The sequence below is a fragment of the Providencia sp. M-27 genome (genome assembly GCF_011077905.1).
Taxonomy (GTDB): domain Bacteria; phylum Pseudomonadota; class Gammaproteobacteria; order Enterobacterales; family Enterobacteriaceae; genus Providencia; species Providencia huaxiensis.
The window spans coordinates 115,343-173,013 of sequence record NZ_JAALBT010000005.1; the positions used below are offsets into that span (position 1 = coordinate 115,343).

The window sequence follows — 57,671 nt, forward strand, 5'->3', positions numbered from 1 at the left end:
ACACAATCTGCCACCGTGGGTTACAACAACAGTTGGCAAGGCATTAGTTATAGCTTGAATTATACCTATAACAAAAATACCAATAGCTACTCCTATAGCTCCGGCAGTCGCACGAAAAGTGAAGATGACCATCAATTAGCGTTCTCGGTCAGTGTGCCGTTTACTGTGTTTGATAACACCTTCTATTACAACTTTAACAGTAACAGCAGCAGTAACGGCCCAAGCACAGGCAGTATTGGGCTTTCTGCTTCACAACTCAATAATCGCTTGAATTGGAGCATGCAGCAGGGTTTCACCACTCAAGAACAAGGTACGAGCGGCAATATGAACGCCTCTTATAAAGGCCAATATGGTGAAGTTTCAGGCGGAACTGGCTATAGCAAAGACAACTATAACCTTTATTACGGGGTTAATGGCAGCTTAGTGGCTCACTCTGGCGGCCTTGTACTCGGTCAACAATTAGGCGAAACCGCGGCTATTGTTGAAATACCAGATGCAGGTGATGTACCCGTCTTAAACCAAGCAGGGGTTGTCACTAATAACCAAGGTTATGCACTCGTGCCCTATGTTACTGCCTACCGTAAAAATGTGATTGATATCGATACTTCTGAACTACCTGAAAATACGGAAATGGAGTTAACTAGCCAAAGTGTTGCACCAAGCCGTGGTGCACTGGTGAAAGCCAGCTTTGCCGCAAATGTCGGATATCGAGCCATTATGATATTAACTTTTGCTGATGGCAAACCTGTACCTTTTGGTGCCCAAGCGATATTTAAAGATAATCCACAGTTAAATAACATGGTTGGTAATGATGGTGAAATTTATTTATCTGGTTTAGCTGAAAATGGCAGTTTTATTATTCAATATAACGATAAACAACAGTGCCAAGTAAATTATAACTTAGCAGGCATATCGAATTATATGGGGTTATATAAAACAACTGCTGTTTGCCGATAATAAGGAGGCCAGTTATGAATAATCTTATTTATAAATCAATATTAACTGTGAGTTTTATATATTTATACTCAGGATATGCTAATGCAGCTTGTGTTCAAAATCCCACATGGAGGAACATACAAAAAACAATACCTAATGAAACAATCAACATACAATATGATGACACTAGGTCTTATCAATTAAAATCTATATCTTTACCGATTTATACGGGGACTTATAACCCGACTAATGGTGTTGGTCAAGATTGTGGCGGAAATCAAGTTGGTATTTATCTAGCACCAGTCAGTAATGGTATGGCCGTAAGTGGAATTAATGGTATTGGTATCAAAGCGAGAATTAATAGCTTTGGGCCAGATACTTTCTTTCCTGTAAATGGTCCATATACGGCAACTACATGGACATTTACGAATCCGACATGGGATATTCGTATAGAAAAAACAGGTCATGTTACTTCTGGTGGGATTATTTCAACACGGCAACTCGCTAGATTTTATCAACAAAATAGAAAAACAGGTACTGATTTTATTATTTCAACTGTCTCTTTTTCCACTAACTATCGAATAAATGTACTCAGTTGCTCACTAAAAAATTCAGTTCCTACCATTAACTTAGGTGATTGGTATGATACCCAATTTCCCGCTGTTGGCAGTACCAGTACAAATATCAATATTCCCATTACATTAAACTGCATGGCGGGCACCAATATTAAAGCGACGGTAACAAGCTCTAAATATGAAGATACGGCTACAGGAAAATTAGCTCTAACGGGACCTGGTAGTGCCACTGGTGTCGCAATACAATTGCTGGATAAAAATAATAACCCGATCAAATTGAACACTATGAATAGCCTGCAAAATAATGTGCCTGCTGGTGACTATATGTTCAATTGGAAGGCTCGCTATATCAAAACGGCCGCGAGTATCACGCCAGGTACAGCAAACGCCTCTGCGACTGTAAATATCCGCTATGAGTAGGAATAAAAAATGAAAAAAATATCTAAAAATTTACTTTTACTTAGTAGCTTAATATTCAGTGGAAATTTATTTGCTGCTAGCACAGTGACATTGAATTTTACCGGAAATATTAGAGCCGCAACTTGCAATATTACCGGTGGGAATAACATTGATATTGACCTGAAAAATATTTCTGCTGATGTATTTCGTAATGCAAGTTCAGGTTCTAACTGGAACACATTTAATATCAGCCTAAATAATTGTTCATCTTTTATTAACCAAGTAAAACTGACATTTACAGGAACCGCGGATACTGCGGATGCAGCCAGCTTATACAAAAACCAAGGTACGGCTAAAAACCTAGCTGTTCAACTACAAAATGGTAATGGAACAACCGCTTTAGGTAACCAAAAAGTATTACAAGTTCCGACAAATGGGCAAGCGAATATTAATATTCCATTACGCACACGTGCCTTTAGCTCATTAGGTAATGCCACTCCGGGAACTATTTCCGCCAATATTACGGCAACCATTACCTATTTATAAAAGAGAGAATAATATGAGACATTTTATCCTATTACTATCACTAATGAGCTGTTCTTTAACTGCATTTGGGCTAACAGCAAATATTAAAGTGCATGGCGTCGTTATCGCAGCGCCTTGTGAGGTTGAAAAAAATAACTATTTAATCGATTTGAAAAAAATTAATATTTGGAATATCAAAGATACGCAAAAGTCTCCGTGGGTTGATTTTTCCGTGAAGCTAAAAAATTGCCCTGTCGGCACCACCAAAGCTGTAATGAAAATATCCGGCACACCAGACTCAACAGTAACTGAACATTTTATTAATAATGGTACGGCAAAAAATGTGGCATTAAATTTAGCCAATACCGCCAATAAAACAACAATAAAAAATGGCGATACCATTACCGCGAATGTGAATACACAAACGCGAAATGTTGAAATACCACTATCAGCACGAGTCTCGGGTTATGGAAGTGGTATGGTTGCAGGTTCATTTAAAAGCCATTTAGAATTTACATTTACATATCAGTAAGTAAGTTTGTTTTGATTATATCAGTTTTAATAGGGGAAAGGGGAAAGCGGTATGCCTAATTACTATCCTATCTCAAAAATAATTGGCAATAAAATCACCTATTACCGAAAAATGAAAGGAATGACATTAGAAAGTTTATCTAATATCGTGGGAGTGAGTGAGCAACAACAGTCACGCTATGAGCGTGGTATTAATCGAATTAATCTTGATAGGCTTTATCATTACTCTAAGATATTTGAAATTGATATTATAGCTTTCTTTGTTTTCAATTCTAAGGAGATAAATGAGATTTAGCATATAGAAGAAAAATATTTAAATAAAAAAGTAAATATTAAGGATATTTTATGACTAAAAAGAAAACTTTACTGGTAATAATAGGCTCGGCTTTTGCTTATTCTGCATATACACAAGCAGCCTGTATTCAAAATCCTAATTTACGGAACGTTGTGGTTGACGTCCCTTCAAGAGCCTATTCACTGCAATATGATGATACTGGAGCACGAGACCTCGATACTATTCGCGTCAATTTTAAAGGCTCACATATCAATACATACTCAGGCCCAATGAGTAATGGCCTGTGTGGTGATGCCTATATACATGCTGACTATGTGAACGGTTGGGTACCAAACGGCAATAAAATTGCAGCCAGTAATATATCGGGTATTAGCATCCAAGTAAAAGCAACCGAAATTGGTTTCTTAAATACACGTTATGGGCCACCAACAGGTGCCGACCCTGCCGCTTGGGGAATTCCTAATCCATATTGGACCATCACCATTAAAAAAACTGGGCAAGTCACACAAGGTGGAAATTTAAAGGCAGGGCATGTGGGAAGACTAACACAACGTAACCCCGCACCACATAACAGTACGTGGAATTTAACATCGTTGAATATTCCAGCAGGTGCTATCAAAATTAATGTATTAAAGTGCTCAACAAAAGCAAATAGTTACAATGTTAACTTAGGAACTTGGTATGACACTCAATTTAAATCTGTGGGCTCTACCAGTAATAGTGTCAATATACCCATTACATTAAGCTGCGCTGCGGGCACCAATCTAAAAGTGACAGTCACAAGTAGTGCTGGGTATGTTGATACCAATACAGGGAAGATTAAATTGTCTGGGCAAGGGCAAGCGACCGGAGTCGCTATCCAATTATTGGATAGAAACAGTAACCCGATAAAGCTCAACTCAAAGTTCACTTTGCAAAACAATGTTGCAGGTGGCGATTATATTTTTAATTGGAAAGCTAGATATATTAAGACTGCTAATAATATAACTGCAGGAACTGCAAACTCAACAGCGTCGGTTAACATAAGATATGAATAAATAGCATTCAACATTCATCATAAAAAGATATTAATTTATTTATAATTTGATTTTTATTGCTAACATCGAAAAATATCATCGAACAATTGATAAATAGCAAATTTACTATTTTATTAAAATGGTTAAGATAGAGAAGTAATCTTTCATAGTGTTTATTTAGAAATAAAAAGATAACTATAGGAGTATACATGCCTTATTCAGTATCTTACCTAATTGGCAAAAAAATACTTTTTTATCGGAAAACGAATGGACTTTCAGTTAATGAATTATCCGAGGTTATTGGCATCAGCCCACAACAGCAGTCACGATATGAAAGAGGCGTGAATAGAATTACTTTAGATAGATTGTTCCAATATGCAACGTATTTTGAGATTGATATTAAAAAATTCTTTCAGTCTCATGACATTTAATGAACAAATTAATTAGTAATATCAACACTAGAAAAATTACATTAAAAATATTTAATTATATTCACATTGAAATATTCAAAATAAATTAGAGAGAGAATCATGAAACGAAAAATATCTAAATCCGTCGATTTAAAAATAAGATCATTAAGAGAAAGTCACGGAATGAGTGGTAAAGAGTTAAGCATGTTGTTAGGTATTAGCCAACAGCACCAATCACGCTATGAAAATGGTGAAGTTAATATTCATGTCGATACCATTTACCAATTGGCACAAATATTTAATGTTTCGCCAATCTATTTCTTTACTGAAACCATTACGAATATTAATAGTACAGAACTCCCTATTAATAAAAAGAATTATTTCTCTGCTGAAGCTTTGGTATTCTAACAGCTAAATATGAGCATTATAATATGCCAATAGATTAAATATCGGTACTATTTCTATTTATAGCATAGCACCGAATTATTATTCTTTTTTAGACTCCTCCACCAACCAATTGCGAAATATCGCCATCGCTGGTGTCATGACTCTCGACTTTAAACGGCTTAACCAATATCCACCCAGTGTTACAGATACATCAAAAGGTTGAACTAACTCCCCTGCACTTAATTCATGGCTAAACATGCAACTTGGCACCAATGCCACGCTGTCAGTTAATAACGCAGCCTCAACCATTAAACGTGATGAATCAAATACTGGGCCTTTGACACGCCAAGGTTCAATCTCCGCAGCTAAAAACCATTTTTCCCATTCATCTTTACGATATGAACGCATTAACTGGTGGGATTTTAAATCTAATGGGTGATTAAGTAAGCTCGCGACTTTCTCTGAACAAAGCACCGTATGCGCCGTTGAAAATAAGGGGATATTTTCTACCAGGGGCCATAGCCCTTCACCAAAGCGAATTGCAAAATCAACGCCTTCAGCGGCTAAATTCACCACATTATTATGAGTCATAATACGTAAATCAATATAAGGATATAGCTCCGAAAATTGCGTTAGTCTTGGCAATAACCAGCCCACAGCAAATGTGCCAACAACTGAAATACTTAAGGTTTCTCGATAATGACCATCTTCAAACTGCAACAATAGTGACTCAATTTGGTCAAAAGAGCGGCTCAAAACAGGCAATAATGCAAAACCTTCTTCAGTTAATGCAAGCCCTCGAGGTAAACGAATAAATAGTTCTAGTCCCAATTGCTCCTCTAACAGCCTAACTTGTTGGCTGACAGCGGCCTGAGTAACATTCAATTCTATTCCTGCTCGCGTAAAGCTTAAATGCCGTGCTGAAGCTTCAAAAGCCCTAAGCGCATTGAGAGGAAGCCGATGACGATAATTTTCTGCCATAAGATTTTCTTTTACCTCATCGAATTTTATATCGTTTTAAATAATGATTGAAAGCATGCATACTACTTTGAAATCGCGGTTTAACCGCCTAATAGCCTATATTAAAGCACTTTATATTTACAATGAAGCGCTTTCAGTTCCTGTTAGCAATAACTTAAACTTGTACTTATTGGAATAACTCTATGAAAACCCTTTTTCGTCAGGGGCGAATTTTTGTCGCTCTGAGTTTGGCGTTAACCACGCTATCCGCTAATGCATTCACTCAAAAGGATGTGGATGACATTATTAAACCTCTGATGGAACAAAAACAGATCCCTGGAATGTCTGTCGCCATTTCCGTTGATGGAAAACACTATATTTATCATTATGGTGTGCAATCTAAGCAAAGCTTAGTGCCTGTCAGTGATAAGACTTTATTTGAGATTGGCTCTTTATCTAAAACATTCACAGCCACACTCGCAGCCTATGCACAAAACCAAGGAAAACTCGATTTCTCGCAAAAGGTAAGCCACTATATTCCTGAATTAAAAGGGTCTGCTTTTGACCAAATCACAGTAATGAACTTGGCAACTCACACTTCCGGTTTATCGTTATTTGTGCCTGATAGCATTACGAATTCAGCGGAATTATTCCGTTATTACCAGCAGTGGCAACCTGAAAAAGCTATTGGACAATATCGCTCTTACTCAAATCTTGGCGTGGGATTACTCGGCATCGTTACGGCTAAACAACTCAAAATGCCATTTGAACAAGCGATGGAAAAACTGATGCTGCCTGCGCTTGGGCTGAAACATACCTATATTCATGTCCCTAAAAATCAACAGAAAAATTATGCTCAAGGCTATAATAAGAACAATCAACCCGTTCGTGTAACACCACAAATTTTAGATGCTGAATCTTATGGTTTGAAATCTAGCGCTAAAGATCTAATTCGCTTCTTAGATATTAATATGCAAACAAAGAAAGTCGCTAAACCGTGGCAGGAAGCCATAGAGAACACGCATGCTGGGTTCTATATGACCGATTCATTTGTGCAAGATATGATGTGGGAAAGTTACTCATGGCCTGTATCCATTTCTCAATTACAGCAAGGTAACCGAGATGAAATGGCATTACAGCCACAAAAGGTCGAAGCGATTACACCAGCACTACCGCCAGAAACACAAGCTTTCTACAACAAAACCGGCTCAACCAATGGTTTTGCAACCTATGCGGCATTTATTCCTGAAGACCGAATTGCGGTTGTGATTTTGTCCAACAAATGGTATCCCATCCCTGATCGCATCAGTGCTGCTTATCAGCTAATCGAAAAAGCGAAATACTAGCCCCCGCAGAAGATGCTGAATGTGGAATAACGCTATAACGAATATTTAATACTCAAAATAGTTCGTTCTGCCGCTAGGCGGCAAGAGAAGCTAAGCCCTAGGAGCATACATAAAGTATGTGACTAGGGTTAGCGAACGCAGCCAACAACGCGACAGGGCGAAATATGAAGAGTATTTAGATGACACGGGAAAACTGCCGCTGCCTCATCTGCCCCCGTAAATAAACATCAAAACACATACAAATATTCCGAATAAGTAAACGCCCTTGCGGCGTAACTTTAATACCTTTGTCTGTCATTTCGACCAACCCATCTTCTGCCATTGGCTTCAATAACTCTAAATCCTCTTTAAAATAGGATTTAAAATCAATTGGATAGATTGCTTCAATTTGGGCAAAATCCAATTGGAAGTTACAGATTAAAATTTTAATGACATCACGGCGTAGGCAATCGTCATCGGTTAAAACGAGGCCACGCCACAACGCTTGGCCTTTCTCTTCAACTTGCGCATAATAGGTTTTCAAATCTTTCTGATTTTGCGCGTAGTTATCGCCTAACATACTGATTGCAGAAACGCCTAGCCCCAGCAAATCACAGTCGCCTTGAGTTGTATATCCTTGGAAATTACGGTGTAGAACCCCTTCCCGTTGTGCCACGGCAAGCTCATCTTCAGGGCGAGCAAAGTGGTCCATACCAATAAATTGATAGCCATCTCTGGTGAGGGTCGCGATTGTGTCTTGCAAAATATCGAGTTTTTGCTCTGCGCTCGGTAAGTCTTCATCTTTAATTTTACGCTGCGCTGCAAATAAATTAGGTAAGTGTGCATAATTGAACACACTTAAGCGATCTGGTGATAATTCAGCCACTTTTTTTAGGGTAAACGCAAAGCTTTCAGGGGTTTGCTTAGGTAAACCATAAATTAAATCAATACTCGTTGAGGAAAACCCCGTCTCTTTGGCCCGTTTAATTAGGGAAAAAATAAATTCTTCATCCTGTTCACGGTTAACCAGCACCTGAACCTCTTTATTAAAATCCTGAACGCCCATGCTTAAGCGGTTAAACCCTTCATGGCGCAGATGGTCTATCATATCCAGTTCAATTTCACGCGGGTCGATTTCAATCGACATTTCCACATCATCTGCAAAATTAAAGTGTTTTTTCAATAAACCAACTAAATGACTAACTTGGACTTTATCGAGATAAGTTGGAGTACCACCGCCCCAATGCATTTGAGTCACAATGCGGTTTTTTAATAAAGCGGCTCGTTGGATAATTTCTTTTTCAATTACTTTAAGGTATTCATCAGCTTTATGTTTTTGGCGTGTCACTAATTTATTACAGCCACAGAAATAACAAAGCTTATGGCAAAAAGGGATGTGGACATAGAGCGATAAAGGTCGATCGGGATAACGTTTTGTTGCTTGAACAAACGCATTCTCATCGTAGTCTTGGTTGAATTCCAAGGCTGTAGGATACGAGGTATAACGAGGCCCTGAATAATTGTATTTTTGAATGAGGGAAAGATCCCAAACAATATTTTGCTCTGACATAACATTCCTCAATTGACCAAAAGCTCAAACCATAATAACGGGTTGCACCTTATTTAATTGTTATTTGGTGAGTGTGAAAGTTTCACAACTTAAATAATATTATAAAGTATGTTAGCGAAAAGAGATTTGATACAACATCAAAGAAAAGTGAGTTAGCAGAAAAAATAGCTAAATCCCCCGCTAGCACGAGGGATCTTTTAAACGAAATTATTTACTTTTTAAGATGCGCATAATGTCATCAAGTTTTTCTTCGTCTTCTTCCTCTTCTTCTTCGCTATATTCAATACCGAGAATATTCATCAATTCATCAATGCGATCTAAACAGGTATCAACATACTGCTGCTCTTGTGCTGTGATGGTTTCGCCATCTTCCAGACGCGCTAAAATGCTATCTAAACGATCATCGCTTTCCAGCATTTCCAGCTCTTTTTCTGGCGTCAATTTTTCTTTGACAGTCGGCTGTTTTTTCTCAACCACAGGTTTCGTGGCCTGTTTTTCATCCACAATTAAAGGCACAGGCTTTTTGCTACCTAAACGAGGGTCGGTTGAACTATTTTGCCCGCCATTTTGCTTGTTAGATGCTTGTTCTACATAACGGCTACCGGATTTATGACCACGATGTTTTTTCTCGCGTTTACGCTCACGGCCTTCCGCATTAATTTCTTCTTTGGTTTTACGGTATTTTTTCTTTGGCTTAGCAGCCGGTTTTTTTGGTGCATTCATGGTCTGATACCTTGATAAAGTCAGTTTCTGCTGCGAAATCTAGCAGGATCCCATAAAGGGGGAAAGCACTAGTTTGCAATTTCAGTGGATTTTTTATCCCACCCTGCCTTCGCAACAGTACTTTATTGATTATACCTTAAATAATTTGTGTTGCATGCAAGTAACAAGACGGGAAAGCCATCTGAAGGGGGATTAATCTTCCAAGTGGTTTTACCTAAAAAAATAGAGAGCCATCTTGAGAAATATTCTAAATAATTCAAGTTGTGGCTAGGCGTCAATCGAGGTTATCTCGGGGAGCATACATAAGTATGTGACCCGAGTAGCCGAGTGAAGACAACAACGCCACAGCTTGAAGTATGACGAATATTAGGCGTCGACGAGCACCATTTTTAGTAGGAACATCGCCGCCACTAAAATCACACACAGACCCAGGTCACGCCAGCGTCCGGTACCAATTTTCATTGCACAGTACGCAATAAAGCCTAGCGCAATACCTTCTGTGATTGAGAAACTAAATGGCATCATCACAGCGGTAATGAATGCGGGTACAGACTCGGTTAAGTCATCCCACTTCACGCGAGTTAAGCTTGAAGTCATCAGCACGCCCACGTAAATCAAGGCACCCGCAGTAGCATAAGCTGGAACCATGCCTGCAAGAGGTGAGATAAACATGGTCAATAGGAATAAAACACCAACGACAATCGCAGTTAAACCTGTGCGCCCACCGACAGAAACACCAGAAGAACTTTCGATATATGCAGTGACAGAAGAGGTCCCCATCGCTGAACCTGCGACAGAACTCAAGCTGTCCACATATAACGCTTGTTTCATTCGTGGGAAAGTCCCGCGTTCATTCGTAATACCCGCTTTGTCAGTCACACCTATCATGGTGCCTGATGAGTCAAACAAGTTAACTAACATAAAGGCAAAAATCACACCGGATAGCGCTAAGTCTAAAGAGCCAGAGAAATCAACTTGCCCCACAACGCTCGTGATACTCGGCGGCATTGAAAATATCCCAGAATATTTCACATCCCCTAGAGCTAGGCCAATCAATGTTGTCACTGCAATAGAAACTAATACCGCGGCATGAATATTGCGTGCGGCAAGAATAGCGATAATAAAGAAACCGAGTGCTCCCAGCCAAACATTATGGTGGGTTAAGTTACCGATAGAAACTAACGTGTCCGGGTTCGCAACAATAATACCGGAATTTTTCAGCCCCATCATGGCAATAAATAAACCGATACCGCTGGTAATACCAACGCGTAGGCTAAGAGGAATATTGGCGATAATCCAATAACGAATGCGAAATAGCGTCAGAATAAATAACCCGACAGCTCCCCAGAATACCGCGCCCATCGCGATTTCCCATGAGTACCCCATCGCTCCAACAACAACAAAAGCAAAGAAGGCATTCAGCCCCATGGCTGGCGCAACAGCAATAGGTAAATTCGCCAGTAATCCCATCAAAATACTGCCAATAGCCGCAATCAAACAGGTAGTGACAAATACCGCTTTGATATCCATTCCTGCAACTGAGAGAATTTGAGGGTTAACGAAGACAATATAGACCATCGTTAAGAAGGTAGTGAAGCCAGCAACAACCTCAGTTCTTGCTGTGGTGCCATGTTCTTGTAATTTAAAAACACGCTGAAACAAGCCCTGCGGTTGTGCCGAGCTAGAAGATTGATTACTCATTAGATATCGCGCCCAAAAAAAGTTTTTTTCGCCCTATACTACAATTAAAAATCACAAAAGAAAACGATTGCGTAAACTGTAATGGGCAAAAATGTCCTAACTAACTGATACACTTGAGTGAAATAATAAAAGAATTGATGGTAACTAATAGAAGAAGTGGCGGTTATTTCACCACCACGTTTAATTTAAGACAGTGCTAATAGTTTTTGTCGACGCCAAAACAATAAACGATGTTTCGCTGCCAGTTTCTGAGGCTGATGTTGCGCACTAAGCCTTTTCGCCACCCTATTTGCAATAATTTCTACCGCAAAGCACATCACAAAATAAATAAATGCGACGAATAAGAAAACTTCAAGAGGATAAACCATTTCACGGTTATTCACTTGTGTCGCCAAAAATGACAGCTCAGCGACCCCAACAATATAAGCCAATGAGGTATCTTTAATTAATGCCACCCACTGGTTAATAAATGACGGAACCATCATACGTAAAGCCTGTGGTAATACGATATTCCACAATACCTGCCAGCGGCTGAACCCCAAGGACATCCCGGCTTGCCACTGTCCTTTACCTATCGCTAAAATACCCGCTTTCACGGCATGAGCCAAATATGCAGAGGTAATCAATGCCAATGCACATACAACTGTCGCTATCCCAGGAATTTCCGTGCCCAATAACATCGGCAACAAGAAATAGGTCCAAAAAATCAGCATAATTACTGGAATTGCACGGAAAAAACCTAATACTGCAGCGAATAGGTTAACCCAAAAACCTCGCAGCATGGCTAATGCAATCCCCCCCAATGTACCTAATACAATAGAAGCTGCACCTGCAAGCAAGCTAATGACTAACGTCAGTGCTGCGCCTTCTAATGGGCCATCCGGGAAAGTGCCAAATAACAAATATTGCCAGTTCTGCTCAATAATCGAAAAATCCATCTTATACCCCCTGAGCCAAATTACGCTGCTGGCGCCACTGGCCCCAACCTTCCATCACTGCAATAATGGCAATATACAAAACGGTTGCCACTCCAAAGGCTGCGAAGGTTTGTAATGTCTGGCTATCTACTTGGCGAGAAACATAAGACAGTTCCGCTACACCTATTGCCATTGTTAATGATGAATTTTTCACCACATTCATATATTGGCCCAGTAGCGGAGGCATGGCGATTTTTACTGCTTGCGGTAATACCACCAGTTTCATGGCCTGCCATGAAGTTAGCCCTAAAGCAAATGCCGCATATTTTTGCCCCTGACGAACACCGCGGATCCCAGCTCGTATTTCTTCAGCAATAAATGGTACGGTATACAGGGTCAAACCAATAAAGCCCGCTAAAAATTCAAATGACGGCCAACCCACTGTTATTCCAAGTAAATGGATTTCATGGGGGGTATTGAGCCACTCCATCGCAACAGTAGGTAAAATTTCACCGGAAGCGAAGTACCAAAAGAATAACTGCACCAACAAAGGTGTATTTCTGAAAATAGAGATATAGATACTCACGGTCCAACGCACAGGAGCAATTTGGCTATCCTTTGCTGATGCAACGATAAAACCCAATACAGTGGCTGCAACAATGGTACAAATCGAGATCCAAACAGTGATCAAAAAGCCGTAGCCAAACCACTCTAGATACTGCGGCGCTAGTAAATGAGCAGACCAAAAATCACCATTTAAAAATTTTTCAAACATTGTTCACGACCTATTGCCTTCACCGCTTGTGATTAAAAACTCATCCCTTATAACCAAGAACCCCACACAGAGTGCGGGGCTTCAACTCACTGAGTACTTACTGTTACCCATTAAGACTGTGGCTGTTGCTCACTCAGTGGCGCGAATTTAAAGTCTCCGCGTGGTTGTGCTGCTTTAGTATCTGGCCCAAACCAACGGTTATAGATCACCTCGGCTTTACCGTCTTTTTCCAGTTTCAACAGTGTTTCGTTGACGTTTTCAACCAAACGAGTTTCACCTTTGCTTGCTGCCAATGCTTGGTATTCTTTTGTTAGGCTAAATGGAGAGATTTCAAAGTCTGCCTTCACTTTTTCAGGTAAATTACCTAATAAGCCAACCAATTTGGCATCATCTTGAGTAATAGCTTGGACGTTACCATTACGCAGTGCCGCGAACGCTTGCGGGGTATCGTCATAAGAAATCACTTTTGTGTCAGGGAAACGTTCACGTAAAGTGACTTCCTGCACAGTGCCTTTATCTGCGCCAATACGCAGTGGTTTGATGTCATCTGGTGTTTTTAATACGCCTTTACGGGCAATAAATTTTTGGCCTGTCGCAAAATCAGGAATAGAAAAATCAACTTGTTTTGCGCGTTCATCTGTAATGGTGAAGTTAGCACCGATTAGGTCAACTTTACCTGAAGTCAGGAGTGGAATACGGTTTGCTGGGTTAGTGGGGCGAAGCTCTAGTTTCACACCTAGGCCATTTGCTATTTCTTGTGCAATATCAATATCATAACCCGCTAATTTTTTAGTTTGTGGGTCAATGAAACCAAATGGTGGGTTACTATCAAATACCGAAATACGGATCACACCCGCTTGTTTGATATCATCTAATTTATCTGCGCTAGCGACATTCGCTGTCAGCGCTAAACCTGTAAGTAAAACAGTCGTTAGAATACGAGCTTTCATTGAACACCCCTGACGGTAAATTTTTGTAAATCGACCATCACAAGCTATCAACTATTGCTTAGCACTTGAAATAATATTAAATAATATATTTATATCAAAATGGAATATGAAACCAAACAAAAAAGGGCCACCTTGATAACAAAGTGCCCCAAACATGGTTAAACCATCAATAGACTCTTATTGAGCAAGAAGAAAGTCGGTAGAAGAACGTGTTAGAGTATTCATCGTAATAAATAGGCTATCGAATACATTAACCTCATTCATCAATACTCTAAATTGTTCGTGTTGTGGCTAGCCGAGCGAAGCCAACACCGCCACAGCACGAAATATGACGAGCATTTAATCGTCTTTAGTCAACATTTTTTCGAGACTATCTCCCCCCACATGGCGGAAATCTTGCCCCTTCACATAGTAGAAAATAAACTCACAGATATTTTGGCAACGGTCGCCGATACGCTCAATTGAACGAGCGCAGAACAGTGCTGTTAATACACTCGGGATCGTCCGTGGGTCTTCCATCATATAAGTCATCAATTGGCGCACGATGCCCTCATACTCTTGGTCAACTTTCTCATCTTCACGATAGATACGAATGGCTTCTTCGAGATCCATTCGTGCGAATGCATCTAATACATCATGTAGCATTTGTACTGTGTGACGGCCTAATGATTCTAAACTCACTAACAGAGGCTGATGTTGATGAGAGAATTTTTCCAATGCGGTTTGGCAAATTTTGTCTGCAACATCGCCGATTCTTTCCAGCTCAGCAATGGTTTTTGAAATAGCCATAATCAGACGCAAATCACTCGCTGTTGGTTGGCGCTTCGCGATGATTTTAACGCATTCTTCATCAATGGCCACTTCCATCATATTGACTTTATGGTCATTTTCGATAACTTCACGTGCTAGGGCTTCATCCTGATTATGCATGGCAGTAATGGCTTTGGTAAGCTGCTCTTCGACCAGTCCTCCCATCGTCATCAATTCAGTATGGATATGTTCCAGTTCAGCATTGAACTGCCCCGATATATGTTTGTTGTGATTCAGCGTATCCATCGTCGGCTCCATATCAACCGTAGCGGCCAGTAATATAATCTTCAGTTTGCTTCATTTCTGGGGTAGTAAACATTTTGTCAGTATGGTTAAACTCGACTAACTCCCCTAGATACATGAAAGCCGTATAGTCAGAACAGCGTGCTGCTTGTTGCATATTATGGGTAACAATGACCACGGTGTATTCTGACTTTAATTCACTAATTAGTTCTTCAATTCGACCGGTTGAAATTGGGTCAAGGGCAGAACAAGGCTCATCTAACAATAAAACCTCTGGGCGAATAGCAATACCACGAGCAATACAGAGACGCTGTTGCTGCCCACCCGACAAGCTATAACCACTTTGGTGTAGCTTATCTTTGGTTTCATTCCATAATGCAGCCTTTGTTAACGCCCACTGCACGCGTTCGTCCATTTCCACACGGGATAACTTTTCAAATAAACGCACACCAAATGCAATATTATCGTAGATTGACATCGGAAATGGTGTTGGTTTTTGGAATACCATACCGACTTTTGCACGTAACAGCGCGATATCTTGTTTATCAGTGAGGATATTTTGGCCATCCAGTAAAATTTCACCTTCTGCGCGCTGCTCGCCATACAGTTCATACATTTTATTGAAGGTACGCAATAGTGTCGATTTACCACAGCCTGATGGGCCGATAAACGCAGTTACTTTATTTTTTTCAATGTCTAAAGAGATATTTTTCAGTGCGTGAAACTTGCCATAATAGAAGTTGAGGTCACGGACTTTAATTTTACTGTTTGCAATATCGTTTGCATTAATCATGGTTTGCTTTTCTCTCTAAATCTTTATTTATCTGGTGCTTAGTGTTTTTTCTGTGCGAACACAACACGTGCAATGATGTTAATGAGCAGGACACATAGGGTAATTAACAGAACCCCTGCCCATGCAAGCTCTTGCCATTCAGAGAACGGGCTCATTGCAAATTTGAAGATTGTCACTGGTAAGTTGGCGATGGGTTCGCTCATATCTGTACTCCAGAACTGATTTGACAGTGAAGTAAACAGAAGCGGTGCGGTTTCCCCTGCTATACGCGCAATTGCAAGTAAGATCCCAGTGATAATCCCTGACACCGACGCTTTTAACGTAATAGATAAAATCATTTTCCATTTTGGTGTGCCAAGTGCATAAGCGGCTTCACGCAAGCTATCTGGAACTAGTTTCAACATGTTTTCAGTAGTTCGGATAACAATTGGAATTTGCAGCAATGCAAGCGCCACAACCCCAGCCCAACCCGAGAAGTGCTGCATTTGAGCAACCACAATGGTGTACACAAACAACCCGACAACGATAGATGGAGCTGATAATAAAATGTCATTAATAAAGCGGGTAACTGAAGCTAACCATGACTTACGGCCATACTCTGCTAAATAAATTCCCGCTAAAATCCCTAAAGGCGTACCAATAACTGTCGCCCATAAGATTAATAAACCACTTCCTACGATGGCATTTGCCAGCCCGCCACCTTCCGTATTCGGTGGAGGAGTCATTTCAGTAAACAGATTGAGGGACATGCCATCAATCCCTTTAGTGACAGTAGAAAACAAAATCCACACTAACCAGAACAAGCCGAAAGCCATGGTTAACATTGAAACAAATAGAGCCATTCTGTTAACTTGGCGGCGCCACGCTTGACGGCGTGCTCGTTCTTTTTCATTCACTGCGATAGGTTGAGATATCGACATATTAACGGCCCTCATTCTTCGCAAGACGCATGACCATCAACTTGGAAATTGCTAACACAATGAAAGTGATAACAAACAGGATAAGTCCAAGCTCCATCAAGGCCGAGGTATGTAAACCGCTCTCTGCTTCCGCAAACTCATTTGCGAGTGCCGAGGTGATACTGTTACCAGGCATGAACAGTGATGCGCTATCAAGTTGGTAAGTATTACCAATCACGAAAGTCACCGCCATGGTTTCACCCAGCGCACGACCAAGGCCTAACATCACACCACCAATGACCCCATTACGGGTATACGGCAACACGATATTCCAAATCACTTCCCACGTTGTACAGCCAATCCCGTAGGCTGACTCTTTCATCATCACAGGTGTTTGTTCAAATACATCGCGCATCACTGACGCAATATAAGGAATAATCATAATCGCGAGGATAATCCCCGCTGCTAAAATACCGATCCCGAATGCAGGCCCTGAAAATAATTCACCGACAATCGGCACACTCGACATCACATTACCAACTGGTTCTTGGAAATATTCTGCAAACAGGGGTGCAAAGACAAATAACCCCCACATCCCATAAACAATACTTGGGATAGCAGCAAGAAGTTCAATCGCGATACCAAGAGGACGTTTTAACCAATTAGGCGCCAGCTCTGTTAGGAATAACGCTATACCAAAACTAACGGGAACGGCGATAATCAGAGCGATTAACGATGTAACGATAGTGCCGTAAATAGGCACAAGGGCACCGAATTCTTCCGCTGGAGCATCCCACTCTTTGGTCCATAAAAACGAAAACCCAAACTTTTGCATACTTGGCCAAGATGCAAAAATAAGGGAAATAATAATGCCTCCGAGCATTAACAAAGTGATGAGCGCGGCAATCTTTACCAGTGCACTAAAAATCACATCACCTGATTTGCTGGGAGCTCTAAATGCCGTTGTTTTCTCGGCCATGCGCTTTGTTCTCATTTCATTCCTGCTCTTTTTCACAGGATTGCGTTACAACGATGAGCGGGTAAGCCCTGTTCCTCAGCACTTACCCGCCATTTCCAACCCTAAGTGCACTTAGAAAACCTAAGCTCACCTAGAATAATGCTTTACCTTGGCTATCTTTAACTTCTGTTTTCCATGCTGCACGTACTGCGGTCACGACTTCTTGGGGTAGAATTGCGTAATCTAATGCTTCCGCTTGTTTACCACCTTTATCATAAGCCCAGTTGAAGAAGTCAAGAACTGCTTTGCCTTTTTCCGCATTCGCTTGCTGCTTGTGAACTAAGATGAATGTGGTTGAAGTAATCGGCCATGCATTCGCGCCATCACGGTTTGTTAAATCTTGAGCAAAAGATTTAGACCAGTCAACTTTCTTCGCTGCTGCACTGAAGCTTTCACCCGTTGGTGAAACCGCTTCGCCATCGGCAGAGATTAATTTAGTATACGCAAGGTTGTTCTGTTTTGCGTAAGCATATTCAACATAACCGATAGAACCTGGTAGACGCTGTACGAAAGCGGCAACGCCATCATTTCCTTTACCGCCTACGCTATTTTTCGGCCAATTAACGGTTGAACCTGCACCAACGTCTGATTTCCAGCTTGCGCTGACTTTAGCAAGGTAGCTCGTGAATACGAACGTGGTACCCGAACCGTCAGAACGTCTAACGACTGCAATAGCTTGGTCTGGCAAGCTAACATTTGGGTTCAATTTAGCAATTGCTGGGTCATTCCATTTAGTGATTTTGCCTAAATAGATGTCACCTAATGTGTTGCCATCTAACGTCAGTTGCCCTGACTCAATACCTTTTACATTGACAGCCAGTACCACACCACCGATAACAGTAGGGAATTGGAACAAGCCATCTTCTTTTAATTTTTCATCAGTCAATGGAGCATCGGATGCACCAAAATCAACTGTTCTTGCATTAATTTGTTTGACACCACCAGAAGAACCAATCCCCTGATAGTTTACTTTATTAGCTGTTTCTTTCTGATAAGAGTCTGCCCACTTCGCATAAACAGGAGCAGGAAAGGTCGCGCCAGCTCCGGTCAGGCTGGTAGCAGCAAAAGAAGACATTGCGGTCAGAGATAAAGTTGCTGCCATTACGCTTGCTAAGGTGGTACGCGTCATTTTCATAATCCCTCCGGGGATGTATAGAAACAATCAAGTATAAAATTGTTGGGTGTATGTCACGGTAGGAAAAATAGGACAATTTAGTTACGACAACATGTCGTTTTTATGACAGTTTTATGACAATTGCTGATTTTTTCACTGGAGAGAAAACAAAAACGAAGGGAAGTGAATCTTTATATTATAAAATTCAAATGGTTAAAAAATTTCAGTTTCAACATTGATACCAAAAAGAAAAATGACAGACTGTCATAAAAGCGAAAAATTTTTTTATCCTGCAACCATAAAATAATACTCAAAACAATTTGTGTTGCAGCCAACAACGCTGCGGCGCAAAGTGTGAAGAGTAGAAAGATAGCTCTAAATAGTTCAAGTTGTAGGTAGGCGCCAAACGAAGATATCCCTAGGAGCATACACAAGTATGTGACTAGGGTAGTTGAGTGTAGGCAACACCCCTACAGCTTGAAATATGACGAGATATCAGTCTTCTTTTTCTTTAAGAGGGAGAAGAGCCCTAATCGCAAACCCACCACGCTCACTCTTATGGATCTCAATACTCCCTTCGTGGGCATCAACAATTCGGCGAATAATTGCCAGTCCTAGCCCTGTTCCTTTGTTGCTACGGGCTTTTTCACCTTGCACAAATGGCTGGAACAGACGATGAATATCTTCTTCTTTGATACCTGCTCCGTCATCTTCGACTTGGAACCAAACTGAGTCTTCCGTTTTACCACTACTGACCTTGATCCAGCCATTACCATAGCGGTAGGCATTAACAATCATATTGGTAATCGCGCGTTTAATTGCTAATGGGTTACCATTAACAATCATTGAGCCAGGCTCAAGTGCGGTTTCAATTTCGCCTACGACGTTACTTTCTGAGTTCACTGCTTCCATCAAGATAGCGTTAAGGTCACAGAATTCCATATCCATTTCTTGACCCGTTTTCAGGTAAGACATGAATTGGCCGATGATCGCATCACACTCTTCAATATCTTTATTAATGGATTCTGCCAGGTAGCTATCTTCTGGGCTCATCATTTCTGTTGCTAAACGAATACGGGTTAAGGGGGTTCTTAGGTCATGGCTTACCCCTGCCATTAAGACAGTTCGGTCATTTTCTAAGGTTTTAATCCCTGCTGCCATGTGGTTAAAAGACCGAATAGCGGCCCTGACCTCGGTGGCACCTTTTTCCTGCATTGGGGGTAAGACAAACCCCTTACCAACTTCTCCGGCGTGGTATTCTAATTCAAGTAATGGCTTGTTTTGGTAGCGTATATACAACCATACCCCCGCAAAAATGGTGAGAAAAATCGTTAATGTATAGCGAAAAACAAGGGAGAACTGGTTTTGCCCAATTTCAGTCAGTGGAACTCGCACCCAAATATCAGGTGCAAGATAAGACGTTAACCATAGAATGGGGTACTCTCGGCCTAATTCGAGGTGAACACTTGCCTTGCCACCAATATATTCCGACATATGTTCGCTTAGGAAATCATACTCTTTTGCCCAATTCAGCCCTTCTTCCATCGCTGCTGAGTGTGCATAAAAGGTGATCCCTAATTCATTGTAGATTTTCTTACGCAACGCGGGAGATACCCGCACTGAGGTTCCATCTTGTAGGACCATTTTCTCTGTCATTAATGTTCTTACTTCGTATGCCAGCACCTTATTGAATTGTTGTAAGCTAGGCATCACAACAAAATTCAACACAACCATATAGCTGGTTACGAGGCTCGCAAACAGTAAGGCTACAAATAAAAATAACGAGCGAGAAAATGTACTACGCCTTGAGAACCTCAGTCGCTTCATGCTTTACTTCCATCAGGAACAAACACATAACCCAATCCCCAAACCGTCTGAATATAACGAGGATGTGCTGGGTCTTCTTCAACCATGCGACGCAAACGTGAGATCTGAACATCAATAGAACGTTCCATCGCACTGTATTCACGGCCTCGCGCTAAGCTCATTAGCTTGTCACGCGACAACGGTTCCCTTGGATAAGAAACCAATACTTTTAACACCGCGAATTCACCGCTAGTTAACGGCATATTTTCATCACCTTGAAACATTTCTCGCGTCCCAAGATTTAATTTGAATTTACCAAAGGTAATTATCGCATCATCTTGAGATGGCGCGCCCGGTAATTCATTAGCTTGACGACGTAATACCGCACGAATACGAGCTAGCAATTCCCGTGGATTAAAAGGTTTTGGAATATAGTCGTCCGCACCGATTTCTAAGCCAACGATACGATCCACTTCTTCGCCTTTCGCTGTCACCATAATAATTGGAATTGGGTTATTTTGACTACGTAAGCGACGACAAATTGATAAGCCATCTTCGCCCGGCAGCATTAAATCTAAGACGATCAAGTGAATAGATTCCCTCGTCAGGATTCTGTCCATCTGTTCAGCGTTTGCAGCACTTCTTACCTGAAAACCCTGCTCAGTGAGGTAGCGTTCCAGCAGCGCACGTAAACGCATATCATCATCGACGACAAGAACCTTATAACTTTCCTGCATTTTGTAGCCCTCAAGATGTGCATCTTTCAAATTATTTTTTTAATGAATGTAAGTAAAACAATATTAATGCTCACTAATTTACCACTAACATGGGATTTAATGAATCATTTTACACTTCAGACGGTTAGTGGCTTGTAGCTTATTTCTAATACAAAATAAGTCACCTGCCCTCCCGGCGTATTTACTGTTATTTCATCATCAACCTGTTTACCTATCAAGGCTCGCGCTACGGGAGAATCAATTGAAATCCATTGTTTCGTAGGGTTGAATTCATCAGCACCGACGATACGGAATATTCTGATATTTTCATTTTCATCTTCTAGTTTAACCCATGCGCCAAAAAACACACGGCCTTCTTGGCGAGGATCAGGCTCGATAATCCTTAACTGATCTAACCTTTTGGATAAAAAACGGATGCGTCTATCAATTTCACGCAACCTTTTTTTGCCGTAAATATATTCTGCATTTTCTGAGCGATCCCCTTGAGCTGCGGCCTCTGAAACAGATTGAGTTACCCGAGGGCGTTCATCCTTCCACAGGTATTTCAATTCTTTATCTAACGCATCCCAACCTTCACGTGTAATTAAAAGACTTTTAGTCATAACCTTCAAATATTAGCCAATGGAGCCCATAATTATAATATTTTATAGAACATAATCTGAGACTTTCCTACCAATAGGCTCAAATTCAGTCTGGAAATTCTCGTTACCACCAAGTATAACAGTGCAATAAATTTTTAACTGTTCTTCCAGTAGGTATTTAAACAGTAGGTATTGAAACTCGACATGAATGAAACTCTAAGCCAAATTATTGCAGCGGAACTGCAAGCCCAGCCGAAACAAGTTTTTTCTGCCATCACGCTATTAGATGAAGGAAATACTGTCCCGTTTATTGCGCGTTACCGTAAAGAGGTTACCGGTGGGTTGGACGATACTCAGCTTCGCCAGCTAGAAAGCCGTTTAGGGTACTTGCGCGAATTGAATGACCGTAAGCAAACCATCCTCAAGTCGATAGAAGAACAAGGTAAATTGACACCAGAGCTTGCCTCCGCTATCAACACAACGCTCAATAAAACCGAACTTGAAGACCTGTATCTTCCTTATAAACCAAAACGTCGCACCCGCGGGCAAATTGCTATTGAAGCAGGGCTCGAGCCTTTAGCGGATACCCTGTGGAATGACCCAAGCCAGTCACCTGATGAACTCGCAAAAACCTATATCGATGCAGATAAAGGTGTGGCGGATGTTAAAGCCGCTTTAGATGGTGCTCGCTATATCCTTATGGAGCGTTTCGCCGAAGATGCAACTCTTTTAGCGAAAGTTCGCGACTATATCTGGAAAAATGCCCACCTTGTTTCTGTTGTTGCTGAAGGTAAGCAAGAAGAAGGGGTAAAATTTAGTGACTACTTTGAACATCACGAACCCGTTGCTCAGGTTCCTTCTCACCGAGCCCTTGCAATGTTCCGTGGTCGTAACGAAGGGATTTTACAGCTTTCATTAAACTGCGACCCTCAGTTTGATGAACCACCAAAAGAAAGTTACTGCGAAGAAATTATCACCCGCCATTTAGATATTCGTTTAAATAATGCTCCTGCTGACCAATGGCGTAAAGCCGTGATCAGCTGGACATGGCGTGTCAAAGTATTACTGCACTTAGAAACAGAAGTCATGAGCTCACTGCGCGAAAAAGCTGAAGAGGAAGCTATTAACGTGTTTGCTCGTAACCTCAGTGACTTACTGATGGCGGCTCCAGCGGGAATGCGTGCCACCATGGGCTTAGACCCTGGCTTGCGTACTGGCGTGAAAGTTGCTGTCGTGGATGCAACAGGTAAATTAATTGCAACGGATACGATTTATCCACATACCGGACAAGCCGCAAAATCGGCAACCATCGTTGCGGCACTTTGCCAAAAACATAACGTCGAATTAGTGGCCATTGGTAACGGTACAGCTTCTCGTGAAACGGAACGTTTCTTTGCTGAAGTTCAAAAACAGTACCCTGAAGTCACTGCGCAGAAAGTTATTGTCAGCGAAGCTGGCGCTTCTGTTTATTCCGCTTCTGAACTTGCGGCTTTGGAATTCCCAAGCTTAGATGTGTCTTTACGTGGTGCCGTATCTATTGCTCGTCGCCTACAAGACCCACTGGCTGAATTAGTGAAAATTGACCCAAAATCCATTGGGGTTGGCCAATATCAGCATGATGTCAGCCAAACACAATTAGCGCGTAAACTCGATGCAGTTGTCGAAGACTGTGTAAACTCCGTTGGTGTTGACTTGAATACCGCTTCCGTTGCCTTACTGACTCGCGTTGCCGGTTTAAGCAAAATGATTGCGCAAAACGTGGTGGACTGGCGCGACCAGAATGGCCAGTTTAGTGATAGAAAACAGTTGCTCAAAGTTGCACGCCTTGGGCCAAAAGCCTTTGAACAGTGTGCAGGCTTCTTGCGTATCACCAATGGTGAAAACCCGTTAGATGCTTCTACTGTTCACCCTGAAGCTTACCCGATTGTTGAAAAAATTCTTGAGTCTGTCCGCCAGCCACTCAAAGAAATTATGGGCAACTCACAGGTGCTTAATACCTTGAGCCCACGTGACTTTACCACTGAGCAATTCGGGGTTCCAACTGTCACCGATATCATTAAAGAACTGGAAAAACCGGGTCGTGACCCACGCCCTGAGTTTAAAACTGCCACCTTTTCCGAAGGTGTAGAAACCATGAAAGACCTGACTTCTGGCATGATCTTAGAAGGTGCAGTCACCAATGTGACCAACTTCGGCGCTTTTGTGGATATTGGTGTTCACCAAGACGGTTTAGTTCATATTTCTTCACTTTCAAATAGTTATGTCGAAGACCCACACAAGGTAGTAAAAGCGGGCGACATTGTGAAAGTCAAAGTGTTAGATGTGGATATTGCACGCAAACGTATTGCGTTAACGATGCGTTTAGATGAACAAGCGGGTGATTCTAACAGTGCCCCTCGCCGTGCAGCCCCTGAACAGGACAAAAATGCGCGTAAGGCGCCTCAATCAAGAGGTAACTCACGCCAAAACAGCGCATCTTCAGGTAACAGCGCCATGAGTGATGCCCTTGCCGCGGCATTCGGTAAGAAACGTTAACTTTCTTTATGGGCATCGCAATGTACCTATTGTGATGCCCATTTCAATAAATAATGCTGTGATTGATTAGTTCAAACAATATATTGGGTATAATTCAGCCATCTCCCCTTCACTGACTCCACCATTAATTTCGCTAGCGGAACACCGTAAACTCAATGCTTCGTTGATCCATATCAAGTCAAATTGACGAAAAAAGAGGCTAAATATAACAAAAGGTGGATGATTATGATTCTCATTGTTAATTAGATTTATTTTTGTTTGGCGACTTTATTACCTGAGCAATTGCACTCTTTAACAATTGTCATCGATATCATTATTAATTAAATGATTAGGAAGACACTATGGCAATACTTCCTCAATGCAGTTACAAAATACTTGGCTTCTCTCCAGAGATTAGTCCTGCATACCGACAAAAACTGCTCTCACTTGGTTTACTTCCGGGTTCTGTCTTTAAAGTGGTGCGCTTAGCGCCTTTTGGTGATCCTGTTCAAATAGAAACTCATCGTGTCAGCTTAGTGCTACGCAAAAAGGATCTTGCCCTACTCAATTTAGATGAAGCGACCACCGCTTAAGTATTTCTTTTTTTATTATTGGCAAACACTATGAAACGATTAACGATCGGCTTAATTGGTAACCCCAATGCAGGCAAAACGACCTTATTCAACCAGCTCACAGGGTCAAGGCAGCGGGTCGGTAACTGGGCGGGGGTCACTGTTGAACGAAAAGTGGGCCGCTTCCATACAGATGACCACAAAATCGAACTTGTTGACCTACCCGGCACCTATTCTCTGACCACTATTTCTGAGCAAACCTCTCTTGACGAACAAATCGCCTGCTACTTTATTTTAAGTGGTGAGGCAGACATGCTCATTAATGTTGTCGATGCGTCTAATTTAGAGCGTAACCTCTACCTGACATTGCAATTAGTCGAGTTAGGCGTTCCATGTATTGTCGCCTTGAATATGTTGGATATCGCTCAAAGCCAACATATTGATATTAATATTGCTGAATTAGAAAAACAGCTCGGCTGCCCTGTGATCCCAATGGTTTCAACTCGAGCAACCGGTATCGATAAACTGAAAAAAGCCATTGATACACATCCACAAAATAGCCAGCAAGCCCTTGTGGAATATCCAGCACAGTTATTGCAAGCTGTAGACTCACTATCTGAACAAATTTCAGCACAACAATTTAGCCACCAGCAGCGCCGCTGGTTAGCATTACAGATCCTCGAAGGGGACATATATAGCCGCCAACGCGCAGAAATATCTGAAGGACAATTGCTGGCGATACGCCAAACACTGAAAGAAGGCTTAAACGAAGAACCTGAATTACTCATTGCCGACGCACGTTATCAATCTATTGCGACCATTTGCAATGCTGCGATTAACAATAGTGCCGCTGAACCAAATCGACTAACACAATCACTGGATAAATTTATTCTGAGCCGTTGGCTCGGCGTACCTATTTTCTTGTTTGTGATGTATTTGATGTTCGTTTTAGCCATCAACATCGGTGGCGCCTTACAACCCTTCTTTGAAGGTGCGTCAGAAGCGATATTTATTCATGGTATTCAGTGGGTTGGTGCCTACTTTAGCTTCCCTGATTGGCTAACTATTTTCCTTGCCCAAGGTGTTGGTGGCGGTATTAACACGGTTTTACCTTTAGTGCCACAAATTGGGATGATGTATCTGTTTCTTTCAATACTGGAAGATTCTGGCTATATGGCGCGAGCCGCTTTCGTGATGGACCGCCTCATGCAAGCCTTAGGTTTACCGGGTAAATCTTTCGTGCCTTTGATTGTCGGTTTTGGCTGTAACGTACCGTCAATTATGGGTGCACGCACGCTCGACGCACCGCGCGAAAGGCTAATTACGGTCTTAATGGCACCATTTATGTCTTGTGGTGCAAGATTGGCTATTTTCGCCGTTTTTGCTGCCGCTTTCTTCGGCAAAAATGGGGCGAGCGTGGTCTTTTCACTCTATATTTTAGGAATTGTTGTCGCTATCTTAACTGGGTTACTACTAAAACATACTCTAATGCGTGGCGAAGCCTCTCCGTTTATCATGGAACTTCCGGTTTACCATGTGCCACATATCAAAACACTGCTGATTCAAACATGGCAGCGCCTAAAAGGCTTCGTGGTACGTGCAGGTAAAGTCATCATCGTTGCCAGTATTTTTATTGGCGCATTAAATAGCTTCTCTTTCTCTGGTAAGCCTGTTGATAATATTAATGACTCCGCACTGGCTTCTGTCAGTAAAGTGATAACCCCTGCTTTACAACCTATCGGTGTTCATGCAGATAACTGGCAAGCAACTGTTGGGTTGATTACCGGGGCGATGGCCAAAGAAGTGGTAGTGGGAACACTAAATACCCTGTATACCGCTGAAGCCATTACTTCTGAGCCGTTCGATGCAGAATCTTTCAATTTATGGGAAGAACTGGGAGATGCGGTTTCTGAAACTTGGGATAGCTTAAAAGAGACCTTTACCTTAAGCGCGTTATCGAACCCTATCGAAGCCAGTAAAGGCGATGGAGAAATGGAATCCGGCTCAATGGGTACCATGGCAGCGAAATTTGGTTCAGGAATTGCAGCCTATAGCTACCTCATCTTCGTCTTACTGTATGTGCCTTGCGTCTCAGTAATGGGTGCTATTGCACGTGAAACCAATAAAAGTTGGATGAGCTTCTCCATTCTGTGGGGCTTAAATGTGGCTTATAGCCTTGCGGCTCTGTTTTACCAAGTTGCCACATTTAGCGAACACCCACAAAGCAGCTTGATTACTATAGCCGCGGTTGTTCTGTTCAACCTTGCCTTGTTCATATTCTTACGTCGCATGCGTAGCCGCGTAACCCTGAACATCAAGAACAGAACCGCAGAGCAATGTTCTGGCTGTTCAAGTGATGCGTGCCACTAAGGAATAAAACGATGACTAGCTTGCTGCAAATAAGAGATTTAATCGCCTTATATGGGCAAGCTGACATCGCGCTACTCAGTGAGCAGCTAAATACACCGGCTCCATTAATTCAAGCAATGGTTGAGAAACTCGTTAGCTTAGAGAAAATTGAACAAGTTGATATCAGTGCTTGTTTAACAGGCAGTAGCTGTAAAGGCTGCCCTGAAAGCACTGATTGCACTCATTTTGTATATAAAATCAAATAATAGGCACACCACAACAAAAAACACCGAACAAGTCGGTGTTTTTTTATTTATTCCTCGATACGACTTTGAAAATCCAACAGGTATTCGCAAAACTCATCAGGATGAGAAATAAATGGTGCGTGAGCACTATTTCGAACAATGACAGATGGCGAATTAGGGTAAAGTTCATCTAAAATTGGCACTATTTTGCGCGGTACCAAGCCATCGAGATAACCATAAATACGCAAGAAAGGAATAGGTAACAGCTTTAATTCCTCGCGCAAATCTTCGGTGCGCAATGATTCAAGCCCTGCATTTAACGTTTCAACCGTTGGAATAGGCTGTTCGAGTACCACAGATTTCAAGGTTTTTGCGTCGTTTCTGGCGCTTTCTGTCCCTAATGTCTGCAATGCTAAAAAACGCTCGACTGTGCGATGAAAATCAGCCGAAAGTTGCTGCTCGAAACCTAATAAAACCTCTGGCCGGATCCCTGCCCAACCGTTTTCTTCGGCTTTAAAACACGGGGAGGAAGCAACCGTAATGAGCCCTTTAACTTCATAGGGATGGTCAAGCGCGATACGGCTTGCAACTAGCCCGCCAAGTGACCAACCAAGCCAAATCGCGTTTTTAGGTGCTTGTTCCCACAAAATATTCGCCATCGATTGAATATTCATGGGGGAAAAACCTTGGCTACGCCCATAGCCCGGCAGGTCAACCAAATGAACCCGAAAGTGCGAAGCGATTCGCGGAATAATTGTTTGCCAGACTTGGGCATTCAGCCCCCATCCGTGCAGCAACACAAGATCTTGTTTACCTTCACCAACGGTCTGCCAATATAACTTTGCCATCGTTACACTCTCTTCATTCATTTATTTGTCAATTCGTTTTAACGGGACGCTACTATGCTAACAATGGAAGGGGGCTGCTGGCTATGCCATCAATCACTAAAGTTACCTCATCAGGGTGTTTGTAGTTTTTGCCTCAAAGGACTGCCTAAAATGCCAACTTGCTGTTTACGTTGTGCTTTACCCTGTGAACAGCCGACCATGGAATGCGGACGCTGCCTAAAGAGCCCACCCCCATGGCAGAGAATTATCACTGTAACCCCCTACCAAGCCGCTTTACGCATGTTAATTCATCGTTTTAAATTTCAAAAACAACCTCAGCTTGCTTTTACTTTAGCACGTATCTTTGCATTATTTTGGCTCACAGGTTATCGCCAACAACAATGGCAAAAACCGGACTTAATCATCACCATTCCACTGCATCGTCGCCGTCTATGGTGGAGAGGATTTGACCACATGGCATTAATAGGCGAAAATTTGTCCAGATGGTTAAATATCCCCTATTCGCAAAATTCATTATCGCGTAGTCGTGCTACACTGGCACAGACTACACTAAAACGTGAGTATCGCCGAAACAACCTAAAGGGAGCATTTACCTTAAACGACTCTGTTTCAAACCTACATGTTGCTGTTATTGATGATGTTATTACAACAGGTTCTACCATGAATAGCGCAGCACAATTGTTGATTTGTGCGGGAGCGCATACTGTTGATGCATGGTCACTGTGTCGCACCTTGTAGGAAAGGGGTAAATGGGCGTATTATAACCAACTAAAGCAGTCAACTATTATTGAGCAAATGATTATGATTAATATTACTGAAGCAGCACAGGCTCATTTTGCCAAGTTGTTGGAAAATCAAGAGCCAGGAACTCAAATCCGTGTTTTTGTTATCAACCCAGGCACGCCAACCGCCGAATGCGGTGTGTCGTACTGCCCTCCGGGTGCCGTTGAAGCCACAGATAAAGAACTAAAGTTCGAGAAATTATCTGCTTATGTTGATGAAATTAGCGCCCCATTCTTGGATGATGCCGAAATTGACTTCGTCACCGACCAACTCGGCTCACAACTGACGTTAAAAGCACCAAACGCCAAAATGCGTAAAGTCTCTGATGACGCACCATTAATTGAGCGTGTTGAGTATGTTTTACAGTCACAAATTAACCCACAACTTGCCAGCCACGGTGGCCGTGTTTCCCTGATGGAAATCACCGACGAAGGCTTTGCAATTTTGCAATTTGGTGGCGGCTGTAACGGCTGTTCAATGGTCGATGTCACCCTTAAAGAAGGTATCGAGAAAGAACTTCTCAAAATGTTTGAAGGTGAGCTAAAAGGCGTTAAAGACCTGACCGAGCACCAACGTGGCGAGCACTCTTTCTATTAATCAATACCACGAATATTTGGCACTCGGTTCTTTACGGGTGCCTATCATTTAACCTTTTATGGGTTGTTACCTACTGTATTCGGTATTTTATGGACCATTTTGAAACATTAACACCAGAGCAAGCCTACCAACATTGGTTAGACGGCACCGCCATACTGGTAGATGTGCGAGACCCACAAAGTTTTCGTGCAGGCCATGCGAGTGGGGCCTATCACCTCACCAATGAGTCACTGAGCCAATTTCTAGAACAAACGGATTACGAACAACCTGTTATGGTGATGTGTTACCATGGGCACAGTAGCCAAGGTGCTGCACAGTATCTGATCAACATTGGCTTTGAATCTGTATATAGCATCAATGGTGGATTTGAAGCTTGGTTAAGGGAATATCCACAAGCCGTTACGGCTCTCTAGATGAGAAAACGCATTCATGATCCACATCACCTCCTTTGCTAATCCCAGAATGGCGCAAGCTTTTGTTGACTATATGGCGAGCAAAAATATTCACCTAAAAATAAAGCCATCACAGGAACAAGCCGTCTTTGAGCTTTGGCTAGAAGATGAGCAGCTTCAACCTCAAGTCCAAAAAGAATTAGATATTTTTCTACAAGACCCAAATCACCCTCGCTACTTAGAAGCCAGTTGGCACACAGGAAGTGCAGATACTCAATTTCAATATCGCAATTACCTAACTTGGGGTTATCTTAAAGAGCAATCTGGCCCTTTAACTATCGCTGTTATTTTATTGTCGATTGTTGTATATCTTTGGGTAGAAATGACCGATGCTCGAGAAGTTCTACGTTATTTGGCATGGCCTATTGGCGACCAACAAACGGAACTTTGGCGTTGGTTTAGTCCTGCATTGGTGCACTTTTCGCTATCACACATTGGTTTCAATCTTGCACTATGGTGGTTTCTCGCTGGGCAAGTTGAGCGAAAACTCGGGACGGGCAAGTTATTCACTATCTTACTGGTCTCTGCGCTATTTAGTAACTGGGGGCAATCGCTATTTAGTGAAAACAACTTTGGCGGCTTATCCGGTGTCGTCTATGCCCTTGTCAGCTATGTGTGGTTAACGGGTGAACGTCGGCCAGAAAGTGGCGTTAGCGTTCCTCGAGGGTTAATGATTTTCTCCATTATCTGGCTTTTTTTCGGTTACTTCGATGTTTTAGGCATGCATATCGCCAATGCCGCACATACTTCAGGGTTAATTATCGGCTTATTAATGGGAGTATGGGATAATAGACACAGTTTTAAACACCAGAGCTCCAGATAAAACATTTTAATAATTAGAGGCTAACGCTGTGAAACAAACCCAGAGACATGATGCAATAGTTGAGCTTGTGCGTCTTCAGGGATATGTCAGTACTGAAGAACTCGTCGAACACTTTGAGGTTAGCCCTCAAACAATCCGTCGAGACCTCAATGATCTCGCTGAACAAAATAAAATTCAGCGGCACCACGGTGGCGCAGCACTGCCTTCAAGTTCTGTAAATGCGGCCTATAATGACCGTAAAATCATGTGGTCAGATGAAAAAGCGCGTATCGCACAACATGTTGCAAGCCAGATCCCTGATGGTGCAACACTGTTTATAGACATTGGTACCACACCCGAAGCCGTTGCCCATGCATTGGTTAATCACAAAAACCTACGTGTGGTGACCAATAACCTCAACGTCGCCACGTTGCTGATGCCAAAAGAAGACTTTCGCCTCATTTTAGCCGGTGGTGAAGTACGCTCACGGGATGGCGGTATTGTCGGTGAAGCGACCCTCGATTTTATTTCCCAATTTAGATTAGATTACGGCATTTTAGGTATCAGTGGTATTGATATGGATGGCTCATTACTTGAGTTCGATTACCACGAAGTTCGTACCAAACGCGCAATTATTGAAAATTCACGCTGTGTCATGCTTGTCACCGACCATTCTAAATTTGGTCGTAACGCGATGGTTAACTTGGGCAATATGAACCTGATTGACTACTTATTTACTGATAAACAGCCACCTGATAGTATTCTCAAAGTCATTGAGCAACATAATGTTCAATTAGAGCTTTGTTAATCAAATAGTTATTCTCATGATGGTAGTCCTCACTGCCATCATGCTTCTTGCTATCCCCCTATTTTAGCCCTCAGCCTTACCATCATTTTTTCTTTTTCGCGCGAAATTCTCTTTTTTCCATTGTGAATAACAATATTTTATGTGTGGGTATTGAAAAAAAATTGTTACCAATATCACGCAGTTGTTATTTTTTTCATTAATAATAGTTGGCATCACTATCTATTTTGACTACAATTAAATGAGCGAAAACGAACATTATTGAAAGTGTTTCGAACATCTCAGGGGGATGCATGGAAACTAAAGACTTGATTGTCATCGGCGGCGGGATCAACGGCGCTGGAATTGCAGCAGATGCTGCAGGTCGTGGATTATCAGTATTACTGCTCGAAGCTCAAGACTTAGCAAGTGCCACTTCATCTGCGAGTTCTAAACTCATTCATGGTGGCTTACGTTACTTAGAACATTATGAATTTAGATTAGTGAGCGAAGCATTGGCTGAACGTGAAGTGCTATTACGATTAGCGCCACATATTGCCTTCCCAATGCGCTTCCGCTTACCGCATCAGCCTCATTTACGTCCAGCTTGGATGATCCGTATTGGCCTGTTCTTATATGACCATTTAGGCAAACGTGTGAGCTTACCAAGCAGTAAAGGGCTGAAATTCAACCAAAATTCCGTACTCAAACCTGAATTAACGAAAGGTTTTGAATATTCTGACTGTTGGGTTGATGATGCGCGTTTAGTTGTGTTAAACGCTCAAGAAGTGGTACGTAAAAATGGTGAAGTTCGCACTCGCACAAAAGTGACTCGCGCTTACCGTGAAAATGGCTTATGGGTTGTTGAAGCTCAAGACTTACGTACGGGTGAAACCCATACATGGAAAGCGAAAGGGCTGGTTAATGCCACTGGGCCTTGGGTAAAAGAGTTCTTTGATGATGGCCTGAAATTAAAATCACCTTACGGTATTCGCCTGATCAAAGGTAGCCACATTGTCGTTCCGCGTGCTCATGATGAACCACAAGCGTATATCTTACAAAATGAAGATAACCGTATTGTATTTGTTATTCCATGGATGGATGAATTTTCTATCATCGGCACCACTGACGTAGAATATAAAGGTGACCCGAAAGACGTCAAAATTGATGAGAACGAAGTTAACTATTTACTGAAAGTGTATAACGACCACTTCAAAAAACAGTTAACCGTGAGTGATATTGTTTGGGACTACTCAGGTGTTCGCCCACTGTGCGACGATGAGTCAGACTCACCACAAGCTATTACTCGTGATTACACATTGGATATTCACGATGAGCAAGGCCAAGCACCATTGTTGTCGGTATTTGGTGGTAAATTAACAACTTATCGTAAGTTAGCGGAAGCTGCTGTAAATAAATTAGCCACTTACTATCCAAATGCAGGTAGTCCATGGACTAAAAATGGTCAGTTACCAGGTGGTGATATCGAAGGTTGTGACCGTGATGGTTATGCACGTGTATTACGTCAACATTATCAATGGCTTCCTGAAGGCTTAGCGCTACGTTTTGCTAGAACTTACGGTAGCAACAGTAAATTGATCCTTGAAGGCGCGAATTCACTCAGTGACCTTGGTGAAGCATTCTCTGCGAATGTCTATGAAGCGGAATTACGTTACTTAGTCAAACATGAGTGGGTAACAGAGTTGGATGATGCTATTTGGCGTCGCACTAAATTGGGTATGTGGCTGAATGAAGAAGAAAAACAGCGCATTGCTCATTGGTTAGCAAAAAATGGGTTGTCAGAGAATACCTCTGCATAATCGTAAAAATCTCGTTGTTATAAAATCTCGTTGTTAATGGAAAAAGCCAGTCGCAGTTGTTGACTGGCTTTTTCTATTTTTAAATCGTTTTTTCTATTTTTAAATAATTAGTACGACTTTCAGAAAAAACCCAATCACGATAAGTTGCACAAATCAATTTGACCTGTTTATAATGTATGCGAATTTATCTCTCACCCAACTTCGCAGGTACGCCTCACGATGAACTAAGCACTGCCAGAAAATATTTTCCAATACCCTTTTGGTATTCATTTTTCTGTTCCTGGCAGGCAACCGCTTTCATCGACGCTTCTTGATAAGTCAACGACGTTGTCTGTCCTCATTATTTTGGAGGTGCATATGACGATTGCTTGTCACTTTTCACAGCTCAATATTGAATTTAACCAAACCGCTCTTTTTTCACCGCTAAGTGGGACGTTGTCATGCCAAAAAAATGCCCTAATTGGCCATAATGGCAAAGGAAAATCCGTCTTGATGCGTATTCTTGCTAGCCAATTATCCCCTACGCAAGGAAATGTACATTGGAACCGCCCCTTTATCTATGTCGAGCAATTAACGCGACTAGCGGGAGAAACGCTTGTCGATGCTTTAGGTATATCTGAGCTTTATCACGCATTCTTACGCATTGAGGCAGGAAATGGTTCTTTGGCAGATTTTGAGCTCACAGAAGATAAATGGCATTTACCTTCCCAATGGCAAAGTTTATTGGACTCTGCAGGGCTCTCTATCTCAATGGAAGCCCCCATTGCCCATTTAAGTGGAGGTGAACGTACTCGCCTAGCCCTTTGCCGTGCATTTCTTCATCAAGACCACTTTTTGCTACTTGATGAACCGGATAACCATTTAGATACACAAAGTCGGCAATGGCTTAGCCAGAAACTCACAGAGCACCGAGCTGGTTGTCTCGTTATTTCTCACAACAGAACCCTGTTAAGCGAAATGGATGCTATTTTTGAATTAACGGAAAAAGGGTTACACGAGTATGGGGGGAATTATGCGTTATACGATACCCAAAAAACCGCGGAAATCGCTGCAATCGATGCACAAAGTGAGCGCTTAGAAAAACGTATTCATCAAGAGAAAAAACAGCAACAAGCCACATTACAAAAAGCCGCCCAACGCAAAAAACAGGGAGAGAAAATTCGCTATGGTGGGTCGCAATCCTTATTACTGCTTGATATGCAAAAAAACCGGGCAGAGAAAAGGCAATCAAACGTCGCAGAGCGGCACCAACGGGTTATGGATAACCTACAAAATCAACAACAGGAAAACCAAGAGAAAGCCCGCCACATCAAGCCACAAAAAATGACAATTAACTATCAAAATGAAGGTAATAAAGTCACCATTTTTGCTTCTGATTTGCGTTTGCCTTATGGTTATTCGTCACCACTTTCATTCACCATATACAGTGGGGAGCATTGGCATATTCAAGGGCGTAATGGTTGTGGTAAATCAACCCTACTTAAGGTTCTTGCTGGCCTGTTGCCATCAGATTCAGGAGAGTGCCGCCTCAGTGGGGATTTTTGCTATTTAGACCAACACCTCAACTTACTCGATAAAACATTACCTGTTGCTGAAGCCCTTCATCAATACCAACCCTTGTTTACAGTAGAACAGTGGCGCACGCAATTAGGTATGTTACGAATACGAGGAGATAAATCATTACTGCCACTACAGCAACTCAGTGGTGGGGAGCAACTAAAAGCAACACTATTGGCGCTCACACATAGCCCGAGCCCACCCGCTATTTTATTACTCGATGAACCGGATAACCATTTAGACTTGGATTCAAAACAACTACTTGAAGCGCTATTGCAGGATTACCAAGGAACACTCTTGCTGGTTTCTCACGATGAAACCTTTATTGCAAACTGCAATATAACCCATACGCTAAATCTTTCTGATAAATAACCATACGTTAGGCCACTGCCAAAATAGGAGTGGCCGTATACTTTAATGGATAAATGTATTTTTGACGCGATGAGAAGCTAAAAAGTAGGGGATCCATAACACGCAATAAAAGCTGCCATTTATAGCGGTAATAATATTTGAGTGATTGATTTCCAAGCCAAATATATATGGGAATATAAAACGAGCAACCAATACCATTAACGTAAATAACACCATGGTGGTGATAAACAGCCACTTCGCCTGTTTTTTCCATTTAACCGCAGCGATAAATGTCCAAAGAAATAGGGCAATTAGAACACCATAACCTATTTGTAAGAAGTAAAAACCTGTCGCAAAGCCTGGAATATAAAAATCAGAATCTGCATGAGTTGCCAATGGCCATGCTGTTTGTACTTGTGAAATTTCTTGCAATAACATCATGACGGTTTTGTACAGCATATAAAACAGACCAATAACCGGTAAAATTAACCATCCACTGATCCCCTGTAACGGCTTTTTAACTACCGGGTGAGCCACTGGTGATATTATTGCGGGCTCTGCTTGCGTGGCTGATTGCTGAATATCCATTCAAATAACCTTTATTTACTATTTACTTTGCATTTTTTCTTCAAGAAATGCCTTGAGTACAATTGCTTGATTATGTTCTGTATTTTTAGCACTGTATAACAGTGTTAAGTCACCTTGCTTTGCTTGTGAAACCAATACCTGCCAAGCTGTTGTGTTATTAAGTTCCTGCTGATATCGCTCGATAAATTGTGCAAACTGATCGGTGTTCTGATGAAACCATTTTCGTAGCTCATTGGAAGGTGCAACGTCTTTATTCCAAGCGTCGTGTTGTAAATCTGTTTTTTTTATTCCTCTTGGCCACAGTCTATCAATAAGCACGCGATAACCGTCGTTATCGTCAACAGGGTCATAAACTCGTTTGCATTTAATCATCATTTACCTACCCAATAAGTAAACCGCATAATTTTATTTATTAATTTACAAAGGTATTTTTAACACGCTTTGAAACTAAAAAATATGGTATCCAAATGGCACAAGCAATTAGAGCCCGAAAAATATCTTTGATATCGGAGGCTTCGACCTCTAAATCCAATAAAATACTTGCGAGTATAATATCCGTAACCGTCAAAACTAAAGAAAAGATCTGGAAAAAAATATAAATTTTAATTGTGAGCTTTTTCGTTGTAAAAAAAACATAACTGAGGAAAAGTAAGGTGGCGTATAAAATAACATTACCTAAAACCTCAAAGTAGATTAGCTCTTTAAATAATGGAATAAATGAACTTGATTGTGGATCTGTTAATTCAACCCAATATTCAATCACTTGAGCATTTTGCCCATAAATCGAAAAAGGCAAAATAATCAAGGACAATATTATCCCTAACATGGGTAAAATAAGCCATCCACCAATACCTTTTAATTCTTTCCTTGGTTGTGGTGATGGTACCGAAGTGCCATGAGATGAACTGTGACCTTCAGTTTTCATTTACACTTCCTTATTATCCTTATTAAACAGACAAATAATATCAATACAAAATAAATAACCCTATATAAGATAGCATACCTACTCAACAAAAAATGAGTAACTAAATGCGCTAATTCACAATTATATTGCTAATAAAGAACAATCTGACAAGGCCATCATTATGCAAATATTTACCGCACAGTTACCACTCCCTACCAATTACCTCTATGGTGATTTTTTTGCCTTTCATTTAAGAGATCAACACAATGTTGCGGAAATAGTGGAAGAAAATACATTACACAAAGGCATAATATGGCAACAACATGCCACAAAAATGACATTAGAGCTAAAAAAACAACAAGCAATAATTTCATTAGAAATTGATCCCCCATCTGTCATTGTCAATGAACAAGACCTGTTAACGTTGGCACAGCATGTACTTGGCTTGAAACAGAATATTGATGAGTTCGAAAAATACTACTGTGAAAACCCAACACTGGGCCAGCTCATTGAAAAACAAAGAGGATTACGAATTTATCAATCTGCCAGTGCATTTGAAGCATTAGTTTGGGCTATTATTGGCCAACAAATCAGTGTTCACGCAGCTATTGCCATTCGTCGACGATTTATCCAAGCCGTGGGGATTCAGCACACTTCGGGTATTTGGTGTTTTCCCGATACACCACAGGTCAAATCAGTTGATGACGAAACGCTACGCCAAACGGGTTTTTCGAAGGGGAAAATTACCGCCCTCAGAGCCCTTTGTGAAGCCATCGAAAATCAACAAATTGATTTATCACAGCATGTCACTCACTCCAATGCGAATCAAATAACTGAACAATTATTAAAAATCAAAGGAATTGGCCCTTGGACTGTGAGCTATGCTTTACTCAGAGGATTCAACTACTTAGATGGCTCTTTACATGGAGATGTTGCGGTAAGGCGTAATTTGCAAACATTGCTCGATAAACCAGAACAACCCAACGCCAAAGAAACAGAAAAATGGTTAGCGCAATTCTCCCCATGGCGTGCGCTGGTTGCCGCTCATTTATGGCGTAGCCAATCAGCCGCAGGGTATTGATTAATCAAAAAAAAGCCCACTTCACATTGAGAAGTGGGCTTTCCAGCTATACGCAATATTGATTTAACGTAGCCAGTTCGTTTTCACTAATTGAACGACTTCATCACCACGACCACTCATAATCGCTTTTAACATATACAGGCTAAAGCCTTTCGCTTCTTGCGCTGCAATTTCTGGCGGCATAGACAGCTCTTGTTTGGCGGTCAAGACATCAACGACCACCGGCCCATCATGGGCAAACGCTTCTTTTAATGCGCCGTCTAGGTCTTCACTTTTTTCAACACGGATCCCTTTAATACCCGCAGCATTCGCAATCGCTGCAAAGTTAGGGTTATGTAAATCCGTTCCTGCTGTCAAGAAACCGGCAACTTTCATTTCCATGGCAACAAAGCCAAGTACGCCATTGTTATGAATGATGATTTTTACTGGTAATTGCATTTGAGAAAGAGAGATAAAATCGCCCATTAACATACTGAAGCCACCATCACCACACATTGCAACCACTTGACGTTTTTTATCAACGGCTTGTGCACCAATAGCTTGTGGCATCGCGTTTGCCATTGACCCATGGTTAAAAGAGCCAATTAAACGGCGCTTACCGTTCATTTTCAAATAACGCGCAGCCCACACTGTCGGGGTTCCCACGTCACAAGTGAAAATCGCGTCATCAGCAGCTAATTCACTAATTTTTGTTGCAAGATACTGTGGATGTATTAACCCTTCATGACCCGGTTTAGCAAGATCATCTAACCCTTTTCTAGCCTCTGAATAATGTTTTAAAGCACCGTCGAGGTGTTTTGTCTCTTGTTTCGTCTCTAGGTGTGGCTGTAATGCATCCAATGTCGCTTTGATATCTCCAATCAACCCCATATCAATATGGCAATGGGAACCCAAGCTGCCCGCATTAATATCAACCTGAATGATTTTAGCTCCACTTGGGTAGAAAGGACGGTATGGAAATTGTGTCCCGAGTAAAACAACCGTATCTGCATTCATCATTGCGTGGTAACCTGATGAAAAACCTATTAAACCTGTCATTCCAACGCTGTATGGGTTATCCCATTCAATATGTTCTTTACCACGTAACGCGTGTACTACTGGTGCTTTTAGTGTTTCTGCTAGCTTAACCACTTCATCATGAGCACCCGCGCAGCCATTACCACAGAATAACGTGATATTCTTAGACTGATTCAGCAGTTCAGCAAGTTTTTCGATTTCACTTCGCTGAGGCATAATCAGTGGAGCTTGTGGCTGATACCACGTTTCTTTCGCTGACTCTGGCGCATCTTTTAGCGCAATATCACCCGGTATCACAACAACGGATACCCCTTTATTCAGGATCGCTTTACGCATAGCGATGCCAAGAACTTGTGGAATTTGCTCTGGGTTAGAGACCATTTCACAATAATGGCTGCATTCGCGAAATAATTCAGTTGGGTGGGTTTCTTGGAAATAGTTACTACCAATTTCACTGGATGGGATATGAGCTGCGATCGCTAATACGGGCACTCGATTACGGTGGCAATCATACAACCCATTTATAAGGTGCATATTTCCTGGCCCACAAGAGCCCGCACAGACGGCTAAATTGCCGGTTAACTGAGCTTCTGAACCCGCAGCAAAAGCAGCAACTTCCTCATGGCGAGTACCTAGCCACTCAATAGCGCCTTGACGACGCAAGCTGTCGGTTAAGCCATTCAACGAGTCTCCTGTAACGCCCCAAATACGTTTAACACCTGCATTATCAAGTACTTTTGCAATATAGGATGCAACACTCTGTTTTTTCATAATGGCACTCTTTTAAGTCGGATGTGGTACCCTTGATATCTTGCAGTTCAAAATATGAAAGGGACCTTTTTAGATGTATAGCAACATTCAAAATAGAATCTTGTCATACTCGCTTATATCAAACTCAATATTGACAATAAATTGATTGTAACTAAGTAAATTCTTCATTCCTACTCATCAAATTAAATATAAGACAGAACAGCATAATCCACCGTTATTATCAAAAGAAGAGGATAGCAACAAGATAAATAAACAGGCGAGTTATTAACAACTTAAATACAATGAGAGCATCAGAAAAGGATTAGATTATCTTCATATATTATTCATCGCAACAGCGCCATTATTTCAACAATATTAAATCGCTAGCCTTATATATTTATGACAGACTGAAACTTGCCAAATGAAATGGTATTGAATTGATTTAAAACAATTTATTTTCAGCCCATTTATTATCCAAATTCTATTTTTTCGAATATTCGGCTCAATCGTCTAGCCACCAACACAAAACCCTGCAAAGAAAAATGAATTGGTATAAAACACCTTCATTTTACATTTATCCGATATTAATGTAGTATTGAATGTGTATTTATTAATTCAAGGTGGTTTTCTTGCTGTATTTACAACACAAGTACTCTCATTTCTCTACCCATTACATACCTGCTTTAGCCTGTTATTTCAGCGCTACATAAAAACACTAAAAACTTATCTATTGCGAAAACAACGTCTATTCTAAATAATAAGGTTTTATATTTTCCGATGTATGAAAACCCATATCTTAAGTGCTGTTGTTTCGATTATTGAAATTAAAATAAGAGGATGGTTTCATGAGATTCAAGAAGAAAAAAGAAAAACCGTTAAATATTAGTGATATTACTATTATTGATGACGGTAAACTCAAAAAAGCAATTACCGCGGCTTCGCTGGGTAATGCGATGGAATGGTTTGATTTTGGGGTATACGGTTTCTTAGCCTATGTTCTAGGTCAGGTTTTCTTTCCAGACGCATCACCGAGCGTCCAGATGATTGCCGCATTAGCCACGTTCTCCGTGCCTTTCTTAGTTAGGCCATTAGGTGGGGTCGTTTTCGGTATCTTAGGTGATAAGTACGGCCGTCAAAAAGTCCTTTCGATGACAATTATTATTATGGCAATCAGTACCTTCTGTATCGGTTTGATCCCATCCTATGAGAGCATCGGTATCTGGGCGCCAATTCTGTTATTAATTGCTAAGTTAGCTCAAGGTTTCTCGGTAGGTGGCGAATATTCTGGTGCTGCAATCTTCGTTGCAGAATACTCACCAGACCGTAAACGTGGTTTTATGGGCAGTTGGTTAGATTTTGGCTCTATCGCTGGTTTCGTTTTAGGTGCAGGTGTCGTTGTCCTGATATCGAGCATTGTTGGAGAAGCCAACTTCCATGATTGGGGCTGGAGAATTCCGTTTTTCTTAGCATTACCGTTAGGGATCATCGGGTTATATCTACGTCATTCACTGGAAGAAACTCCTGCGTTCCAACAACATGTTGAATCGTTAGAAAAACAAGATAAAGCCAATATTCAAAATCCACCAAAAATCTCAGTACGTGAAGTGGCGACTAAGTATTGGAAAAGCTTGATGATTTGTGTTGGCTTGGTTATCGCAACCAACGTGACTTACTATATGTTGCTGACCTACATGCCAAGTTACTTATCACACAACCTGAATTATTCTACTGACCATGGTGTGCTAATTATTATTGCAATTATGATTGGTATGTTATTTGTTCAACCGATTATCGGTTTAACCAGTGATAAAATTGGTCGCCGCCCATTTGTTATTACCGGTAGTGTCGGTCTGATTTTATTGGCATACCCTGCATTTATGTTAATCAACAGTGGTTCTGTTGGCTTAATTTTCCTAGGTTTATTAATTTTAGCGGTGCTGTTGAACTGTTTTACCGGGGTTATGGCTTCCATTTTACCCGCGATTTTCCCGACACATATTCGTTACAGTGCGTTAGCGATTGCCTTTAACATTTCAGTATTAATTGCCGGTGCGACACCGACTGTTGCGGCATGGTTGGTCGAATCAACCACTGACTTATATATGCCAGCTTATTACTTAATCGTGATTGCTTTAATTGGTTTATATACGGGTATTAGAATGCCAGAAACAGCGAATAAACCATTGCGTGGTGCAACACCTGCGGCATCAGATAAAGCCGAGGCAAAAGAAATTCTTAGCGAGCACTTTGACAATATTGAGCAGAAAGTTGAAGATATTGACCAACAAATTGCTGAGCTTGAGAAAAAACGCCAATCCTTAATCAATCAGCATCCTAAATTAGATTAAACATGAAAGGGCCGGTAAACGGCCCTTTGTTTTAATTTCAACAAAAACTTCAACCAAGGAGGGAGGCGGTGGCAGCCAAACAAGTTTGTCATCTTATGTGGTTTCGTAATGATTTACGGGTCACTGATAACAAAGCGCTTTCCTCTGCGTGTGTGGATCCTCAAGCTAAGGTTATTGCTCTCTATACGGCAACACCAGAGCAGTGGCAACAACATGATATGGCTGAACGGCAAATTTCATTCATTCACCAGAATCTTGTTGAACTGCAGAATTCACTTGCTGAGCTTGGTATTCCACTGGTTTGTCAAACTGTGGCTAATTTTGCCGACGCAGCGCAATGGGTACTCGATTACGCAAAGGCGCAACAGGCTGATGCCCTGTTTTTTAATCGACAATATGAATGGAACGAAAAACAACGGGACGAGTGGTTAATCAATCAACCTCATGAGTTGCATATCCATGCTTTCGATGACTATTTATTACTGCCCCCCGGCTCCGTAACTACCCAAAAAGGGGAGATGTATCAAGTCTATACCCCTTTTCGCCGAGCTTTCATCACCCAACTTACCGTGACAGATTGTCGTTCACTGCGTGCCCCAGAAAAACGAGCGGTCGCCATCAACATTGATAAGGCTTCACCGTTATTTCCGCATCAGCCCATTGAAGACTCAGCACAATTTCCTGCTGGTGAAAAATCTGCTTTAACGCGACTCAGGCAGTTTTGTTCCCTGAAAGTCGTCGGTTATAAAAACGATAGAGATATTCCTTCTATTGATGGTACCAGCCAATTATCACCTTACCTCGCGGTGGGGGTGCTGTCCCCTCGCCAATGCTTCAACCGATTACAAGCAGAAAATCCCCAAGTGTTGGATTACCCAGATAGCGGGGCATTCACTTGGTTAAATGAGTTAATTTGGCGTGAATTTTATTCGCATCTTTTAGTGGCATTCCCACGCCTATGTCGCCATCAGCCATTTATTCAATGGACACAACATATTCACTGGAATGATTCTTCAACCGATTTTGCAGCATGGAAAACGGGACAAACGGGTTACCCAATAGTGGATGCCGCTATGCGCCAACTAAATACAACAGGTTGGATGCATAACCGCCTACGTATGATTGTCGCCAGCTTTTTAGTCAAAGACTTACTGATTGATTGGCGAAAAGGTGAAAAATACTTTATGAGCCAACTGCTTGATGGCAGTTTAGCCGCAAATAACGGTGGGTGGCAGTGGTCTGCCTCGACTGGTGTTGACGCTTCTCCTTGGTTTCGTATCTTTAACCCAACCACTCAAGGGCAAAAGTTTGATGCACAAGGGGCTTTTATTCGCCATTGGTTGCCCGAATTACAGCAAGTTCCCGATAAGTATATTCATACACCCCATGAATGGGCGGTGCTCAGCAGTACACCGATTAATTATCCAGAACCAATTGTTGACCATAAACAAGCCCGTCTCGCCACTTTGGCGGCATTTGAAGCAGGTAAGCGTAATAGTTTGAAGCAATAAATCGTTTAAAATACGATAAATAGCAAAGTTATTATTTGCTTTAAGAATTATTATAGCGCTTCAATCATAAGGAGCAGATATGAGCGTTATTTTACAAGTTGATTTCCCGTATCAAGGGCCTTGGGGTGCAGAAATGACTGCGGCAATGGATGAATTAGCCAATTCAATCAACCAAGAACCTGGTTTTGTGTGGAAAATTTGGACAGAAAACCAACAAACTCAAAAAGCCGGGGGCGTTTATCTGTTTACCACTGAAGCCGATGCCAAAGCATATCTACAAAAACACAGCGCACGCCTGAAATCTTTCGGTATCCCTGAAGTACGTGGTGAAATTTTTGCAGTCAATAAGGCGCTTAGCCAATTGAACCAAGCGCAGTTTTTAGTGCAATAATTTTTAGTACAATAATTTTCAGTTCAATAAATAGCTATTGGCACTGAAATTCAAACAACATCACATCTGAGGTAAATGAGCCATCTGCTTGTACGGCAAAGTGGCTTTTTACCTCATCACTTAATGTTCCTTGGTAGTGGCGGATAGCTTCAACGAGTGCCTGTGGTGTACGCATCCGTTCGACCCAACTGGTAAATTCCAGCGCTAAACGGAAACTTTGTACCCGCTGAACAAATAACCCTGCATTATTAAACATGCCTGACCATTCCCCAGCGGAATAATCACGAATATGTGAAGTATCCCGAAGCACTTCGACAGTTTGTAAGTAAATATCCAATAATGGATGCCCTGGTGATACCACATCAATAAAGATACCTTTTCCACCCGGTTTGAGCACTCGGCGCACCTCACGCAGTGCTTGTTCCACATCGTGCCAATGGTGTGCAGAGTAGCGGCTAATCACTCGGTCAAAACCATTGTCATCAAACGGTAGAGACTCCGCAGTCCCTTTGCAGGTGGTGATATTATTTAACTTACGTTCTTGTGCATTTTTAGCCACAACATTGAGCATTGAGTCCGACAAATCATAAGCCGTCACTGACTTCACCAACGGCGCTGCATGGAAGCTGGCATGCCCTGCTCCACAGCCAAGGTCTAGCACGTCCTCGTCCTGACAACCTTGTAGCAATTGTTGCAAAACAAGTAAGTCTTCACCTTGTGCATGAACTTGGCTGGTTAAATACGAGTTGGCTTGCTCATCAAATTGTTGATAAACCGCTTGGTGGTGCGTTTTCATCTTTGTTTCCTTACATTCAGTTGGTGATTTCCTCATCACAACAGAAAATGATTGAAAAAGCACCTATTAGCTCGACAATTAATTCATACCGTATAATGACTAGTGAAAATCCCCTACACGACGCTCCACCAGCGTTAAAATACTGTACAACGCCACAACGGTATCGTCCTGATTAAACACTTGCACATCCCATTCAACAACGCCATTAGGTTTGTCTTCAGCAAGTTTCTGCGTTTTCTTGATCTTTTTCTTGCACGTTAGGCGAACTTGTATGGTGTCTCCGATTTTTACAGGTTCAATGAAACGCAAGCTTTCCATGCCATAATTGGCGATCACGGGCCCAACACCAGCATCGACAAATAACCCTGCGGCGGCGGAAACGACAAAATAGCCGTGCGCAATCCGTTCACCAAATAGCGACTGTGCTGCGCCAATTTTATCAACATGAACATAAAAATTATCACCGCTGAGACAGGCAAAATTAGCAATATCGGCCTCTGTAACGGTACGCCTTGCGGTCAGTAACGTGTCGCCAATCACTAAATCTTCAAAGTGTTTACGGAATGGATGGACCACATCAGCGATGGTATCTGCCCCGCGGAGCCATTGCTTGGTAATTGCCGTTAGCATCGAAGGGCTACCTTGGATGGCAGTACGCTGCATATAGTGTTTGACTGCTCGCAAGCCACCTAGCTCTTCACCACCACCCGCACGCCCTGGGCCACCGTGTACCAGTAGCGGAAGCGGTGAACCGTGGCCAGTGGACTCCACGGCTGATGCTTCATTTAAAATTAGCATCCGCCCATGAGCTCGCGCACTCGCACGAATGACCGTTTGCGCGACTTGTGCATCAGCAGTGACTAACGTCCCCGCAAGGCTCCCTCCACCTAAAATCGCCAATTGCACCGCCTGTTCGATATTCTCATAGCTCATTAACGTGGCGACTGGACCAAAAGCCTCGATTTCATGTACTGCTGTAGATTTAAAAGGCTCTGCACAATACAACAACGTTGGTGGATAAAAAGCCCCATGTTGGCTATCTGCACCAATCACATCCAGCTTTTCGAATTGCCCACCACATAAGACATCACAGCCATGATCACGTAAATAATTTACTTTCTCTTGTACGTCTTGGCGCTGTTCTAAGTTAATCAATGCCCCCATTCTGACCCCTTCAACCGCAGGGTCACCCACTGTTGTAGCGGATAAGCGTTTCAATAATGCCTGCTTCACATTTTCGAGCTGATTTTTGGGCACGATAACGCGGCGGATCGCGGTACACTTCTGGCCTGCTTTCGCGGTCATCTCACGAGCGACTTCTTTAATAAATAAAGCAAATTCAGGCTGCTCTGGCTGAACGTCATCGCCTAAAATTGCACAGTTCAGTGAATCCGCTTCCATTGTAAAAGGTACTGATTTGGCAATAATACGTGGATGCGATTTCAGCTTTTGCCCTGTACTAGCGGACCCTGTAAAAGTCACCACATCTTCAAAATCAAGGTGTTCAAACATATCGCCAACACCACCGCAAACCAGTTGAATTGCGCCATCAGGTACCAAGCCGCTATCAACCATTAACTTCACCATCGCCTGTGTTAACTGTGCTGAGGCGGTTGCAGGTTTGATGATGGCTGGCATGCCAGCAAGCCATGTTGGCGCCAGTTTCTCTAACATTCCCCAACAAGGGAAGTTAAATGCATTAATGTGCAGGGCAACGCCACGGCGAGACGTTAAAATATGATGGCCAATAAATTGCCCTTGTTTCGATAACGGGATCATTTCTTCTTCTGGCCAAATCGTGTCATCTGGTAGCTCACGGTTAGCGAGACCCGAATAAGAAAACAGTGTGGCAATTCCCCCTTCGATATCTACCCAGCTATCCGCTTTGGTTGCGCCAGTTTGAGCCGAAATCGCATATAACTGCGCTTTATGTTCCAGTAGATATTTTGCGAGTGCCTTAAGCATCTGCCCGCGTTGCTGGAATGTCATCGCTGACAATATTTCGCCTCCCACTTGGCGGCCATACTGTAAGCTTTCTGCTAACGGCAACCCTTCAGTCGTCACCGTATATAAGATTTCATTCGTTAGTGCATGGTGAATTTTTCGCCCTGCGCCCTCACCTTGTACCCATTTACCCATAATGTAACTTGTTAAATGCTGCATATTCCTCTCCAGAAATAAAAACACCAAATCAAATTAGATGACAAATATGTATCATAAAAATAAGCATAGAAGCTAATTTAAATTTAACAAATTAAGAACAATTTTGTCTTAAATGCTTATTTCCATCAAAACCACATAAAAATAAATAATATTAACTGATTGTTTTTGTTTAAATTTAATTTATTGATTGTGAAGCCACTCGCAAAACAGGGTTAATAAACATTGATCTTTTTGTTAACAGTTTCTAGCATTGATGTTAAATATATATGATTCATTATTCATACAAAATAAAACATAACCGAATCACTTAATGGAAAGATCAATGAGCGAGCAAAATCAGGCTAACTTCGAAGCCAAAATCGAAGCCGATATTTCCATCGAGCCCAAGGATTGGATGCCCGATGCGTATCGGCAGAACCTTATCCGCCAAATTGGCCAACATGCCCATTCAGAAGTCGTCGGCATGCTGCCAGAAGCAAATTGGCTGACACGCGCCCCGACACTCCGTCGGAAAGCGATTTTACTGGCCAAAATTCAAGATGAAGCAGGCCACGGTTTATATCTATATAGCGCTGCCGAAACCCTTGGTTGCTCTCGTCAAGATATCTACCAAAAGTTACTTGATGAAAAAATGAAATACTCCTCCATCTTCAATTACCCCACGTTAAGTTGGGCAGATATTGGCGTAATTGGCTGGTTAGTCGATGGTGCGGCAATTGTGAACCAAGTAGCACTGTGCCGTGCCTCTTATGGCCCTTATGCACGAGCGATGGTGAAAATCTGTAAAGAAGAAAGTTTTCACCAACGCCAAGGTTATGAAGCTGTTATGGCACTCGCAGAAGGCACCGATGAACAAAAAGCGATGCTGCAAGATGCGATAAACCGCTTTTGGTGGCCCGTCCTCACGATGTTCGGCCCCAATGATTCTGACTCCCCGCACAGCGCTCAAAGCATGGCTTGGAAAATCAAGCGTTTCAGTAATGATGAGCTACGACAAAAGTTTGTTGATAACACTGTTCCGCAAGTGGAAGCGCTAGGTATGACGATCCCTGACCCGGATCTGGTTTGGGATGAAGAACTTGGTCATTACCGCTTTGGTGAAATCGATTGGGAAGAGTTTTATCAGGTGATTAAAGGCAATGGCATTTGTAATCACGAACGCCTTAGCGCTAAGCGCAAAGGATGGGAAGACGGCGCATGGGTACGTGAAGGTGCAATGGCACATAGCCGTAAACAAAAATCCGTTAAAACTGCGGCTTAATCACTGACCATTTTACGAAAAGGAAAACACCATGAGCAATCAAGATTGGCCTTTATATGAAGTTTTTGTCCGTAGTAAGCAAGGGCTTGCGCATCGCCATGTTGGCAGTTTACATGCTGCTGATGACCAAATGGCACTGGAAAATGCACGCGATGCGTATACAAGACGTAGTGAAGGCTGCTCAATTTGGGTGGTGAAGGCCGCACATTTAATTGCCTCACAGCCCGAAGACAAAAGCACGTTCTTCGACCCTGCGGACACCAAGGTCTATCGTCACCCAACTTTCTATACCATCCCTGATGGCATCAAAAATATGTAAGGAGCTTGCCATGAACCAACAAGAACAGCTCCACCATTACACATTACGCCTTGGCGATACCCCCTTAGTTTTAGCGCAGCGCCTGTGCGAGTGGTGCGGCCATGCCCCTGAGCTCGAAATTGACCTAGCGCTATCGAATATCGGCTTAGATTTGCTAGGGCAAGCGCGTAACTTTTTAAGCTATGCCGCGCAATTAAAAGGAGCTGGGTGTGATGAAGACACCCTTGCCTTTTTGCGCGATGAACGAGAGTTCAGCAATTTATTACTGGTTGAGCAACCCAACAATGGCTTTGATGACACTCTAGTGCGCCAATTTTTTATGGATGCTTATCATGTTCCATTATATGAAGCGCTAATTCATAGCCGTGATGAACAACTGTCAGCCATTGCTGAGAAATCCCTCAAAGAAGCCGTTTATCACTTGCGTTTTAGCCGTGGTTGGATGATCCGTTTAGGGGATGGCAGTGAAGAAAGCCATCAACGGATCCAACGTTCAGTCAATGAGTTATGGCGTTTCACTGGCGAACTTTTCCATGCTGATGACGTTGAAATCACACTCAGCGAAGCAGGTATCGCCGTTGACCCGCGCACTTTACAAGCCGCATGGGTTAACACCATTAACGAAACATTCACTGAAGCGACCCTCACTATACCGGAGAAAAACGCGTATCGCTTAGGCGGCAAGCAAGGCAGCCATACAGAACACTTGGGCTTGTTATTAACGCAATTGCAGTTTGTGCAACGCGCTTACCCGAACAGCCAGTGGTGATGTTATGGAACAGAGACTGCAATATCGCGAGCTTCAATCGCCCCAGGTTCACCAGATCTGGCAACAGCTTCACCAAATACCCGATCCTGAGCTACCCGCACTCTCTATTACTGATCTCGGCATGATCCGCAATGTGCTACCTGCGGCTCAGGGCTGGAAAGTTATTTTTACACCTACCTACTCAGGTTGCCCAGCAACTGAATTTTTAATCAATGAAATCAAAACTGTTCTCGGTAATGCCGGTTTTCCAAACATCGACATCGAAATTCTGTTAACCCCAGCTTGGACAACAGATTGGATGAATCAAGATGCGAAAAGGCGCTTGCGTGAATTCGGTATCGCACCACCACAAGGTACGTCCTGCGAGCACCCAGAACACAAAGGTGCGGTTCGTTGCCCACGTTGTGACAGCGAGCAGACCGAAAAAATTAGTGAATTTGGTTCCACTGCATGTAAGGCATTGTATCGATGCACTGAATGCTTAGAACCGTTTGATTACTTTAAATGTATTTAGGGGCACCCATATGACTGTATTTCATCGTTTAAGTATTGCTGCCATTGAGCGTGACACCCCTGAAGCTGTCGCCATTACTTTTAACGTACCAGATGCATTACGAGAGCAATATCATTACCGCCCAGGGCAACATCTCACACTGAAGGCCTCTATTAATGGCGAAAACCTACGTCGCTGTTATTCCATTTGCAGTTCACCGGATGAAAACACACTAAAAATTGGGGTGAAAGCCATTTACGAAGGGCGCTTCTCTAATTTCGTTAACCAAGAGCTACAAGTTGGCGATAGCCTTGATGTCATGGTTCCCCAAGGGCAATTTGGTTACCAGCCAGAGGCAGATACCCACGCACACTACCTTGCCGTTGCTGCAGGCTCTGGGATCACACCATTGCTCTCCATCATTAAAGCCACATTACAAACTGAGCCAAAAAGCAGTTTTGTGTTGATTTATGGTAACCGCAATAGCCGCTCTGTGATGTTTAAAGAAAGCATCGCAGACCTGAAAAACCGTTTTTCTACACGCTTTCAAGTTCTCTATTTATTTAGCCAAGAACAACAGGATAGCGAACTACTCAGTGGCAGAATTAGCCAACAGCAGCTCAGTGCATTAGGCAAAACCTTATTGAATTTTAAACAATTTAACCGAGCGTTTATTTGTGGGCCTGACAGCATGATGGATGAAGTGCATGACACTTTAGTCGGCTATGGCATGCCAAAGGAATATGTTCACACCGAGCGTTTCAACACTTCAGGCACCAAATTCAAACCCGCAACCGCCATGACTAGCGAAACACGCCAAGTCAGTATTCACCTTGATGGCAGAACCATGGACATTGCCATGGATAGCCAAGATGACAGTATTTTGGATGCCGCACTACGCCAAGGCGCGGATTTACCCTACGCCTGTAAAGGGGGCGTTTGCGCAACCTGCAAATGTAAATTGCGCTCTGGTGAAGTGGAAATGGGGGTCAATTACAGCCTTGAGCCTGACCAAATCGCTGCGGGGTACATCCTTAGCTGCCAAGCGTGGCCAAAAGGCGATGGTGTTGTTCTAGACTTTGACGTGTAGGAGCTGTAATGGAAAACCATTGGATTTTATCACAACAACATAACCGAGTTTTGACTCTCACGTTAAACCGTCCAGAAGTGCGTAATGCCCTGAGCACCTCTTGTTTAGAGTTGCTGGTTCAGCAGCTCGAACAAGCACAAATAAATGATGAGATCGGGGCGATCGTGATCACCGGTAATCCGCGTTTTTTCGCGGCCGGTGCCGACCTTAAAGAGCTACAGCAACAAACCGTTGCTAACGCGATCACCGATAAACGTCCCCAAGTTTGGCGCAGGTTATCGATGATATCAAAGCCCATTATTAGTGCTGCGAATGGTTATGCTCTAGGGGCAGGTTTTGAATTATTACTCGCCAGCGACATCATTATTGCCGGTGAATCAGCTCGCTTCGGGTTACCCGAAATTACTCTGGCTTTAATGCCAGGCGCGGGAGGAACACAGCGTTTAATCCGTGCGGTAGGCAAATCCCTCGCCATGCAAATGGTACTAACGGGTGAACCGATCAGTGCAAAACATGCGTTGCAAGCAGGGTTAATCAGTGAAATTTGTGTGGATAAATTAGTGCTAGAACGCGCCCAAAAACTGGCAGAGCGCATCGCGATGCATGCGCCTTTAGCCGTACAAGCCGCAAAAGCCTCACTGGTGCATTCTCAAGAAAACCACCTTACCGAAGGGTTACAACTTGAGCGCCAATATTTTGTGACTTTAGCGGGGACGAACGATCGACGTGAAGGGATCGAGGCATTCTTCGAAAAACGAAAACCTCAATTTACAGGACAATAATCATGACCAATGAAGCAATGATCCTCACTACGTTAGAAAATGGGGTTCTCACCGTCACTCTCAATCGCCCTGATAGATTGAATAGCTTTAATGATGAAATGCATCGCCAGCTCAGTGAAGCGATCAAAATAGCAGAACGCGATGAAACCGTACGCTGTTTAGTGATCACTGGCGCAGGCCGTGGATTTTGTGCCGGACAAGATCTAAATGATCGCAATGTGAGCGTGGGGAGTGAAGTTCCTGATCTCGGTTTTTCTGTTGAAACTTACTATAACCCCTTGATCCGTCGCCTAACCGCACTACCGAAACCGATTATTTGCGCGGTCAATGGTGTTGCCGCAGGTGCAGGCGCTGCCATTGCACTCGTGGGCGATATTGTTATCGCAGCAAAAAGTGCCAATTTTATTCAATCTTTTTGCCGCCTTGGCTTGGTTCCTGACTCAGGGGGGAGCTGGTTTTTACCTCAGTTAGCAGGCCATGCACGAGCAATGGGGATGGCGTTATTAGGCGACAAAATAAGTGCAGAACAAGCATTACAGTGGGGAATGATTTGGCAGGTGACTGAAAATGAAGAACTCATTAATACCGCTCAACAGCTTGCACAACACCTTGCAACCCAACCTACTTATGGCTTAGGGCTTATCAAAAAGGCCATTTATGCCGCAGCAACTAATACTCTTGATGAGCAACTCAACCTTGAGCGTGACTTACAGCGCCTTGGCGGGAGAAGTGAAGATTATCGCGAAGGGGTTAATGCTTTTTTAAATAAACGTGAACCACAGTTTAAAGGAAGATAATCATGACCTTACCTTTGAATTTAACCATCAACACCGTCGCGGTAATTGGCGCTGGAACCATGGGGATTGGTATAGCGCAAGTTGCCGCGAGCGCGGGTTTACGTGTCTTGTTGTTTGATGTTAACCAAGATGTCTTAAACCATAGTCTGTCAACGATGACCCTGCGTTTACGCAAACGTGTTGAGCAAGGAAAAGCAAAACCCGAGGTCACTGAGGCGATTATCGCAAAAATTGCAGTGGCAAAAAGTCTCTCGGCACTGTCGGATGCACAATTGGTAATAGAAGCTGTTGCTGAAAAACTTGAAATCAAACAAGCTATTTTCAGTGAACTTGAAGGCATTTGTAACGAAAAAACCATTTTTGCTAGTAATACTTCATCTTTATCAATTACCGCAATCGGTAAACAACTCACACATCCTGAGCGCCTTGCAGGGTTACACTTTTTTAACCCTGCTCCCGTGATGAAATTGGTTGAAGTGATCCGTGGGCTAGAAACATCAGATACAGTGATAAAACAGCTGAAAGAATTGACACTATCATTTGGAAAAGTGCCTGTAGTTTGTCGTTCAACTCCTGGTTTTATTGTTAATCGTGTCGCCAGACCATTCTACGCTGAAACATTACGTGCCCTTGAAGAACAAATTGCGTCTCCTGCCACATTAGACAGCGCAATACGTGACGCAGGGGGTTTCGCTATGGGGCCATTACAACTAACTGATTTGATTGGCCATGATGTGAACTATGCAGTGACTGAGTCGGTATTTCAGGCCTTCGGCTATGACCCACGCTTTCAAACCTCATTAATGCAATTGGAATTAGTCCAAGCTGGTCATTTAGGCCGTAAATCGAAGCAAGGGTTTTATCATTATGATGATAATAAACCTCAACCTTTACCCTCCGTTGCAGAAAAAATCCACCTTGACCAACCTCAAAATATAAAAGCTCGTGGCGATTGGCAGATATTTCCTGAGTTTGCGCAGCTTTTAACTGAAAATGGGATCTCTCTCGAAGGATTAACACAACATTCCGAACAATCCCCGACACTTATTGTTAATGACGTTATTATTATGTTAACGAATGGTGAATTGACATCATCACATGCGCAAACACAAAAACAAGCCGTCGTGCATTTTGACTTATCGGCAAATTACCTTGCCGCAACAACCATCACGTTAAGCTGTGCAGCACAAAATAATGCGCAACAAAACCAGCAAGCTATCGCGTTTTTTCAATCATTAGGGAAACACGTGATTGTATTACCCGACTACCCAGCGCTGTTAACCATGAGAACGGTCGCGATGTTATGCAATGAAGCGTTAGATATCGTCAATAAGGGGATAGCAACTGCTTTAGATACCGATAATGCCATGTGTTTTGGGGTGAATTACCCCAAAGGCCCACTTGCTTGGGGTATGCAACTAGGCTGGCAACGCGTGCTGTCAGTTCTTGAAAATTTGGCTCAGTTTTATGGGGACAACCGTTATCGGCCGAACCCGCTTTTAAGGCAATTAGCAGCGGGTTATCAATCTTTAACTTTCAAGGAGATACCATGATTTCACTGCCAAACGATACGCTAGCTCAGCAATCAGCTCACATTATGTACCGTGATGATGCATGCGCAAAAGCTATGGGTATGTCCATTGAAAAAGTCGAAGAGGGCTTTGCGCAATTGAAAATGCCTATCACAGCAAAAATGCTTAACGGTCATAAAACCTGCCACGGTGGGCAGCTATTTAGCCTTGCCGACACTGCATTTGCCTACGCCTGTAATAGCCAAGGGCATGCCGCTGTTGCCTCAATGTGTTCCATTGATTTTATTCGTCCCGGTTTTGAAGGTGACTTACTAACCGCCACCGCCACAATGCAACACCAAGGCAAACGCAACGGTTTATATGAAGTCGAGATAACGAACCAAGATGGCAAAACACTCGCGCTATTCCACGGTCGTTCTCATCGGTTAGGCCATCGTTTAACAGGAGAACAATCATGATAGATGCGTTTATTTGTGATGGTGTCCGCACCCCAATTGGCCGCTACGGTGGCGCTTTGTCACCATTACGTCCTGACAACCTTGCCACAGTGCCATTAAAAGCCCTAATGGAGAGGCACCCACAACTTGATTGGTCATTGACTGATGACATTATTTTGGGTTGCGCAAACCAAGCAGGAGAAGACAACCGTAATGTGGCACGTATGGCTGGGCTGTTATCCGGGCTCCCTGTTTCCGTTTCTGGAACCACCATTAACCGCCTATGTGGCTCTGGGCTAGATGCCATTGCATTAGCGGCAAGAAGCATCAAAGCTGGGGAGTCTGGGCTGATGATTGCCGGAGGTGTTGAGTCCATGAGCCGAGCACCGTTTGTCATGGGCAAACAAGAATCTGCATTCTCACGCCAAGCACAAGTGTTTGATACCACTATTGGTTGGCGGTTTATCAACCCACTAATGGAACAACAGTTTTCCACAGATTCGATGCCAGAAACTGCGGAAAATGTGGCTGAAACCTACAAAATTAGCCGTGAAGACCAAGATGCTTTTGCATTGCGCAGCCAACAACGCACCGAAACTGCAAAAGTTAGCGGCATTTTTGCGCAAGAAATCATCCCTGTTACGGTCAAACAGCGTAAAAGTGAATACGTCGTCAGCGAAGACGAACACCCAAGAGCAGAAACGACTTTTGAACAACTACAAAAACTAAAAACGCCATTCCGCGATAACGGAACGGTAACAGCGGGTAATGCCTCCGGTGTTAATGACGGGGCTGCCGCACTGATTATCGCATCCGACACGATTGCCAAGCAGCAAGGGTTAACACCACGGGCTCGTATCATCGCTACAGCTACTTGTGGAGTCGAGCCAAGGTTGATGGGCATCGGCCCGCTGCCTGCTTCGCAAAAAGTATTAAAAATGGCAGGGCTCACCATCGAACAAATGGATGTTATCGAATTAAACGAAGCCTTTGCCGCACAAGCACTTGCCGTTTTAAGGGGGCTTGGTTTACCTGATGACGCCTCACACGTTAACCCTAACGGAGGGGCAATTTCGCTAGGTCATCCACTTGGAATGAGTGGGGCAAGGCTTGTTATTGCTGCTATCAATGAGCTGCACCGCAAACAAGGTCGTTATGCATTATGCACCATGTGCATCGGCGTTGGCCAAGGGATAGCAATGATTATTGAACGAGTCTGAACAACGTCTTATTACAAATAAAAAACAGCCTGAAACCCTACACCTGCTCAGGCTTATACCAGGAACGTCATTGATTAGCGTGAACTGGTAACCATAATAATTATGAGGACAGGCAATTATGAGCAATATACAAGATAGCATCGACCCAATTGAATTTGCATCGCGGGATGAGATCGAGTCTTTACAGTATTCTCGAATGAAGTGGACACTCACTCACGCCTATGAAAATGTACCCATGTATCGCAAAAAATTCGATGATGCAGGTGTACACCCTGACGATTTCAAACAACTGAGTGATATCGAAAAATTCCCTTACACGACCAAACAGGATTTACGCGAAAACTACCCATTTAGCACCTTTGCCGTGCCAATGGACCAAATCATCCGTATTCACGCCTCTTCGGGAACTACTGGCCGCCCAACGGTGGTGGGTTACACCCAACGAGACATCGATAACTGGGCTGACCTGATCGCACGTAGTTTACGCTCTGCAGGCACTGTCCGAGGCGATAAAGTCCATGTTGCTTACGGCTATGGCTTATTCACCGGAGGGCTAGGTGCCCACTATGGTGCGGAGCGCCTAGGAGCCGCAGTTATTCCTATGTCTGGTGGGCAAACTGAAAAACAAGCGCAACTAATCGCGGATTTCAAACCCGATGTGATCATGGTAACCCCATCGTACTGCTTAAGTATTATTGATGAACTTGAGAAAATCATGGGTGGAGATGCTAGTAAGTGCTCACTTAGATTAGGCGTATTTGGTGCAGAACCTTGGACTGAATCCCTCAGAACTGAAATTGAAACCCGCCTTGGTATCAAAGCATTAGACATTTATGGTTTATCTGAAGTAATGGGGCCCGGTGTTGCTATGGAGTGCGCGGATTCAGGCGAGAGCGGCCCAACGATTTGGGAAGACCATTTTTATCCAGAAATTATTTCCCCCAATACCTTAAAAACATTAGGGGCAGGTGAGCATGGTGAGTTAGTGTTTACTACCCTTACAAAAGAAGCTATGCCTGTTATCCGTTACCGAACTCGCGACCTCACCCACCTCATGCAAGGGGTCAACCGTAATATGCGTCGAATTGGTAAAATCACCGGTCGTTCAGATGACATGATGATTATTCGCGGCGTGAATGTGTTCCCTTCTCAGATTGAAGAACAAATCATGCAATTTAAGGAACTTTCTCCTCATTACCAATTAGAGATTGGTCGCCAAGGCAATATGGACAATTTATCTGTCCGTGTTGAGCTCAAACACCCTGAACAGCTCACTTATGATGAACGCTGTAATATCTGCCACCATTTAAAGCACCGAATCAAATCGATGGTGGGTATTAGCACCCGTATTAGTATTGTAAATTGCGGTGATATCCCCCGTTCTCAAGGCAAAGCAGAACGAGTAATTGATACTAGAATTGCGATTTAATTCAAATTATTAAGGCATATTGGAATGAACTACTCTGATATGCCTTAATCTCTGAGAAAGTGTTTAAAACAGATAATGGAAGTGAAGTCCCCCAGTAGCTTAACAACCAATTACTGAGAGTCTTTTTCGTGAGAAAGAGACTCCGCGATGGACTAAGAAAAAACCCGAATAAGGAAAAGCTATGAAAGATCTTTCACGACTTAGTGAACATCAGTTGTTCAAGCTGGGCTTACAAAAGCCGCTTGTTGCCGGACTTCAAGAAACACTAGGAAGAGCATGATGAGGGAAATGACTCAATCATCTCTACAAACAGTCAGACAGTG

57 protein-coding genes (1 of these 57 cut by a window edge) are annotated in these 57,671 nt (G+C 42.6%); 35 read left to right on the forward strand and 22 right to left on the reverse strand.

The genetic code is table 11. From position 1 onward, the window contains the following. The 8 genes from G6Q48_RS09245 to G6Q48_RS09280 form a co-directional block, all read left to right on the forward strand. A protein-coding gene (locus G6Q48_RS09245) for a fimbria/pilus outer membrane usher protein (RefSeq protein ID WP_166265992.1) crosses the window boundary here: on the forward strand, positions 1 to 957 show its 3' portion. Its footprint begins 1,554 nt before the window's first position; the window shows 957 of its 2,511 coding nt (coding positions 1,555–2,511); its start codon lies off the left edge, out of view; its stop codon occupies positions 955 to 957. 14 nt (positions 958 to 971) lie between these two features. Beyond that, complete coding sequence (locus tag G6Q48_RS09250; protein ID WP_102138831.1) at positions 972 to 1,931, forward strand: fimbrial protein; 960 nt, start codon at positions 972 to 974, stop codon at positions 1,929 to 1,931. 9 nt (positions 1,932 to 1,940) lie between these two features. Further along, positions 1,941 to 2,456 (forward strand): fimbrial protein, encoded by a 516-nt coding sequence (locus G6Q48_RS09255; protein ID WP_004262778.1) that lies wholly within the window; start codon positions 1,941 to 1,943, stop codon positions 2,454 to 2,456. 13 nt (positions 2,457 to 2,469) lie between these two features. Further along, positions 2,470 to 2,967 (forward strand): fimbrial protein, encoded by a 498-nt coding sequence (locus tag G6Q48_RS09260; protein WP_166265995.1) that lies wholly within the window; start codon positions 2,470 to 2,472, stop codon positions 2,965 to 2,967. A 51-nt stretch (positions 2,968 to 3,018) separates the two neighbouring features. Next, positions 3,019 to 3,261, forward strand: a complete 243-nt coding sequence (locus G6Q48_RS09265; protein ID WP_166265997.1) for a helix-turn-helix domain-containing protein — start codon at positions 3,019 to 3,021, stop codon at positions 3,259 to 3,261. Between the two features lie 50 nt (positions 3,262 to 3,311). Next, a complete protein-coding gene (locus tag G6Q48_RS09270; protein ID WP_166266000.1) occupies positions 3,312 to 4,298 on the forward strand; it encodes a fimbrial protein in 987 nt (328 codons plus the stop codon). A gap of 188 nt (positions 4,299 to 4,486) precedes the next feature. Next, positions 4,487 to 4,708, forward strand: a complete 222-nt coding sequence (locus G6Q48_RS09275) for a helix-turn-helix domain-containing protein (protein WP_102138827.1) — start codon at positions 4,487 to 4,489, stop codon at positions 4,706 to 4,708. Between the two features lie 99 nt (positions 4,709 to 4,807). Then, on the forward strand, positions 4,808 to 5,095 hold the full coding sequence (locus G6Q48_RS09280) for a helix-turn-helix domain-containing protein (protein ID WP_166266003.1): 288 nt from the start codon (positions 4,808 to 4,810) through the stop codon (positions 5,093 to 5,095). A gap of 78 nt (positions 5,096 to 5,173) precedes the next feature. Here G6Q48_RS09280 and G6Q48_RS09285 read toward each other — a convergent pair whose 3' ends face one another. Beyond that, the gene (locus tag G6Q48_RS09285) at positions 5,174 to 6,055 is read right to left on the reverse strand and encodes a LysR family transcriptional regulator (RefSeq protein WP_166266006.1); all 882 of its coding nucleotides are present in this window, start codon (positions 6,053 to 6,055) and stop codon (positions 5,174 to 5,176) included. 182 nt (positions 6,056 to 6,237) lie between these two features. Between G6Q48_RS09285 and ampC the strand changes: the two genes are divergently transcribed. Further along, positions 6,238 to 7,380: a class C beta-lactamase gene (gene ampC, locus G6Q48_RS09290; protein WP_242685795.1), complete on the forward strand. Its 1,143-nt coding sequence runs from the start codon at positions 6,238 to 6,240 to the stop codon at positions 7,378 to 7,380. A 175-nt stretch (positions 7,381 to 7,555) separates the two neighbouring features. On the opposite strand, the gene hemN is transcribed toward ampC, so the two are convergent. From hemN to greB, 14 genes are all read right to left on the reverse strand, one after another. After that, a complete protein-coding gene (gene hemN, locus G6Q48_RS09295) occupies positions 7,556 to 8,929 on the reverse strand; it encodes an oxygen-independent coproporphyrinogen III oxidase (RefSeq protein WP_166266009.1) in 1,374 nt (457 codons plus the stop codon). A gap of 207 nt (positions 8,930 to 9,136) precedes the next feature. Beyond that, positions 9,137 to 9,652, reverse strand: a complete 516-nt coding sequence (yihI, locus tag G6Q48_RS09300; protein ID WP_166266012.1) for a Der GTPase-activating protein YihI — start codon at positions 9,650 to 9,652, stop codon at positions 9,137 to 9,139. Positions 9,653 to 10,018: 366 nt separating this feature from the next. Continuing rightward, the gene (locus G6Q48_RS09305; RefSeq protein WP_102138822.1) at positions 10,019 to 11,353 is read right to left on the reverse strand and encodes an NCS2 family permease; all 1,335 of its coding nucleotides are present in this window, start codon (positions 11,351 to 11,353) and stop codon (positions 10,019 to 10,021) included. A gap of 185 nt (positions 11,354 to 11,538) precedes the next feature. After that, a complete protein-coding gene (locus G6Q48_RS09310) occupies positions 11,539 to 12,291 on the reverse strand; it encodes an amino acid ABC transporter permease (RefSeq protein WP_166266015.1) in 753 nt (250 codons plus the stop codon). Between the two features lies 1 nt (position 12,292). Beyond that, entirely contained in the window at positions 12,293 to 13,045 is a 753-nt protein-coding gene (locus G6Q48_RS09315) for an amino acid ABC transporter permease (RefSeq protein WP_166266018.1), read from the reverse strand. Between the two features lie 110 nt (positions 13,046 to 13,155). Beyond that, positions 13,156 to 13,995: an ABC transporter substrate-binding protein gene (locus G6Q48_RS09320; RefSeq protein ID WP_166266021.1), complete on the reverse strand. Its 840-nt coding sequence runs from the start codon at positions 13,993 to 13,995 to the stop codon at positions 13,156 to 13,158. A gap of 339 nt (positions 13,996 to 14,334) precedes the next feature. Beyond that, positions 14,335 to 15,051: a phosphate signaling complex protein PhoU gene (gene phoU, locus G6Q48_RS09325; RefSeq protein WP_102138818.1), complete on the reverse strand. Its 717-nt coding sequence runs from the start codon at positions 15,049 to 15,051 to the stop codon at positions 14,335 to 14,337. Positions 15,052 to 15,064: 13 nt separating this feature from the next. Continuing rightward, complete coding sequence (gene pstB, locus G6Q48_RS09330; RefSeq protein WP_004262838.1) at positions 15,065 to 15,841, reverse strand: phosphate ABC transporter ATP-binding protein PstB; 777 nt, start codon at positions 15,839 to 15,841, stop codon at positions 15,065 to 15,067. Positions 15,842 to 15,879: 38 nt separating this feature from the next. Further along, on the reverse strand, positions 15,880 to 16,761 hold the full coding sequence (gene pstA, locus G6Q48_RS09335) for a phosphate ABC transporter permease PstA (protein WP_036958603.1): 882 nt from the start codon (positions 16,759 to 16,761) through the stop codon (positions 15,880 to 15,882). A 1-nt stretch (position 16,762) separates the two neighbouring features. Then, positions 16,763 to 17,719, reverse strand: coding sequence for a phosphate ABC transporter permease PstC (gene pstC / locus G6Q48_RS09340; RefSeq protein ID WP_004262847.1), 957 nt, complete (start codon positions 17,717 to 17,719; stop codon positions 16,763 to 16,765). Between the two features lie 130 nt (positions 17,720 to 17,849). Continuing rightward, positions 17,850 to 18,893: a phosphate ABC transporter substrate-binding protein PstS gene (pstS, locus tag G6Q48_RS09345; RefSeq protein ID WP_166266024.1), complete on the reverse strand. Its 1,044-nt coding sequence runs from the start codon at positions 18,891 to 18,893 to the stop codon at positions 17,850 to 17,852. 474 nt (positions 18,894 to 19,367) lie between these two features. Beyond that, complete coding sequence (gene envZ, locus G6Q48_RS09350) at positions 19,368 to 20,699, reverse strand: two-component system sensor histidine kinase EnvZ (RefSeq protein WP_102138816.1); 1,332 nt, start codon at positions 20,697 to 20,699, stop codon at positions 19,368 to 19,370. Continuing rightward, the gene (ompR, locus tag G6Q48_RS09355; RefSeq protein ID WP_004266122.1) at positions 20,696 to 21,415 is read right to left on the reverse strand and encodes an osmolarity response regulator transcription factor OmpR; all 720 of its coding nucleotides are present in this window, start codon (positions 21,413 to 21,415) and stop codon (positions 20,696 to 20,698) included. The genes envZ and ompR overlap by 4 nt, the downstream gene beginning before the upstream one ends. A gap of 116 nt (positions 21,416 to 21,531) precedes the next feature. Next, complete coding sequence (greB, locus tag G6Q48_RS09360) at positions 21,532 to 22,017, reverse strand: transcription elongation factor GreB (RefSeq protein ID WP_102138815.1); 486 nt, start codon at positions 22,015 to 22,017, stop codon at positions 21,532 to 21,534. A gap of 183 nt (positions 22,018 to 22,200) precedes the next feature. On the opposite strand from greB, the gene G6Q48_RS09365 reads away from it, so the two are divergent. The 4 genes from G6Q48_RS09365 (at position 22,201) to G6Q48_RS09380 (ending at position 27,697) form a co-directional block, all read left to right on the forward strand. Beyond that, positions 22,201 to 24,531, forward strand: a complete 2,331-nt coding sequence (locus tag G6Q48_RS09365; RefSeq protein ID WP_166266027.1) for a Tex family protein — start codon at positions 22,201 to 22,203, stop codon at positions 24,529 to 24,531. A gap of 341 nt (positions 24,532 to 24,872) precedes the next feature. Next, positions 24,873 to 25,103: a ferrous iron transporter A gene (feoA, locus tag G6Q48_RS09370; RefSeq protein WP_004262866.1), complete on the forward strand. Its 231-nt coding sequence runs from the start codon at positions 24,873 to 24,875 to the stop codon at positions 25,101 to 25,103. Positions 25,104 to 25,133: 30 nt separating this feature from the next. Further along, positions 25,134 to 27,452, forward strand: a complete 2,319-nt coding sequence (feoB, locus tag G6Q48_RS09375) for a Fe(2+) transporter permease subunit FeoB (RefSeq protein WP_102138813.1) — start codon at positions 25,134 to 25,136, stop codon at positions 27,450 to 27,452. A gap of 11 nt (positions 27,453 to 27,463) precedes the next feature. Then, positions 27,464 to 27,697: a FeoC-like transcriptional regulator gene (locus G6Q48_RS09380; RefSeq protein ID WP_102138812.1), complete on the forward strand. Its 234-nt coding sequence runs from the start codon at positions 27,464 to 27,466 to the stop codon at positions 27,695 to 27,697. 47 nt (positions 27,698 to 27,744) lie between these two features. Here G6Q48_RS09380 and bioH read toward each other — a convergent pair whose 3' ends face one another. Continuing rightward, a complete protein-coding gene (gene bioH / locus G6Q48_RS09385; protein WP_102138811.1) occupies positions 27,745 to 28,524 on the reverse strand; it encodes a pimeloyl-ACP methyl ester esterase BioH in 780 nt (259 codons plus the stop codon). A 54-nt stretch (positions 28,525 to 28,578) separates the two neighbouring features. On the opposite strand from bioH, the gene G6Q48_RS09390 reads away from it, so the two are divergent. The 7 genes from G6Q48_RS09390 to G6Q48_RS09420 all read left to right on the forward strand — a co-directional run bounded on the left by G6Q48_RS09390 (position 28,579) and on the right by G6Q48_RS09420 (position 35,691). Then, the gene (locus G6Q48_RS09390) at positions 28,579 to 29,262 is read left to right on the forward strand and encodes a DNA utilization protein GntX (RefSeq protein WP_166266030.1); all 684 of its coding nucleotides are present in this window, start codon (positions 28,579 to 28,581) and stop codon (positions 29,260 to 29,262) included. Positions 29,263 to 29,325: 63 nt separating this feature from the next. Then, on the forward strand, positions 29,326 to 29,904 hold the full coding sequence (nfuA, locus tag G6Q48_RS09395; RefSeq protein ID WP_004266130.1) for a Fe-S biogenesis protein NfuA: 579 nt from the start codon (positions 29,326 to 29,328) through the stop codon (positions 29,902 to 29,904). Positions 29,905 to 29,993: 89 nt separating this feature from the next. Next, positions 29,994 to 30,317, forward strand: a complete 324-nt coding sequence (glpE, locus tag G6Q48_RS09400) for a thiosulfate sulfurtransferase GlpE (RefSeq protein WP_004262879.1) — start codon at positions 29,994 to 29,996, stop codon at positions 30,315 to 30,317. A 16-nt stretch (positions 30,318 to 30,333) separates the two neighbouring features. Next, entirely contained in the window at positions 30,334 to 31,179 is an 846-nt protein-coding gene (gene glpG / locus G6Q48_RS09405) for a rhomboid family intramembrane serine protease GlpG (RefSeq protein WP_102138809.1), read from the forward strand. Positions 31,180 to 31,207: 28 nt separating this feature from the next. Then, entirely contained in the window at positions 31,208 to 31,966 is a 759-nt protein-coding gene (locus G6Q48_RS09410; RefSeq protein WP_004262881.1) for a DeoR/GlpR family transcriptional regulator, read from the forward strand. Between the two features lie 290 nt (positions 31,967 to 32,256). Then, positions 32,257 to 33,762, forward strand: coding sequence for a glycerol-3-phosphate dehydrogenase (gene glpD, locus G6Q48_RS09415; protein WP_102138808.1), 1,506 nt, complete (start codon positions 32,257 to 32,259; stop codon positions 33,760 to 33,762). A gap of 357 nt (positions 33,763 to 34,119) precedes the next feature. Beyond that, positions 34,120 to 35,691: an ATP-binding cassette domain-containing protein gene (locus G6Q48_RS09420; protein WP_166266033.1), complete on the forward strand. Its 1,572-nt coding sequence runs from the start codon at positions 34,120 to 34,122 to the stop codon at positions 35,689 to 35,691. A 42-nt stretch (positions 35,692 to 35,733) separates the two neighbouring features. On the opposite strand, the gene G6Q48_RS09425 is transcribed toward G6Q48_RS09420, so the two are convergent. From G6Q48_RS09425 to G6Q48_RS09435, 3 genes are read right to left on the reverse strand one after another with little or no spacing between them, the layout of a single operon-like run. Continuing rightward, on the reverse strand, positions 35,734 to 36,258 hold the full coding sequence (locus G6Q48_RS09425) for a DUF2569 family protein (protein WP_207393027.1): 525 nt from the start codon (positions 36,256 to 36,258) through the stop codon (positions 35,734 to 35,736). 18 nt (positions 36,259 to 36,276) lie between these two features. After that, positions 36,277 to 36,630 carry a DUF488 domain-containing protein gene (locus tag G6Q48_RS09430; RefSeq protein ID WP_166266226.1) on the reverse strand — a complete coding sequence of 118 codons (354 nt, stop codon included), beginning with the start codon at positions 36,628 to 36,630 and terminating at the stop codon, positions 36,277 to 36,279. A gap of 40 nt (positions 36,631 to 36,670) precedes the next feature. After that, positions 36,671 to 37,183 (reverse strand): DUF2569 domain-containing protein, encoded by a 513-nt coding sequence (locus G6Q48_RS09435; RefSeq protein ID WP_102138806.1) that lies wholly within the window; start codon positions 37,181 to 37,183, stop codon positions 36,671 to 36,673. A 160-nt stretch (positions 37,184 to 37,343) separates the two neighbouring features. Here G6Q48_RS09435 and G6Q48_RS09440 point away from each other — a divergent pair, with 160 nt between their 5' ends. Then, positions 37,344 to 38,243 carry a DNA-3-methyladenine glycosylase family protein gene (locus tag G6Q48_RS09440; protein ID WP_102138805.1) on the forward strand — a complete coding sequence of 300 codons (900 nt, stop codon included), beginning with the start codon at positions 37,344 to 37,346 and terminating at the stop codon, positions 38,241 to 38,243. A gap of 63 nt (positions 38,244 to 38,306) precedes the next feature. On the opposite strand, the gene poxB is transcribed toward G6Q48_RS09440, so the two are convergent. Continuing rightward, positions 38,307 to 40,031 carry a ubiquinone-dependent pyruvate dehydrogenase gene (gene poxB, locus G6Q48_RS09445; protein ID WP_166266035.1) on the reverse strand — a complete coding sequence of 575 codons (1,725 nt, stop codon included), beginning with the start codon at positions 40,029 to 40,031 and terminating at the stop codon, positions 38,307 to 38,309. A gap of 824 nt (positions 40,032 to 40,855) precedes the next feature. Here poxB and proP point away from each other — a divergent pair. The 3 genes from proP (at position 40,856) to G6Q48_RS09460 (ending at position 44,260) form a co-directional block, all read left to right on the forward strand. Further along, positions 40,856 to 42,358 carry a glycine betaine/L-proline transporter ProP gene (gene proP, locus G6Q48_RS09450; protein ID WP_102138803.1) on the forward strand — a complete coding sequence of 501 codons (1,503 nt, stop codon included), beginning with the start codon at positions 40,856 to 40,858 and terminating at the stop codon, positions 42,356 to 42,358. A 95-nt stretch (positions 42,359 to 42,453) separates the two neighbouring features. Further along, entirely contained in the window at positions 42,454 to 43,869 is a 1,416-nt protein-coding gene (gene phrB / locus G6Q48_RS09455) for a deoxyribodipyrimidine photo-lyase (RefSeq protein ID WP_207393029.1), read from the forward strand. Positions 43,870 to 43,948: 79 nt separating this feature from the next. Next, a complete protein-coding gene (locus G6Q48_RS09460) occupies positions 43,949 to 44,260 on the forward strand; it encodes a monooxygenase (RefSeq protein WP_166266041.1) in 312 nt (103 codons plus the stop codon). Between the two features lie 34 nt (positions 44,261 to 44,294). On the opposite strand, the gene G6Q48_RS09465 is transcribed toward G6Q48_RS09460, so the two are convergent. Together G6Q48_RS09465 and paaZ are read right to left on the reverse strand one after the other, a co-directional pair. After that, positions 44,295 to 45,092 carry a class I SAM-dependent methyltransferase gene (locus tag G6Q48_RS09465; protein WP_102138800.1) on the reverse strand — a complete coding sequence of 266 codons (798 nt, stop codon included), beginning with the start codon at positions 45,090 to 45,092 and terminating at the stop codon, positions 44,295 to 44,297. A gap of 63 nt (positions 45,093 to 45,155) precedes the next feature. Continuing rightward, positions 45,156 to 47,219 (reverse strand): phenylacetic acid degradation bifunctional protein PaaZ, encoded by a 2,064-nt coding sequence (paaZ, locus tag G6Q48_RS09470; protein WP_166266044.1) that lies wholly within the window; start codon positions 47,217 to 47,219, stop codon positions 45,156 to 45,158. 322 nt (positions 47,220 to 47,541) lie between these two features. Between paaZ and paaA the strand changes: the two genes are divergently transcribed. The 11 genes from paaA to paaK all read left to right on the forward strand — a co-directional run bounded on the left by paaA (position 47,542) and on the right by paaK (position 57,348). Beyond that, the gene (paaA, locus tag G6Q48_RS09475) at positions 47,542 to 48,480 is read left to right on the forward strand and encodes a 1,2-phenylacetyl-CoA epoxidase subunit PaaA (protein WP_102138798.1); all 939 of its coding nucleotides are present in this window, start codon (positions 47,542 to 47,544) and stop codon (positions 48,478 to 48,480) included. A 31-nt stretch (positions 48,481 to 48,511) separates the two neighbouring features. Beyond that, on the forward strand, positions 48,512 to 48,799 hold the full coding sequence (gene paaB, locus G6Q48_RS09480) for a 1,2-phenylacetyl-CoA epoxidase subunit PaaB (RefSeq protein ID WP_004262911.1): 288 nt from the start codon (positions 48,512 to 48,514) through the stop codon (positions 48,797 to 48,799). A gap of 10 nt (positions 48,800 to 48,809) precedes the next feature. Continuing rightward, positions 48,810 to 49,568: a 1,2-phenylacetyl-CoA epoxidase subunit PaaC gene (gene paaC, locus G6Q48_RS09485; protein WP_166266047.1), complete on the forward strand. Its 759-nt coding sequence runs from the start codon at positions 48,810 to 48,812 to the stop codon at positions 49,566 to 49,568. Positions 49,569 to 49,572: 4 nt separating this feature from the next. Next, a complete protein-coding gene (paaD, locus tag G6Q48_RS09490; protein ID WP_102138796.1) occupies positions 49,573 to 50,082 on the forward strand; it encodes a 1,2-phenylacetyl-CoA epoxidase subunit PaaD in 510 nt (169 codons plus the stop codon). Between the two features lie 10 nt (positions 50,083 to 50,092). Further along, positions 50,093 to 51,151 carry a 1,2-phenylacetyl-CoA epoxidase subunit PaaE gene (paaE, locus tag G6Q48_RS09495; protein ID WP_102138795.1) on the forward strand — a complete coding sequence of 353 codons (1,059 nt, stop codon included), beginning with the start codon at positions 50,093 to 50,095 and terminating at the stop codon, positions 51,149 to 51,151. Positions 51,152 to 51,159: 8 nt separating this feature from the next. After that, positions 51,160 to 51,933 carry a 2,3-dehydroadipyl-CoA hydratase PaaF gene (gene paaF / locus G6Q48_RS09500; RefSeq protein ID WP_166266050.1) on the forward strand — a complete coding sequence of 258 codons (774 nt, stop codon included), beginning with the start codon at positions 51,160 to 51,162 and terminating at the stop codon, positions 51,931 to 51,933. A 2-nt stretch (positions 51,934 to 51,935) separates the two neighbouring features. After that, positions 51,936 to 52,730, forward strand: a complete 795-nt coding sequence (paaG, locus tag G6Q48_RS09505) for a 2-(1,2-epoxy-1,2-dihydrophenyl)acetyl-CoA isomerase PaaG (RefSeq protein WP_102138793.1) — start codon at positions 51,936 to 51,938, stop codon at positions 52,728 to 52,730. Positions 52,731 to 52,732: 2 nt separating this feature from the next. Further along, entirely contained in the window at positions 52,733 to 54,283 is a 1,551-nt protein-coding gene (locus G6Q48_RS09510) for a 3-hydroxyacyl-CoA dehydrogenase (RefSeq protein WP_166266053.1), read from the forward strand. After that, a complete protein-coding gene (gene paaI, locus G6Q48_RS09515; RefSeq protein WP_102138791.1) occupies positions 54,280 to 54,720 on the forward strand; it encodes a hydroxyphenylacetyl-CoA thioesterase PaaI in 441 nt (146 codons plus the stop codon). Before G6Q48_RS09510 ends, paaI begins: the two co-directional genes overlap by 4 nt. Next, on the forward strand, positions 54,717 to 55,919 hold the full coding sequence (gene pcaF / locus G6Q48_RS09520) for a 3-oxoadipyl-CoA thiolase (RefSeq protein WP_166266056.1): 1,203 nt from the start codon (positions 54,717 to 54,719) through the stop codon (positions 55,917 to 55,919). Before paaI ends, pcaF begins: the two co-directional genes overlap by 4 nt. 118 nt (positions 55,920 to 56,037) lie before the next feature. Next, on the forward strand, positions 56,038 to 57,348 hold the full coding sequence (gene paaK, locus G6Q48_RS09525; protein ID WP_094960845.1) for a phenylacetate--CoA ligase PaaK: 1,311 nt from the start codon (positions 56,038 to 56,040) through the stop codon (positions 57,346 to 57,348). Positions 57,349 to 57,671: the final 323 nt, after the last annotated feature.

Excerpts from the sequence above, each read along its gene's own strand:
- paaB (WP_004262911.1), top strand. The coding sequence starts at position 48,512 with ATGAGCAATCAAGATTGGCCTTTATATGAAGTTTTTGTCCGTAGTAAG.
- paaF (WP_166266050.1), top strand. The coding sequence starts at position 51,160 with ATGGAAAACCATTGGATTTTATCACAACAACATAACCGAGTTTTGACT.
- pstC (WP_004262847.1), bottom strand. The coding sequence starts at position 17,719 with ATGGCCGAGAAAACAACGGCATTTAGAGCTCCCAGCAAATCAGGTGAT.
- nfuA (WP_004266130.1), top strand. The coding sequence starts at position 29,326 with ATGATTAATATTACTGAAGCAGCACAGGCTCATTTTGCCAAGTTGTTG.
- yihI (WP_166266012.1), bottom strand. The coding sequence starts at position 9,652 with ATGAATGCACCAAAAAAACCGGCTGCTAAGCCAAAGAAAAAATACCGT.
- phrB (WP_207393029.1), top strand. The coding sequence starts at position 42,454 with ATGTGGTTTCGTAATGATTTACGGGTCACTGATAACAAAGCGCTTTCC.
- G6Q48_RS09440 (WP_102138805.1), top strand. The coding sequence starts at position 37,344 with ATGCAAATATTTACCGCACAGTTACCACTCCCTACCAATTACCTCTAT.
- glpG (WP_102138809.1), top strand. The coding sequence starts at position 30,334 with ATGATCCACATCACCTCCTTTGCTAATCCCAGAATGGCGCAAGCTTTT.
- greB (WP_102138815.1), bottom strand. The coding sequence starts at position 22,017 with ATGACTAAAAGTCTTTTAATTACACGTGAAGGTTGGGATGCGTTAGAT.
- glpE (WP_004262879.1), top strand. The coding sequence starts at position 29,994 with ATGGACCATTTTGAAACATTAACACCAGAGCAAGCCTACCAACATTGG.
- feoB (WP_102138813.1), top strand. The coding sequence starts at position 25,134 with ATGAAACGATTAACGATCGGCTTAATTGGTAACCCCAATGCAGGCAAA.
- G6Q48_RS09275 (WP_102138827.1), top strand. The coding sequence starts at position 4,487 with ATGCCTTATTCAGTATCTTACCTAATTGGCAAAAAAATACTTTTTTAT.
- G6Q48_RS09265 (WP_166265997.1), top strand. The coding sequence starts at position 3,019 with ATGCCTAATTACTATCCTATCTCAAAAATAATTGGCAATAAAATCACC.
- ampC (WP_242685795.1), top strand. The coding sequence starts at position 6,238 with ATGAAAACCCTTTTTCGTCAGGGGCGAATTTTTGTCGCTCTGAGTTTG.
- G6Q48_RS09380 (WP_102138812.1), top strand. The coding sequence starts at position 27,464 with ATGACTAGCTTGCTGCAAATAAGAGATTTAATCGCCTTATATGGGCAA.
- G6Q48_RS09280 (WP_166266003.1), top strand. The coding sequence starts at position 4,808 with ATGAAACGAAAAATATCTAAATCCGTCGATTTAAAAATAAGATCATTA.
- paaE (WP_102138795.1), top strand. The coding sequence starts at position 50,093 with ATGACTGTATTTCATCGTTTAAGTATTGCTGCCATTGAGCGTGACACC.
- pstB (WP_004262838.1), bottom strand. The coding sequence starts at position 15,841 with ATGATTAATGCAAACGATATTGCAAACAGTAAAATTAAAGTCCGTGAC.
- G6Q48_RS09465 (WP_102138800.1), bottom strand. The coding sequence starts at position 45,092 with ATGAGGAAATCACCAACTGAATGTAAGGAAACAAAGATGAAAACGCAC.
- poxB (WP_166266035.1), bottom strand. The coding sequence starts at position 40,031 with ATGAAAAAACAGAGTGTTGCATCCTATATTGCAAAAGTACTTGATAAT.
- G6Q48_RS09420 (WP_166266033.1), top strand. The coding sequence starts at position 34,120 with ATGACGATTGCTTGTCACTTTTCACAGCTCAATATTGAATTTAACCAA.
- G6Q48_RS09315 (WP_166266018.1), bottom strand. The coding sequence starts at position 13,045 with ATGTTTGAAAAATTTTTAAATGGTGATTTTTGGTCTGCTCATTTACTA.
- G6Q48_RS09365 (WP_166266027.1), top strand. The coding sequence starts at position 22,201 with ATGAATGAAACTCTAAGCCAAATTATTGCAGCGGAACTGCAAGCCCAG.
- G6Q48_RS09250 (WP_102138831.1), top strand. The coding sequence starts at position 972 with ATGAATAATCTTATTTATAAATCAATATTAACTGTGAGTTTTATATAT.
- G6Q48_RS09435 (WP_102138806.1), bottom strand. The coding sequence starts at position 37,183 with ATGAAAACTGAAGGTCACAGTTCATCTCATGGCACTTCGGTACCATCA.
- G6Q48_RS09255 (WP_004262778.1), top strand. The coding sequence starts at position 1,941 with ATGAAAAAAATATCTAAAAATTTACTTTTACTTAGTAGCTTAATATTC.
- G6Q48_RS09270 (WP_166266000.1), top strand. The coding sequence starts at position 3,312 with ATGACTAAAAAGAAAACTTTACTGGTAATAATAGGCTCGGCTTTTGCT.
- bioH (WP_102138811.1), bottom strand. The coding sequence starts at position 28,524 with ATGGCAAAGTTATATTGGCAGACCGTTGGTGAAGGTAAACAAGATCTT.
- paaC (WP_166266047.1), top strand. The coding sequence starts at position 48,810 with ATGAACCAACAAGAACAGCTCCACCATTACACATTACGCCTTGGCGAT.
- pstS (WP_166266024.1), bottom strand. The coding sequence starts at position 18,893 with ATGAAAATGACGCGTACCACCTTAGCAAGCGTAATGGCAGCAACTTTA.
- paaA (WP_102138798.1), top strand. The coding sequence starts at position 47,542 with ATGAGCGAGCAAAATCAGGCTAACTTCGAAGCCAAAATCGAAGCCGAT.
- G6Q48_RS09460 (WP_166266041.1), top strand. The coding sequence starts at position 43,949 with ATGAGCGTTATTTTACAAGTTGATTTCCCGTATCAAGGGCCTTGGGGT.
- proP (WP_102138803.1), top strand. The coding sequence starts at position 40,856 with ATGAGATTCAAGAAGAAAAAAGAAAAACCGTTAAATATTAGTGATATT.
- paaD (WP_102138796.1), top strand. The coding sequence starts at position 49,573 with ATGGAACAGAGACTGCAATATCGCGAGCTTCAATCGCCCCAGGTTCAC.
- hemN (WP_166266009.1), bottom strand. The coding sequence starts at position 8,929 with ATGTCAGAGCAAAATATTGTTTGGGATCTTTCCCTCATTCAAAAATAC.
- paaZ (WP_166266044.1), bottom strand. The coding sequence starts at position 47,219 with ATGCAGCATTTAACAAGTTACATTATGGGTAAATGGGTACAAGGTGAG.
- G6Q48_RS09510 (WP_166266053.1), top strand. The coding sequence starts at position 52,733 with ATGACCTTACCTTTGAATTTAACCATCAACACCGTCGCGGTAATTGGC.
- paaG (WP_102138793.1), top strand. The coding sequence starts at position 51,936 with ATGACCAATGAAGCAATGATCCTCACTACGTTAGAAAATGGGGTTCTC.
- G6Q48_RS09285 (WP_166266006.1), bottom strand. The coding sequence starts at position 6,055 with ATGGCAGAAAATTATCGTCATCGGCTTCCTCTCAATGCGCTTAGGGCT.
- pstA (WP_036958603.1), bottom strand. The coding sequence starts at position 16,761 with ATGTCGATATCTCAACCTATCGCAGTGAATGAAAAAGAACGAGCACGC.
- G6Q48_RS09425 (WP_207393027.1), bottom strand. The coding sequence starts at position 36,258 with ATGGATATTCAGCAATCAGCCACGCAAGCAGAGCCCGCAATAATATCA.
- G6Q48_RS09260 (WP_166265995.1), top strand. The coding sequence starts at position 2,470 with ATGAGACATTTTATCCTATTACTATCACTAATGAGCTGTTCTTTAACT.
- paaI (WP_102138791.1), top strand. The coding sequence starts at position 54,280 with ATGATTTCACTGCCAAACGATACGCTAGCTCAGCAATCAGCTCACATT.
- G6Q48_RS09390 (WP_166266030.1), top strand. The coding sequence starts at position 28,579 with ATGCTAACAATGGAAGGGGGCTGCTGGCTATGCCATCAATCACTAAAG.
- pcaF (WP_166266056.1), top strand. The coding sequence starts at position 54,717 with ATGATAGATGCGTTTATTTGTGATGGTGTCCGCACCCCAATTGGCCGC.
- G6Q48_RS09320 (WP_166266021.1), bottom strand. The coding sequence starts at position 13,995 with ATGAAAGCTCGTATTCTAACGACTGTTTTACTTACAGGTTTAGCGCTG.
- feoA (WP_004262866.1), top strand. The coding sequence starts at position 24,873 with ATGGCAATACTTCCTCAATGCAGTTACAAAATACTTGGCTTCTCTCCA.
- G6Q48_RS09430 (WP_166266226.1), bottom strand. The coding sequence starts at position 36,630 with ATGATTAAATGCAAACGAGTTTATGACCCTGTTGACGATAACGACGGT.
- phoU (WP_102138818.1), bottom strand. The coding sequence starts at position 15,051 with ATGGATACGCTGAATCACAACAAACATATATCGGGGCAGTTCAATGCT.
- paaK (WP_094960845.1), top strand. The coding sequence starts at position 56,038 with ATGAGCAATATACAAGATAGCATCGACCCAATTGAATTTGCATCGCGG.
- ompR (WP_004266122.1), bottom strand. The coding sequence starts at position 21,415 with ATGCAGGAAAGTTATAAGGTTCTTGTCGTCGATGATGATATGCGTTTA.
- glpD (WP_102138808.1), top strand. The coding sequence starts at position 32,257 with ATGGAAACTAAAGACTTGATTGTCATCGGCGGCGGGATCAACGGCGCT.
- G6Q48_RS09305 (WP_102138822.1), bottom strand. The coding sequence starts at position 11,353 with ATGAGTAATCAATCTTCTAGCTCGGCACAACCGCAGGGCTTGTTTCAG.
- G6Q48_RS09310 (WP_166266015.1), bottom strand. The coding sequence starts at position 12,291 with ATGGATTTTTCGATTATTGAGCAGAACTGGCAATATTTGTTATTTGGC.
- envZ (WP_102138816.1), bottom strand. The coding sequence starts at position 20,699 with ATGAAGCGACTGAGGTTCTCAAGGCGTAGTACATTTTCTCGCTCGTTA.